This is a genomic window from Bradyrhizobium australiense (assembly GCF_013114825.1).
Taxonomy (GTDB): Bacteria; Pseudomonadota; Alphaproteobacteria; order Rhizobiales; family Xanthobacteraceae; genus Bradyrhizobium; species Bradyrhizobium australiense.
Genome location: NZ_JAAVLX010000013.1, coordinates 54967 through 111693, shown reverse-complemented (window position 1 = coordinate 111693; position 56727 = coordinate 54967). Strand labels below are relative to the sequence as shown.

At 62.9% G+C, this 56727-nt stretch carries 53 protein-coding genes and 1 tRNA gene (2 of these 54 cut by a window edge); 33 read left to right on the top strand and 21 right to left on the bottom strand.

Annotation, left to right across the window (positions count from 1 at the left end; all coding sequences use genetic code 11):
• From HCN58_RS31620 to HCN58_RS31595, 6 genes are all read left to right on the top strand, one after another.
• Window positions 1-1112, top strand: the 3' portion of a protein-coding gene (locus HCN58_RS31620) for an efflux RND transporter periplasmic adaptor subunit (protein ID WP_171583262.1). It extends 94 nt beyond the left edge of the window; the window shows 1112 of its 1206 coding nt (coding positions 95-1206); its start codon lies beyond the left edge, outside the window; its stop codon occupies window positions 1110-1112.
• Between the two features lie 5 nt (window positions 1113-1117).
• Complete coding sequence (locus tag HCN58_RS31615) at window positions 1118-2356, top strand: ABC transporter permease (RefSeq protein WP_171583261.1); 1239 nt, start codon at window positions 1118-1120, stop codon at window positions 2354-2356.
• Entirely contained in the window at window positions 2353-3072 is a 720-nt protein-coding gene (locus HCN58_RS31610; RefSeq protein ID WP_171583260.1) for an ABC transporter ATP-binding protein, read from the top strand. The genes HCN58_RS31615 and HCN58_RS31610 overlap by 4 nt, the downstream gene beginning before the upstream one ends.
• Before the next feature lie 375 nt (window positions 3073-3447).
• A complete protein-coding gene (locus HCN58_RS31605) occupies window positions 3448-4494 on the top strand; it encodes a serine hydrolase (protein WP_171583259.1) in 1047 nt (348 codons plus the stop codon).
• A gap of 1108 nt (window positions 4495-5602) precedes the next feature.
• Window positions 5603-6997, top strand: a complete 1395-nt coding sequence (locus HCN58_RS31600) for a BA14K family protein (protein ID WP_171583258.1) — start codon at window positions 5603-5605, stop codon at window positions 6995-6997.
• 271 nt (window positions 6998-7268) lie between these two features.
• Window positions 7269-7886 (top strand): integrase core domain-containing protein, encoded by a 618-nt coding sequence (locus HCN58_RS31595; protein WP_235984064.1) that lies wholly within the window; start codon window positions 7269-7271, stop codon window positions 7884-7886.
• Between the two features lie 37 nt (window positions 7887-7923).
• Here the strand turns inward: HCN58_RS31595 and HCN58_RS31590 are convergent.
• Together HCN58_RS31590 and HCN58_RS31585 are read right to left on the bottom strand one after the other, a co-directional pair.
• Window positions 7924-8013: transfer RNA gene (locus HCN58_RS31590), tRNA-Ser, on the bottom strand.
• Window positions 8014-8319: 306 nt separating this feature from the next.
• Window positions 8320-9420, bottom strand: coding sequence for an ROK family protein (locus tag HCN58_RS31585; RefSeq protein ID WP_171583257.1), 1101 nt, complete (start codon window positions 9418-9420; stop codon window positions 8320-8322).
• Window positions 9421-9826: 406 nt separating this feature from the next.
• On the opposite strand from HCN58_RS31585, the gene rplU reads away from it, so the two are divergent.
• The 3 genes from rplU to HCN58_RS31570 all read left to right on the top strand — a co-directional run bounded on the left by rplU (window position 9827) and on the right by HCN58_RS31570 (window position 11367).
• A complete protein-coding gene (gene rplU / locus HCN58_RS31580) occupies window positions 9827-10264 on the top strand; it encodes a 50S ribosomal protein L21 (RefSeq protein WP_171583256.1) in 438 nt (145 codons plus the stop codon).
• A 106-nt stretch (window positions 10265-10370) separates the two neighbouring features.
• Window positions 10371-10640, top strand: coding sequence for a 50S ribosomal protein L27 (rpmA, locus tag HCN58_RS31575; protein ID WP_028348532.1), 270 nt, complete (start codon window positions 10371-10373; stop codon window positions 10638-10640).
• 124 nt (window positions 10641-10764) lie between these two features.
• The gene (locus HCN58_RS31570) at window positions 10765-11367 is read left to right on the top strand and encodes a GNAT family N-acetyltransferase (RefSeq protein WP_171583255.1); all 603 of its coding nucleotides are present in this window, start codon (window positions 10765-10767) and stop codon (window positions 11365-11367) included.
• Between the two features lie 132 nt (window positions 11368-11499).
• Here the strand turns inward: HCN58_RS31570 and HCN58_RS31565 are convergent, their stop codons facing one another.
• The gene (locus tag HCN58_RS31565; RefSeq protein WP_171583254.1) at window positions 11500-12414 is read right to left on the bottom strand and encodes a DMT family transporter; all 915 of its coding nucleotides are present in this window, start codon (window positions 12412-12414) and stop codon (window positions 11500-11502) included.
• A 188-nt stretch (window positions 12415-12602) separates the two neighbouring features.
• Here HCN58_RS31565 and HCN58_RS31560 point away from each other — a divergent pair, with 188 nt between their 5' ends.
• From HCN58_RS31560 to HCN58_RS31475, 18 genes are all read left to right on the top strand, one after another.
• Complete coding sequence (locus HCN58_RS31560) at window positions 12603-13085, top strand: MaoC family dehydratase (RefSeq protein WP_171583253.1); 483 nt, start codon at window positions 12603-12605, stop codon at window positions 13083-13085.
• A gap of 114 nt (window positions 13086-13199) precedes the next feature.
• Window positions 13200-14249 carry a GTPase ObgE gene (gene obgE, locus HCN58_RS31555; protein ID WP_171583252.1) on the top strand — a complete coding sequence of 350 codons (1050 nt, stop codon included), beginning with the start codon at window positions 13200-13202 and terminating at the stop codon, window positions 14247-14249.
• Window positions 14250-14341: 92 nt separating this feature from the next.
• Window positions 14342-15484, top strand: coding sequence for a glutamate 5-kinase (gene proB, locus HCN58_RS31550; protein ID WP_171583251.1), 1143 nt, complete (start codon window positions 14342-14344; stop codon window positions 15482-15484).
• A gap of 114 nt (window positions 15485-15598) precedes the next feature.
• Complete coding sequence (locus tag HCN58_RS31545; RefSeq protein WP_171583250.1) at window positions 15599-16891, top strand: glutamate-5-semialdehyde dehydrogenase; 1293 nt, start codon at window positions 15599-15601, stop codon at window positions 16889-16891.
• A 31-nt stretch (window positions 16892-16922) separates the two neighbouring features.
• Window positions 16923-17552 (top strand): nicotinate-nucleotide adenylyltransferase, encoded by a 630-nt coding sequence (locus HCN58_RS31540; RefSeq protein ID WP_171583249.1) that lies wholly within the window; start codon window positions 16923-16925, stop codon window positions 17550-17552.
• A gap of 232 nt (window positions 17553-17784) precedes the next feature.
• Window positions 17785-18138, top strand: a complete 354-nt coding sequence (rsfS, locus tag HCN58_RS31535) for a ribosome silencing factor (protein ID WP_171583248.1) — start codon at window positions 17785-17787, stop codon at window positions 18136-18138.
• A gap of 96 nt (window positions 18139-18234) precedes the next feature.
• Window positions 18235-18717: a 23S rRNA (pseudouridine(1915)-N(3))-methyltransferase RlmH gene (rlmH, locus tag HCN58_RS31530; protein WP_171583247.1), complete on the top strand. Its 483-nt coding sequence runs from the start codon at window positions 18235-18237 to the stop codon at window positions 18715-18717.
• Between the two features lie 97 nt (window positions 18718-18814).
• Entirely contained in the window at window positions 18815-20140 is a 1326-nt protein-coding gene (locus tag HCN58_RS31525; RefSeq protein WP_376701242.1) for a murein hydrolase activator EnvC family protein, read from the top strand.
• Window positions 20137-21492 (top strand): S41 family peptidase, encoded by a 1356-nt coding sequence (locus HCN58_RS31520; RefSeq protein ID WP_171583246.1) that lies wholly within the window; start codon window positions 20137-20139, stop codon window positions 21490-21492. The genes HCN58_RS31525 and HCN58_RS31520 overlap by 4 nt, the downstream gene beginning before the upstream one ends.
• A gap of 160 nt (window positions 21493-21652) precedes the next feature.
• A complete protein-coding gene (locus HCN58_RS31515) occupies window positions 21653-22855 on the top strand; it encodes a divergent polysaccharide deacetylase family protein (RefSeq protein WP_171583245.1) in 1203 nt (400 codons plus the stop codon).
• Between the two features lie 97 nt (window positions 22856-22952).
• The gene (locus tag HCN58_RS31510; protein ID WP_171583244.1) at window positions 22953-23459 is read left to right on the top strand and encodes an RNA pyrophosphohydrolase; all 507 of its coding nucleotides are present in this window, start codon (window positions 22953-22955) and stop codon (window positions 23457-23459) included.
• Window positions 23460-23615: 156 nt separating this feature from the next.
• Entirely contained in the window at window positions 23616-24113 is a 498-nt protein-coding gene (locus HCN58_RS31505; protein WP_171583243.1) for an RNA pyrophosphohydrolase, read from the top strand.
• A gap of 135 nt (window positions 24114-24248) precedes the next feature.
• Entirely contained in the window at window positions 24249-24479 is a 231-nt protein-coding gene (locus HCN58_RS31500) for a hypothetical protein (protein ID WP_171583242.1), read from the top strand.
• Window positions 24480-24538: 59 nt separating this feature from the next.
• Entirely contained in the window at window positions 24539-24853 is a 315-nt protein-coding gene (locus HCN58_RS31495) for a hypothetical protein (protein WP_171583165.1), read from the top strand.
• Between the two features lie 193 nt (window positions 24854-25046).
• Window positions 25047-25499, top strand: a complete 453-nt coding sequence (locus tag HCN58_RS31490; RefSeq protein WP_171583241.1) for an Hsp20 family protein — start codon at window positions 25047-25049, stop codon at window positions 25497-25499.
• A 93-nt stretch (window positions 25500-25592) separates the two neighbouring features.
• Entirely contained in the window at window positions 25593-26093 is a 501-nt protein-coding gene (locus HCN58_RS31485; protein ID WP_171583240.1) for an Hsp20/alpha crystallin family protein, read from the top strand.
• A gap of 75 nt (window positions 26094-26168) precedes the next feature.
• The gene (locus HCN58_RS31480) at window positions 26169-26498 is read left to right on the top strand and encodes a hypothetical protein (protein ID WP_235984063.1); all 330 of its coding nucleotides are present in this window, start codon (window positions 26169-26171) and stop codon (window positions 26496-26498) included.
• Between the two features lie 136 nt (window positions 26499-26634).
• Window positions 26635-27741 carry a Do family serine endopeptidase gene (locus HCN58_RS31475; RefSeq protein WP_311966921.1) on the top strand — a complete coding sequence of 369 codons (1107 nt, stop codon included), beginning with the start codon at window positions 26635-26637 and terminating at the stop codon, window positions 27739-27741.
• Between the two features lie 215 nt (window positions 27742-27956).
• Here HCN58_RS31475 and HCN58_RS31470 read toward each other — a convergent pair whose 3' ends face one another.
• The 5 genes from HCN58_RS31470 to HCN58_RS31450 all read right to left on the bottom strand — a co-directional run bounded on the left by HCN58_RS31470 (window position 27957) and on the right by HCN58_RS31450 (window position 33006).
• Window positions 27957-28364 carry a F0F1 ATP synthase subunit epsilon gene (locus HCN58_RS31470; RefSeq protein WP_171583239.1) on the bottom strand — a complete coding sequence of 136 codons (408 nt, stop codon included), beginning with the start codon at window positions 28362-28364 and terminating at the stop codon, window positions 27957-27959.
• 87 nt (window positions 28365-28451) lie between these two features.
• Window positions 28452-29894: a F0F1 ATP synthase subunit beta gene (gene atpD, locus HCN58_RS31465; RefSeq protein ID WP_171583238.1), complete on the bottom strand. Its 1443-nt coding sequence runs from the start codon at window positions 29892-29894 to the stop codon at window positions 28452-28454.
• 49 nt (window positions 29895-29943) lie between these two features.
• Window positions 29944-30822 carry a F0F1 ATP synthase subunit gamma gene (locus tag HCN58_RS31460; RefSeq protein ID WP_171583237.1) on the bottom strand — a complete coding sequence of 293 codons (879 nt, stop codon included), beginning with the start codon at window positions 30820-30822 and terminating at the stop codon, window positions 29944-29946.
• 94 nt (window positions 30823-30916) lie between these two features.
• Window positions 30917-32446: a F0F1 ATP synthase subunit alpha gene (gene atpA, locus HCN58_RS31455; RefSeq protein ID WP_171583236.1), complete on the bottom strand. Its 1530-nt coding sequence runs from the start codon at window positions 32444-32446 to the stop codon at window positions 30917-30919.
• The gene (locus HCN58_RS31450) at window positions 32446-33006 is read right to left on the bottom strand and encodes a F0F1 ATP synthase subunit delta (RefSeq protein ID WP_171583235.1); all 561 of its coding nucleotides are present in this window, start codon (window positions 33004-33006) and stop codon (window positions 32446-32448) included. The genes atpA and HCN58_RS31450 overlap by 1 nt, the downstream gene beginning before the upstream one ends.
• A 654-nt stretch (window positions 33007-33660) precedes the next feature.
• On the opposite strand from HCN58_RS31450, the gene HCN58_RS31445 reads away from it, so the two are divergent.
• Window positions 33661-34155: a septal ring lytic transglycosylase RlpA family protein gene (locus HCN58_RS31445; RefSeq protein WP_171583234.1), complete on the top strand. Its 495-nt coding sequence runs from the start codon at window positions 33661-33663 to the stop codon at window positions 34153-34155.
• A 257-nt stretch (window positions 34156-34412) separates the two neighbouring features.
• Here HCN58_RS31445 and HCN58_RS31440 read toward each other — a convergent pair whose 3' ends face one another.
• Window positions 34413-36623 carry a primosomal protein N' gene (locus HCN58_RS31440; RefSeq protein ID WP_171583233.1) on the bottom strand — a complete coding sequence of 737 codons (2211 nt, stop codon included), beginning with the start codon at window positions 36621-36623 and terminating at the stop codon, window positions 34413-34415.
• Window positions 36624-36741: 118 nt separating this feature from the next.
• On the opposite strand from HCN58_RS31440, the gene HCN58_RS31435 reads away from it, so the two are divergent.
• The gene (locus HCN58_RS31435) at window positions 36742-37713 is read left to right on the top strand and encodes a tyrosine recombinase XerC (protein ID WP_171583232.1); all 972 of its coding nucleotides are present in this window, start codon (window positions 36742-36744) and stop codon (window positions 37711-37713) included.
• 114 nt (window positions 37714-37827) lie between these two features.
• Window positions 37828-38421 carry a DUF4337 domain-containing protein gene (locus tag HCN58_RS31430; protein ID WP_235984062.1) on the top strand — a complete coding sequence of 198 codons (594 nt, stop codon included), beginning with the start codon at window positions 37828-37830 and terminating at the stop codon, window positions 38419-38421.
• 176 nt (window positions 38422-38597) lie between these two features.
• Here the strand turns inward: HCN58_RS31430 and HCN58_RS31425 are convergent, their stop codons facing one another.
• The 12 genes from HCN58_RS31425 to HCN58_RS31370 all read right to left on the bottom strand — a co-directional run bounded on the left by HCN58_RS31425 (window position 38598) and on the right by HCN58_RS31370 (window position 52810).
• Complete coding sequence (locus HCN58_RS31425; protein WP_171583231.1) at window positions 38598-39128, bottom strand: hypothetical protein; 531 nt, start codon at window positions 39126-39128, stop codon at window positions 38598-38600.
• A 137-nt stretch (window positions 39129-39265) separates the two neighbouring features.
• Window positions 39266-40666, bottom strand: coding sequence for a dihydrolipoyl dehydrogenase (gene lpdA / locus HCN58_RS31420; protein ID WP_171583230.1), 1401 nt, complete (start codon window positions 40664-40666; stop codon window positions 39266-39268).
• Between the two features lie 34 nt (window positions 40667-40700).
• Window positions 40701-41447 (bottom strand): SDR family oxidoreductase, encoded by a 747-nt coding sequence (locus HCN58_RS31415; protein ID WP_171583229.1) that lies wholly within the window; start codon window positions 41445-41447, stop codon window positions 40701-40703.
• Window positions 41448-41529: 82 nt separating this feature from the next.
• Window positions 41530-42774, bottom strand: a complete 1245-nt coding sequence (gene odhB, locus HCN58_RS31410; RefSeq protein WP_171583228.1) for a 2-oxoglutarate dehydrogenase complex dihydrolipoyllysine-residue succinyltransferase — start codon at window positions 42772-42774, stop codon at window positions 41530-41532.
• Window positions 42775-42935: 161 nt separating this feature from the next.
• A complete protein-coding gene (locus HCN58_RS31405) occupies window positions 42936-45893 on the bottom strand; it encodes a 2-oxoglutarate dehydrogenase E1 component (RefSeq protein ID WP_171583227.1) in 2958 nt (985 codons plus the stop codon).
• Window positions 45894-46029: 136 nt separating this feature from the next.
• On the bottom strand, window positions 46030-46914 hold the full coding sequence (sucD, locus tag HCN58_RS31400) for a succinate--CoA ligase subunit alpha (RefSeq protein ID WP_171583226.1): 885 nt from the start codon (window positions 46912-46914) through the stop codon (window positions 46030-46032).
• 38 nt (window positions 46915-46952) lie between these two features.
• On the bottom strand, window positions 46953-47429 hold the full coding sequence (locus tag HCN58_RS31395) for a DUF1579 family protein (RefSeq protein WP_171583225.1): 477 nt from the start codon (window positions 47427-47429) through the stop codon (window positions 46953-46955).
• Window positions 47430-47431: 2 nt separating this feature from the next.
• Entirely contained in the window at window positions 47432-48631 is a 1200-nt protein-coding gene (gene sucC, locus HCN58_RS31390) for an ADP-forming succinate--CoA ligase subunit beta (RefSeq protein ID WP_171583224.1), read from the bottom strand.
• Window positions 48632-48764: 133 nt separating this feature from the next.
• Window positions 48765-49733, bottom strand: coding sequence for a malate dehydrogenase (mdh, locus tag HCN58_RS31385; RefSeq protein WP_171583223.1), 969 nt, complete (start codon window positions 49731-49733; stop codon window positions 48765-48767).
• A gap of 261 nt (window positions 49734-49994) precedes the next feature.
• Window positions 49995-51179: a cell division protein ZapE gene (zapE, locus tag HCN58_RS31380; RefSeq protein WP_171583222.1), complete on the bottom strand. Its 1185-nt coding sequence runs from the start codon at window positions 51177-51179 to the stop codon at window positions 49995-49997.
• A gap of 212 nt (window positions 51180-51391) precedes the next feature.
• Window positions 51392-51928 carry an RNA 2',3'-cyclic phosphodiesterase gene (gene thpR / locus HCN58_RS31375; RefSeq protein ID WP_171583221.1) on the bottom strand — a complete coding sequence of 179 codons (537 nt, stop codon included), beginning with the start codon at window positions 51926-51928 and terminating at the stop codon, window positions 51392-51394.
• A gap of 177 nt (window positions 51929-52105) precedes the next feature.
• Window positions 52106-52810 carry an arylesterase gene (locus tag HCN58_RS31370; protein WP_171583302.1) on the bottom strand — a complete coding sequence of 235 codons (705 nt, stop codon included), beginning with the start codon at window positions 52808-52810 and terminating at the stop codon, window positions 52106-52108.
• Between HCN58_RS31370 and HCN58_RS31365 the strand changes: the two genes are divergently transcribed.
• The 3 genes from HCN58_RS31365 to HCN58_RS31355 form a co-directional block, all read left to right on the top strand.
• Window positions 52809-53522 (top strand): ABC transporter ATP-binding protein, encoded by a 714-nt coding sequence (locus HCN58_RS31365; protein ID WP_171583220.1) that lies wholly within the window; start codon window positions 52809-52811, stop codon window positions 53520-53522. The genes HCN58_RS31370 and HCN58_RS31365 overlap by 2 nt on opposite strands.
• Window positions 53519-56089 carry an ABC transporter permease gene (locus tag HCN58_RS31360; protein WP_171583219.1) on the top strand — a complete coding sequence of 857 codons (2571 nt, stop codon included), beginning with the start codon at window positions 53519-53521 and terminating at the stop codon, window positions 56087-56089. The genes HCN58_RS31365 and HCN58_RS31360 overlap by 4 nt, the downstream gene beginning before the upstream one ends.
• A 243-nt stretch (window positions 56090-56332) precedes the next feature.
• Window positions 56333-56727: the 5' end (the start) of a Bax inhibitor-1/YccA family protein gene (locus HCN58_RS31355; RefSeq protein ID WP_171583218.1), read on the top strand. Its footprint extends 397 nt past the window's final position; only the first 395 of its 792 coding nucleotides appear in the window; its start codon is at window positions 56333-56335; the stop codon falls past the right edge of the window.

The following is a 56727-nucleotide window of genomic DNA, read 5'->3' as shown; positions in this document are numbered from 1 at the left end:
TGGTGACCACCAGCATTGCGAGCCTCGCGCCGGTTTCCGAAGCGGTTTACGGAACCGGCACCGTCGAGCCCGAGCGCTGGGCCAAAGTGGTGCCGCTGCAGCGCCGCCGGCTGGTCGAGCTTTGCCGATGCGAGGGCCAGGTGGTCAAGGCCGGCCAGGTCCTCGGCCGCCAGGACGACGCCGAGGAGCGCAGCGCGCTGGATCAGATGGAAATCAATCGCGGCCAGCTCGAACGCGATCTGGCGCGCGCAGAAAAGGATCGCGACAAGAACGACGCTGGGCGCACCGAGTACGAGCAGCGCTGGACCAAGCTCGAGGAAACAAAATCGCGGATCGCCGCGCAGAAGGTACGGCTCGACTCGCTGCTGCTGAGAGCTCCGCTCGACGGCATGGTGCTGCGGCGCGACGGCGAGGTCGGCGAGATAGCCGGCCCCACCGATGTCTTGTTCTGGGTCGGACCGCCTGCGCCGATGCAGGTCGTTGCCGAAATCAATGAGGAGGAGATCAACCGCATCGCGGCCGGCCAGAAGGCTTTTCTGCGAAGCGAGGCTTTCCCCGGACGGGCCCTGCGCGCCACGGTCTCCCAGATCACGCCGAAGGGTGACCCGACCCGCAAGACCTTCCGCGTCTATCTGCGGCTGCCACAGGATACGCCGCTCCGAATTGGCATGTCGGCCGAGGTCAATATCATCTCCCGCGAAAAACCGGCAGCCGTCGTCGTGCCGGCAGAGGCCGTCGCAGCCGATTCGGTTCAGACGGTCGATGATGGCCGGATCAGACGTGTGCCGGTGAAAGTCGGCATCCGCGGCAACCGCAACATCGAGATCATCGGCGACATATCCAAGGGCACGCCGGTGCTTTCGCCCGCTCGCACGGATCTCGCCGACGGCGCCAGGATTCGCATCGACGGCAGCTTAACCAGAGCTGTGGAGCCGGCGGCCGTGAGTGAACCGGCCGATCAGCCAGGCGCGACACCCGAGGCTACCGTGGTAGCCTCGGCCACCACAGCTCCTTCGGATCCCGATGATGCGGTGATTTCGGCAGCCATGACGGCCCACATCGATTCCGTCGTCAATGACGCCCGTCGCAACCTCATCAGCAACAGCCGGTAAGTGCCGTGAAGCTTCTGTTCAACATCGCATGGACCCATGTCAGCGCCCGGGTACGCCAAACTCTCGTGGGCATGGCTGGCGTGGCCATGGGCGTCGGCTTCACCATCATGATGGCCGGCCTGATGCAGGGTTCGCAGATCGATTTCCTGCGGCAACTCGTCGACACCATGCCGCATATCACGGTCGATGATGAGCGGCGCTCGGTGCCGACGCAACCCGCTGAGCGGGAATATGCGGCGGTGCAGATGGCTGAGATCGCCAATGTCGGCAAGCGTCCCGGCATCAAATATCCGGAATCGGTGATGAGCTCGCTGGGCTCCTGGATACCCGGCGAGGTGGCTCCCTCGGTGAAGACCACCGCGATCATCGATCACGGCGGCGCGCGCATCGGCATCACCTTGACCGGCATCGATCCCCGCCGTGAGGTCCATGTCTCGAAACTCGCCTCGCAGATGCGCGAGGGAAAGCTCGACGATCTTTCACGCGCGCCGAACGGCATCCTCGTCGGCGAGGCGCTCGCCGAAAAGCTAGGCGTGAAAACCGGCAACACCGTCCTCCTGGTCGGCGGCCAGGGCATCCAATTAAATTCGACGGTAGCCGGGCTGTTTCGCTCCGGCCTGAAGCGCGTCGATGAGAGCCAGATCTACTCGCTCGCCGGGACAGCGCAGGTCATGATGGGCCAAAGCGGGGTCGTCAACCAGCTGCGGCTGCGGCTGAACGATCCGATGTCGGCGCAGAAGGTCGCAGCGCAAGTCGAAGCCCAGACCGGCTACAAGTCGGTGTCCTGGCAGGAAGCCAACGCCGACTTGCTATCAACTTTTACCGTGCGCGATTTCATCGTGCTCACGGTGATGGGCGCGATGCTGCTGACATCGTCCTTTGCCACCTACAACATCATCTCGACGATCACGCACGAGAAGCGCCAGGACATCGCGATCATGAAATCGCTGGGCATGCGCGAGTATGCCGTGCGGCGGATCTTCATCATCGAATCCATCATCATCGGCGTGGTCGGCATCCTGTTCGGGTGGATTCTCGGTTACCTGCTCTGCTACGGCTGGTCGAAGATCACGATCTTCAATCCGCTGACCGGCACGACCGTTCCGCTGCAGATCTATTACTCTGCGATGCACTATGTGGTTGCCGGCGGGATATCCCTGCTCTGCTGCGCAGGTGCGGCCTATTTCCCGGCACGCAAGGCCACGCGGGTTCATCCAGTCGACATCATCCGGGGAGCATCATGACCGAGGTTGCTTTGCAAGCGGTGGAGTTGGTTCGCCGCATCGAAGGCGTTGTTTCGCACACCCTCGTCAACGGCATTGATCTTGCGGTGAACAAGGGTGAATTCGTTGCCATCACCGGGCCGTCGGGATCGGGCAAATCGTCGCTGCTCTATCTCCTGGGCCTGCTCGACGCCCCCAGCGAGGGCGAGATCATGATCTGCGGCCAGCCGACCTCGAAATTGTCGGAGACGGAGCGGGCCGACGTCCGCCTGACCAAATGCGGCTTTGTGTTCCAGTTTCATTTCCTGCTGCCGGAGTTCACCTCGCTCGACAATGTGTTGCTGCCGATGCGCGCAGCCGGCAGGATGACCGAAGGCGAGATGCGCGAGCGCGGCCTTGCTCTGCTCGGCTCGCTCGGACTTGGCGAGCACGCCAACAAGCGCCCCAACCAGCTCTCCGGCGGCCAGCGCCAGCGCGTTGCCATCGCCCGCGCGCTCGCCAATCGCCCCGAGATCATCGTCGCCGACGAGCCGACCGGCGCCCTCGATACGGCATCGACCGAGCAGGTGTTCTCGATCCTTCGCGACATCGCCGATCAGGGCCAGACCGTGGTCGTGGTGACCCACGATCCAGCGCTCGCCGCCCGCGCCGACCGCCGCATCCACATCGTCGACGGCAAGATCGCCGAGATCACGGGTCGCGATGGGGGTGAGTTGGTTTGTGAGATGGGAAGTTAGTTATAAGTTGGCGGGCTGCGAACGATGATGTGGGCTGCGCACTGCCGATTGTCGCAAATTTCCCGGACGCGACCCGCTCGAACGAATCACGTTTGGCGGAGGAAGGGTGTAAGGACCCGCTTCATCAACCAATCGTGCTCGGGTCCCCGGTTGAAGTGATTAGGCTCTTGCGTTGCGGTTTTTTACCTTGCTGTGGCGCAGGCTACTAGCAACCTTCAGATCGCAAGCTCGTTTGCCTGCGCCCGGCGATCTCGCATGTAGGTCCGAATGGCGGTGGGTTCAACGAGATTGTGGCTTTGCCGCTCAAGCGCAAGCCTATGTCTGTCACTCTCATTTCTGCTCGGCTGGCCGCGAGCCATCGTTGCGGATACTGAGATGGACGCGCACGTACGAGAGATCGTGACGGAGAACATTGCTCCGCTGACGACGGCCGACCATGCAGGCGGCATCGCAGCCGCCGATTACGTCGCCGGTCGGATACAGTTCCTCAATTTCGGGTTCGCTGATGAGGCCGAGAGGCGGCCCATCACGTCGGACACGCTGTTCAATGTCGCTTCGGTACGAAAGTTGTTTGAGGCAACGCTGGTCTCGCTCGGCGTGCTCCGCGGCGAATTGAGGCTGGACGACCCCGTCAACAAATACGTGACCGAATTGCACGGCGACTACATCCGTCGGGTAACCCTTGGCCAGCTTGTTACCCACACGTCCGGTCTCTTGCTGCCGACGGATCATCCGCCGTGGCCAAACGCCTCGTACTCCCTGGCTGAATTCATCGACATGCTGAACGCCTGGACGCCGCACGCCGGCGAAGAGCCCGGCAAGCAGCGCATCTATACTCACGCGGGCTACGTCCTGCTCCAGCTCGCACTTGAGCGTCGCTATGGAATTCCGATCGGACAACTTGTCGAAAGCCGGATTCTGACGCCCCTCGGCATGCATTCGACGCTAATCCCGGAACGCGGGCAGGATAACCGTGCGATCATGCCGCCGGAGCTATTGCAGAGAACCGTCCAGGGTTACTCCGACCAGGGCATGCCGATCGGTCCTCCCGGAAATCAGCAGAGCTATTTCGATTTTTCGGGCACGGGACAGATGTTCTCCACCGCGCGAGACCTCGTCACCTTTATGGCTGCCTGCATCGACGGCAACGTGGCCGATCCGCAGTTGCGCGAGGCCTTGCGAGTGACCCAGCGCGAGGCATTCCATTTCGACAAGGAATTCGGACAAGCGATGGCTTGGGAAAATGTAGATCTGGGCGAAGCTGTCATCGTCGACAAGCCAGGCGGCCTTAATAACGCGTCGGCCTATGTGGGACTGGTGCCGGCGAAAAGGATCGGGTTGCTTCTCCTGGCGAACCGCGGCGAATTATCTCCTCACGAGATCGCCCGCTATCACATCCTCCCGGCGTTAGCGCGACAGTAGGTTGGGATTCAGCGGAGGTCGATCGTGGGTGACTGGCGGAGAGCCGCCGAACTATCGTCTCTCTCTGTTCACTGTGGGCTGCGACTGATCTAAAGCATAGCGATTTATAAGGCGCTTCCTTCGTCACAGTCCGCCAGCGCCCGTTTCAATCCGCCCAAGCCGTGCTCCTTTGGGACTGAAGGGGGCGGTGCGACGGCGGCACCCTGGTCGGGCCTCCGAGCGGTGCAATATCGCACGCGGGACCGCTCAGCGTGCCTTCGTCGAATTGCAGGAGCGCGGCTTTATCGACTGCATGTCGAAGGGAGCGTTCAGCCGAAAGACTCCGCACGCCACCGAATAGCGTCTGACCTGGTGGAGCTGCGATGTAGCCGGAGAATTTCCGAGCAAGAAGTTCATGAGCTGGGGCCGCGAAAAACAAAACGCGGTATCAAAATATCCCGTCGCGGTATCAAATCAGAGCCAGCGTGCCGCGTGAAACAGCATGAAGACAGCATCACGATGCCCTCAAATGATACTGGCAATGCTCACAGACCCGTGTTCACGGTACCAATCCAGGGCACACATATAGTTTACCACAGGGGGTAGGATTGATCGGAATAGCGGTGAGCGAAGTGCGCCCCCAAGGAGCGCTGTAGCGAACGAACCGCCTTACATCACCGCGGCGGAATTTCGAGACCAGTACGCGCGCGCGGATAAATCCCACGGCCAAGCTAAGAATGTCGGCTCTTGGGAAAAGCGGCCCTCGCGACTTCGCGGGCCGATTTCCGAAAATGAACCCAAAGCCGACTCTCGTGTCCCGTTCTGCTCATGTCAGTGGGACATGCGGCTCAACGCGGTCAGGACATCTTGCGGACCTGGACGATGGTGATTTCCCTCACCAAAAGTAACTTGAGGCCCGCCACGGGTGGGAATACGCTTCCTGTATTGGCGAAGAGAAATGGCCCGATAACCCGACACAATAGGGGTGGTTTACATGCCCCATACGATTGAGACCGCACCGAGGAATGAAAACGTCTTCCTCATCGAGGATAGGACGTTTGGGACTGATGATGTCGATCACTGGTCGCCTGAGGCCGGTGCGCGCCGCCATCGCTTCTTTCCCTTTTTCTTGATCGCCACAACCCTGGTCGCGGCGGCGCTCATCGGCGTAGCTGCGCTCGTCAGGCAGGCCCTGCCGACGCCGGAGGCGCGACAACCTTCGGAGAACGGGGCACGTCAAGAGGTTTTGGCGAAGGAGCCTGCCGAGGCCCGCCGCGGCGTCGATGGGCTTAATCCGAAGCTGGAAGCGGAGGCCGCGCCCGCCGCACAACCGCTCGGCCAGGAGCGCGAAACGATGGCCGCCCTCGCGCGAGATGCCGCCGCTGCAGGAAAAGAGCTGGCGGCCAGCACGGTGCAGCACGCGCTCGGAGAAGAACGCGCTCGCAGTGCCGCGCTGGCAACCGAACTGGCGAAGGCGCGGCTGGCCGTCGAGACGCAGGTGGCGCTGTCGAGCAAGAGGGGCGACGAGACGGCGCAACTCAAGCAGGCGGCCGAGAGCGAGACGGCGGAACTGCGGCAGTCTCTGCAGCAGGAGCACGACAGGGCCGAGGCGCTGGCAACCGAACTCGCGAAGGCGCGGGAGGCCGTCGAGACGCAGGTGGCGCTGTCGAGCAAGAGGGGCGACGAGACGGCGCAGCTCAAGCAGCAGGCGGCCGAGAGCGAGACCGCGGAACTGCGGCAGTCTCTGCAGCAGGAGCACGACAGGGCCGAGGCGCTGGCAACCGAACTGGCGAAGGCGCGGGAGGCCGTCGAGACGCAGGTGGCGCTGTCGAGCAAGAGGGGCGACGAGACGGCGCAGCTCAAACAGGCGGCCGAGAGCGAGACGGCGGAACTGCGGCAGTCTCTGCAGCAGGAGCACGACAGGGCCGAGGCGCTGGCAACCGAACTGGCGAAGGCGCGGCAGGCCCTCGAGACGCAGGTGGCGCTGTCGAGCAAGAGGGGCGACGAGACCGCGCAGCTCAAGCAGGCGGCCGAGAGCGAGGCGGCGGAGCTGCGGCAGTCTCTGCAGCTGGAGCACGACAGGGCCGAGGCGCTGGCAATCGAACTCGCGAAGGCGCGGCGACAGAAACCCGCTGCTGTGGAAGAGAGGTCCGGTATCTCCTTGCCCGCCTGGGCAAACAATGACGCCTTCGTGAAGCCCGCCCGGACCGCAAACCAACCGGACGCGGCGCCAGACAGCAGCAAACCGGCAATTAAACTTGAAACAGTTCCATTACCAAAGCCGCGCAGGCGCGCCATGAATGCAGACCATGGCTACGTGAAGCCCGCCCGGACCGCAAAGCAATCGGACGTGGCGCCAGACAACAGCAAATCGGCAATTAAACTTGAAAAAACTCCAATACCAAAACCGCGCGGGCGCGCCACGAGTGCAGACCATGGCTACGGCTGCCGGCACAATCGGACCTACGATCCAGCATCCGGAACTTACAAGGGCTATGACGGGCAGCGCCATTCCTGCCCATAAGCTCAGTCAGCATTTTGGAGACACGTCTAGCTGACCATACGCATTCTGCCGTTAGGGGCACCAAGATGCACTCATTCCCTTCGAACGGCTTGCGCAAATAGGCGATGCACCGGCGTCCATCACCCCATTGCGGGTGGACTCGTCGTCGTTTGCGGTCATGAAGATGCGGGCCACTTCGATCCCGATGCCGCAAGCCGGCGCTGCAGCTCGATTCCCGAAATTCCCCCGAGGTGAGTCGGGAGTTTGGATGAACCTTAGACCGTTAGTTGGCATGGTTGCAGCCTTTGAACGCCTGTTCCACCAGCGCGGCCTGCCGCTAGCCATTCGCTCCGACAACGGCGCCGTTCGCAGTCCCAACGCCTTGTTCAACCTCTCCAAGCTCTCGGTGTGGTGGCTTCGCCTGGGGATTGCGATCGAACTCATCAAGTCGGGCCGCCCGCAACAGAACGGACGCCACGAGCGCATGCACCTCACCCTCAAAAAAGGAAACGACCCGGCCGCCGGGCGCCAATGGCTTGCAACAGCAGGAACGCTTCGACGCTTCGTCCGCGAGCTCAATGCCGAACGTCCGCATGAGGCCCTCGACATGAAGTGTCCTGCCGAGCTCTACACCGCCTCGGTGCGCTCCTATGCCGGCCTGCCGGGGCTGACCTATCCGTTCCACGATCGCGAGGTTCTTGTTACCGCCTGCGGACGCCTCTGCCGCCATCGCAAGAGGACCAACATCTCAACCGTCCTGGCCGGCCAAAAGCTCTGCATCAAGGAGGTCGACGAGGGCATTTGGCTCGTCAGCTTCATGCACTATGATCTGGGATACTTCGACCTGAAGCAGAAAACCTTGCAGCCCCTCGACAACCCGTTCGGCACGAGGTTGTCATCTATCTCTTAGGTACGTTCCGTCAGCCATGTCTTCGGGCCGCACTAACTGGCGGAGAGGGAGGGATTCGAACCCCCGATAGGCTTGCACCTATGCCGCATTTCGAGTGCGGTGCATTCAACCACTCTGCCACCTCTCCAGGCGCCAAGGCGGGCCGGATTCGGCCCTGCGGTCGGGCCGTGTTCTAGGCGAGGAAGCCGGGGCAGACAAGGCGCGCGTTGGAGAAATTCGCTAAAAGCGGGTCGGGCGGCGTTCGGAAGAAATGGTGGGACCGCCAGACGCGACAAAAACTGGCGGTCCCGTGCCGCTGCTTTGAAATCCTGGCCGGGAAGTGCGGCTTCGCCGGTCAGCCGGAGCGACGAAATGACGGTAACAACGGCTGCGGAAACGGCAACGCGATCCCGTTTTTAACCTAACCAGTCAACCTTACCTCCCGCGAAAACAATCAATCCCGGCTCTTTTTCGCCTTCTTCTCGTCCTTGCCGTTGTCCTTCCGCCTATTGGTGAAGCGCGCATTGCCGAGCCCGGTGCCGATGGTCAACACGCCCCAGCGCTCGACGTCCTGCATAAAGGGAACTTCGGAAAGGCCCTGCACCACGCCGTCATTGTGCATCAACACGGCGGTGTCGTGATCGCCGATCTGCGGGATCGCTTCCACCAGGCTTGCCGGCAGATTGAACTTGCTGCTCTCCCAATTGCCGGGCAGGTTCTGCGCGCCCTTTTCGATCGAGCCATCCTCGTCGATAACGCCAGGACACGCGATGCCGATAAAGGGCGCAAGTTTCAGGCCTTCGGTTTCCGCCTCGGCGATCAAATCCTTCAGCATCTTCACCAGCCGCTTGACCGCGGCTTCGCGCGTCGGCTCATCGTCGGCATGCCGCCACAGCTCGGACCTCCAGACGTCAGCCTTGGAGAGATCGGGCGCCTTCTTCCAGTGCGTCTCCACGACGCCGCAGCGGATGTTGGTGCCGCCAATATCGACCGCGAGAATGCTGTCGTGGCCCTCAAAGATCCAGGACGGCGCCAGATGCAGCGTGCCGATCAGGCCGGCGTCATCGGGATGGAAGCGGATCGGCAACAGATCGACTTCGAAGTCCTCAGCCTTGAGGATGATGTCGGTGCGGGCGATGGCGATCTCGCCGACCCGGCTCTGCCGGAAACCACCACCGACCACAATGCGCTCGGTATCGGCCCACGCCTTGGTCTTGAGAAACCGCCGCGTCACATAGGCCAACTCCTGGGCGAACTCCTCGATCGCACCATGCACCAGCGCGGCGGCCTCGATATCATCGCCGACCAGTGCCTCGTCGAGTTCGCTCTTGGGGATCTCGCCGGCAGATTTTTTCCCCAAGGGATCGTCGCCGTTTTTCTTCAGCGGCGCGCGGAGGTCGTCCAAGATCTTGCGGAAAGCGCCCTTGCTGGCGCGGTCGCCGAGAAAGCCCTCGTCGTCCTTCAGTTCGACATTAAAGCTGTCGACCTCGACCGACGGCAGGCGGGTGGCGCCGTGGCGGGCAATGCCGGTACTCGTAACGATGTCTTCTGCCATTGCCCTCGCCCTGCCGGATCTCGCTGGCGACAACGGGCGGGGAACCCATTGGTTTCAAAAAGAAAGCGAATGGCGAGTAGCGAAGGCGAATGGCGAATGGCGAATGGAAGTGGCAAACAGGGCTCCCCATTCGCTACTCGCCACTTGCCATTCGCCTTTTCGTGGCCAAATCATTCGCTTTTGACCCGTTTTTAGGCCCTTTCGCCTTGACTCCCGGCGTTCTCCGGCTATAAGTCCCCGCATCCGGCGCGGGATTCTCGCGCCGCTTGTTTTTGCGCGAAATCTTACGGGGTTTGCTCCCCGGCCGCGCGAAAATCGTACCCATAACGACTGACCAAAAAGCCGACCCGGACAGCCCTTTCGGGAATGCGTCCGAGGCCGGGATCGAACACGAAGGAAAAAAACGATGTTCGCAGTCATCAAAACCGGCGGCCGGCAGTACCGCGTCGTTCCGGATGATGTGCTCGAGATAGGCAAGATCGCCGGCGAAGTCGGCACGATCGTGCAGCTTGGTGAAGTTCTGGTCGTCGGCGCTGACACGCCGGTGCTGGGCACGCCAGCGGTGGCAGGCGCCTCCGTTGCGGCCGAAGTGCTGGATCACAAGCGCGGTCCGAAGGTGATCGCGTTCAAGAAGCGACGCCGCAAGAACTCGCGCCGCAAGCGCGGCTATCGCGACGAGATCACGGTGCTTCGCGTCACCGAGATCCTGACCGATAACGCCAAGCCTTCGATCGGCCCACGGCCGAAGAAGGAAAAGGTCGCCGCGCCGGCCGCCGAGGATGACGAAGCGCCGAAGGCCGCCAAGAAGAGGGCCCCGGCCAAGAACGCCGCCGCGAAGAGCTAGAGCGACCAGAAGTGATGCGCCTCGACGAAAGTTGAGGCGTGAGAAAAAGTGAAATGATTCCGTCAAGGAATTGATCTAGAAATATTCGAGAAGTCGGAGACGGGCCATGGCTCACAAAAAAGCAGGCGGTTCATCGCGAAACGGACGCGATTCGGCGGGCAAGCGCCTTGGCATCAAGGCGTATGGCGGCGAACACGTGATTCCCGGCAACATTATCGCGCGTCAACGCGGCACCACCTGGCATCCCGGCCTTAATGTCGGCATGGGCACCGACCATACTCTGTTCGCCAAGGTCGAAGGTCATGTCGAATTCCGTGCAAAAGCCAATGGTCGCACTTTCGTATCGGTAGTTCCGATGACGGAGGCGGCCGAATAGACGGTGGACGAAATTCGAGTCCGCCGGATCCTGTTGAACCGGCGGAGTCGAAAAGGGCTCCAGGGGAGGCGGGAAACCGGCCTCCCCTTTTTAATTTGCGCATATTCGCAATCAGGAGCCCGACATGTTGCAGGACATCCCGATCCAGACCCCGACTTTACGTCAGACGAGTAGCTGCGTCCTCGAGACCGAACGGCTGACGTTGCGCCGGCCGACTCTCGCGGACGTAAAAGCGATTGCGCGTCTCGCCAACGATCGCCGCATTGCGGAAAACACCCGCCGCCTGCCGCATCCCTACCTGCAGGATCATGCGGTCGAGTTCGTGCGTGCGAAGGCCGCCGATAGCAGCGAGACGGTGTTTCTGATCGAACACAATTATTCGCCGATCGGCATGGTCGGCATCGACCGCACTGACCCGGAGGCGCCGGAGCTCGGCTACTGGCTTGGCGTCGCGCATTGGGGCCAGGGTTTCGGCACCGAAGCCGCGCGCGCGGTGATCGATTTCTTCTTCGAGGAATTCGATGCCGAGCATCTTACTTCGGGCGCCCGCGTCGCCAACCCGGCATCGCGCAACATCCTGGAGAAATGCGGCTTCCAGTGGAGCGGCGTCGAATTGCACCGCTTCGAAGCGCTGGGATCGTCGACCCCGGTCGACCGCTTCCGCCTGACGCGCAGCGTGTGGGCTTCGCTGAAGAACTGGGGCAGTTCGACGCGCCGAGAGCGCTGAACTCTCCCCGTCATTGCCTGCGACAAACGCGAAGCGTTTGCGCAAGGGAGCAACGCGACGAAGCAATCCACCTATCCCCGTGCGGAGACGTGGATTGCTTCGCTTCGCTCGCAATGACGGCGAGAGCGCCACTCACGCCGGCGGATTGACCACGTTTTCCTCGCGGCCCAGCTTCTGTTCGCGCAGGAAGATGTAGAAGCCCGCCCCGATAATGATGGCGGCGCCGATCAGCGTCGAGATCGAGGGTACGTCGCCAAACACGACGAAGCCGAAGATCACCGCCCAGACGATCATGGAATATTGATAGGGCACCACGACGCTGGCCGGCGCCAGCTTCAGCGAACGGTTGATGCATAGCAGCGCGACGACGGAAACCACGCCCGCCGCGGCAAACAGGCCGAGACTGCCGACGCTCGGCGTCACCCAGCCGATCGGCGACATCAGCGCGCCGAGCAGGAAAGTGCCGCCGAATTGCGACGTCGTCAGCACGATATCCGGCGTTTCCCGCAGCGAGCGCGTGATCAGCATCAGGAACGCAAACGACAGGCTGCCGCCGAGCGCGATCATCGCTGGCCAGCTTACGGTCTGCGTGGACGGGCGCAGTGCGATCAGGACGCCGCAGAATCCGACCAGGATCGCGGTCCAGCGCCGCCAGCCGACCCGCTCGCCGAGCACGATACCCGACAGCGCGGTGACGAAAATCGGCGAGGCCAGGTAATAGGTGATGACGTCGGCAAGCGGCAGATACACGGTGGCGAGAAAGAACGCGGCGACTTCGAGCGTCGAGAGCGTCACGCGCAATAGCTGCAGCCACGGGCGTTCGAGGCGGGAAAATTCGGCGCGCTGCTTCCAGATCACCGGCAACAGCACGAGCAGCGCCGCGCAGGCGCGCAGCCACAGCAATTGTCCAACCGAATAGGTCGCGACCATGAATTTTCCAAGCGCATCGCCGAACGAGAACATGAAGATCGACAGCAGCATCAATCCGATGCCGGCCATTCGCGCGGAGCGCTCGTCATAGGTCGAGATTTTGCCGAACAGGGTCATGACGTATCCTGTTTAATTGCTCTTCGTCATGGCCAGCGCGTGCCGGCCATCCACGTCTTTTGTGCAGCACGTTGTAAAGATGTGGATGTCCGGGACAAGCCCGAGCACCACGAATTGAGGGGAATAGATTGCCGCAACAGCGGCGCTGCGATACCGGTACGGAGGCATCACGCATTGCAGGAGCCAACATGACCGAGTTCGACCCCGCCCAGCATCGCATGGTGAGCGAGCAGCGCTGGTTCGAGGATTTCGTGCTCGGCGAACGCTTCGTGATTCCAAGCCGGACCCAGACTTCGGCGGTGTTCGCCGCGTTCCAGACCGCGAGCGGCGATACCCATCCGATCCATTACGACGTCGAATATTGCCGCGCCCGCGGCATGCCGGACCTGCTCGCGCACGGCTTCCAGACCTTGATCCACACCGCGCCGGGTGCAGGCTTGTTTCCCTATCTCGTCGAGGGATCGCTGGTCGGCTTCCTCGAGCAATCGAGCAAATTCGTCAAACCGGTCTATGCCGGCGATACCCTCTACCCCGCACTCGAAGTGATCGAGCTCGCTCCCGGCCGCACCACCGGCGTGGTGACGCTACGCTCGACCGTGTTCAACCAGCGCAAGGAGCTCGTGCTGGAGGGGATGCAGAAGTTTCTGGTTCGGCACCGGCCGACCTCATAGGAGCCGTAGCTTTCAGCTCGAAACCGAAAAAAGGCCCGAAATTAAGGCTTTTCGCCAATGTTGCGGGCCTTGAGGGTTGCTGCACGGGGCCCCTTGTCCTAACTAGTACAAATCATGAAATTCCTTGACGAGGCAAAGGTCTATATCCGCTCCGGCGACGGCGGCAACGGCTGCGTAGCGTTCCGCCGCGAGAAGTTCATCGAGTTCGGCGGCCCCTCCGGCGGCAATGGCGGCCGCGGCGGCGACGTCATCGTCGAGGTGGTCGACGGCCTGAACACGCTGATCGATTATCGCTACCAGCAGCACTTCAAGGCGCAGAAGGGCACCAATGGCATGGGCAAGGACCGCCATGGCGCGAACGGCAAATCGATCGTGCTGAAGGTGCCGGTCGGCACGCAGATTTTCGACGAGGATCGCGAAACGCTGATTCACGACTTCACCGAGCTCGGCGAAAAGTTCGTGCTCGCCGAAGGCGGCAATGGCGGTTTTGGCAACGCGCATTTCAAATCCTCGACCAACCGCGCGCCGCGCAACGCCAATCCCGGCCAGGAAGGCGAGGAACGCTGGATCTGGCTGCGGCTGAAACTGATCGCGGACGCCGGCCTGGTCGGGCTGCCCAATGCGGGCAAGTCGACGTTCCTCTCGGTCGTCAGCGCGGCCAAACCGAAGATCGCCGACTATCCTTTCACCACCCTGCATCCGCAACTCGGCGTCGTGAACGCGCAGGGCCGCGAATTCGTGCTCGCCGACATTCCCGGCCTGATCGAAGGCGCGCATGAAGGCGCCGGCCTCGGCGACCGCTTTTTGGGCCATGTCGAGCGCTGCCGCGTACTGCTGCATTTGATCGACGCGACCTGCGAACACGCCGGCAAAGCCTACAAGACGGTGCGGACGGAGCTCGAGGCTTATGAAGGGCATCTCGCCGAGAAGATCGAGATCGTCGCGCTGAACAAGATCGATGCGGTCGCGCCCGATGAATTGAAGAAGCAGAAAGACCGGCTGAAACGCGCGGCGAAGAAGACGCCGCTGTTGCTCTCCGCCGCCACCGGCGAAGGCGTGCCGGAAGCGCTCAAGGCGCTGGTCGAAATAATCGGCGAGGCTCCGGTTTCGCTGAAGGCCAAGGGCGGCCAGGAGCCGTGGGCACCGGCACCGCCGCAAGGCTGACGCAAAGTTAGCATCGCAGCGGCCGCGCCACTTCCAAATCGGGAAACTGGCACGTATTGCTTCCCGACCACCCGTCTCATACGACCGCATCCATGAAACGCCCCGCGCTCAAAAACTTCCGCCGCATCGTCGTCAAGGTCGGCTCCTCGCTGCTGATCGACTCCAATGCGGGCGAAGTCCGTTCGGCGTGGCTGTCGGCGTTGGCCGCTGATATCGCCAAGCTGCACGGCGAAGGCCGTGACGTTCTGGTGGTCTCATCGGGCTCGATCGCGCTGGGGCGTAGCCGTTTGAAACTGCCGCGCGGCCCTTTAAAGCTCGAGGAAAGCCAGGGCGCCGCCGCCGTGGGGCAGATCGCGCTGGCGCGGATCTGGTCGGAAGTGCTCGGCGCGCACGGCATCGGCGCTGGGCAGATTCTGGTGACACTGCAGGACACCGAGGAGCGCCGCCGTTACCTGAACGCGCGCTCGACCATCGCAAAACTGCTGGAGTGGCGCGCGGTGCCTGTGATCAACGAGAACGACACGGTTGCCACCAACGAAATCCGCTATGGCGACAATGACCGCCTTGCCGCGCGCGTCGCCACCATGGCGAGCGCCGATCTGCTGATTCTGCTGTCCGACATCGACGGGCTCTATGACGCGCCGCCGGGCGTCAATCCCAACGCAAAGCTGATTCCGATCGTGGAGTCCGTCACCTCCGAGATCGAAGGCATGGCGGGCGCCGCCGAATCCGAACTGTCGCGCGGCGGCATGTTCACCAAGATCGAAGCGGCGAAGATCGCGACGACATCAGGCACGCATATGCTGATCGCCTCGGGCAAGATCGAACATCCGCTGCAGGCGATATCAGACGGCGGACGCTGCACCTGGTTCCTGACGCCGGCCAACCCCGTCACGGCGCGCAAACGCTGGATCGCAGGCTCTCTGGAGCCGAAGGGGACGCTCACCATCGATGCCGGCGCAGTCGCCGCTTTGCGTGCGGGAAAGAGTCTGTTGCCGGCTGGCGTGATCCGGATCGACGGCCACTTCGCACGTGGCGATGCCGTCGTGGTGCGCGGTCCCGATACCCACGAGATCGGCCGCGGCCTTGTCGCCTACGACGCGGAAGATGCGGAAAAGATCAAGGGCCGTTCTTCGCCAGACGTGATGGCGATCCTCGGTATCAGCGGCCGGGCGGAGATGATCCACCGCGATGATCTGGTGGTGGGCCCGAGCGGAGCCATTCCGGCCAAGTAGGCCAATGGCCGAGTGACCTTTGCTGCTACACCAGCCAGCCATGCTGGTTCCGGACCTCGCAACTGCGGGATTTCCATGCTAGGACATGACCTTAACCCAAGACCCGAGACCCCAATGACTACCCCCTTGAAGGCAATCGACGGCAACGCCGATCTGCCCGCTTTGATGACCGATCTCGCTTCCCATGCGCGCGCAGCCGCGCGGGTGCTGGCGCTGGCGCCGCCGGAGCAGAAAGACCGGGCGCTGCAGGCGATCGAGCGGGCGATCCGAGCCAACGCGGCAAAGATCCTTGCGGCCAATGCCGAGGACGTCGCCGAAGTCCGCGCCACGGGCGCGACCTCCGCCTTCATCGACCGGCTGACGCTGACGCCGGTGCGGATCGATTCCATGGCGGACGGCGTAGCTACGGTGCGCGGCATTCCCGATCCGGTCGGCGCCGTCACCGAGACGTGGCAGCGGCCGAACGGCATGACCATCGAGCGCGTGCGCGTGCCGCTCGGCGTCATCGGAGTGATCTTCGAGAGCCGGCCCAATGTCGCGGCCGACGCCGGCGTGTTGTGCCTGAAGTCCGGCAATGCCGTGATCCTGCGCGGCGGCTCCGACAGCTTTCGCTCCTGCCGCGCGATCCATGAATCGCTGGTGCAGGGGCTGCGCGAGGCCGGCCTGCCGGAAGCTGCGATCACCCTGGTCCCGACGCGCGACCGCGCGGCTGTCGGGCTGATGCTGTCAGGGCTAAACGGCGATATCGACGTCATCGTCCCTCGCGGCGGCAAGAGCCTTGTCGCGCGGGTCGAAGCGGAAGCGCGCGTGCCGGTGTTTGCGCATCTCGAAGGCGTCAACCACGTCTATGTCGATCGCACCGCCAAGCTCGACATGGCGAAGTCGATCGTGCTGAACGCCAAAATGCGCCGCACCGGCGTCTGCGGCGCCGCCGAGACGCTGCTGGTCGATCGCGCGGGCGCCGTGACCAGTCTGAAGCCGCTGATCGAGATGCTGATCGATGCCGGCTGCGAGGTACGCGGCGACGATGCCGTGCAGAAGATCGACGCGCGCGTGAAGCCGGCGACCGAGGAGGATTGGGATACCGAGTATCTCGACGCGATCATCGCCGCGCGTGTCGTCGACGGCGTCGATGCGGCAATCGGGCATATCCAGAACCACGGCTCACGCCACACCGATGCGATCGTGGCCGAAGACGCCAAAGCGGCCGAGAAATTCCTCAGCGAGGTCGATTCGGCGATCGTGCTGCATAACGCTTCCACGCAGTTCGCCGACGGCGGCGAGTTCGGCTTCGGCGCGGAGATCGGGATCGCCACAGGCAAATTCCACGCCCGCGGCCCTGTCGGCGCCGAGCAACTGACCAGCTTCAAATACCGCGTTCGCGGCACCGGGCAGACGCGGCCGTGAACGCCAGCCCGCGCCCGCGGTGACCCGGCCGATGAAATTGCAATCCGCCGCGCAAACCATTCCCTTCCATACCAGGGGCATGCGCATCGGCCTGCTCGGCGGCTCGTTCAATCCGCCGCACGCGGCGCATCGCGCCATCAGCCTGTTTGCGGTGAAGCGCCTGAAGCTCGATCGCGTGTGGTGGCTGCTGACGCCGGGTAATCCGCTGAAGGATACCGGCCGGTTGCACGGCCTTTCCGAACGCGCCCGCGCCGCGCGGGAAGTCGCCGACGATCCGCGCATCGACATCAGTTGTCTCGAAGCTGTCATCGGCACCAAGTACACTGTCGATACGATCATTCATCTGCGCCGCCGCGTTTCCGGCGTGCGCTTCGTCTGGATTATGGGCGCCGACAATCTCGCGCAGTTCCATCGCTGGAAGGATTGGCGGCGCATCGCTGCCGAGGTGCCGCTCGCCGTGATCGACCGTCCACCACAGAGTTTCCGGGCGCTCGCTGCGCCGGCCGCCCAGGCGCTGGCGCGGTATAGGTTGCCCGAGAAACAGGCAGCCCGACTAGCCGATCAGCAGGCGCCGGCCTGGGTTTTCCTCACCGGTATGAAACTGAACCTGTCGTCGACGGGACTCCGGAACTCCGACGGGAGCTGGAAGGCAAAGAAGTGACAGTTTGGTCTGAACCGGCGGGTGGGGACACTGGAATATTGAAACCATTAACCCCACATGCCTAATATGGTCCGCGGACGTCGGGATTCGGCGTTCGCGATACAGTGAAAGGAAATGGTCCCTGGCCACATCTGTATTGTCAAAGTCCAAGTCTGTTTTACCCAAGGTGACTAGCAAGACTCCTGGCAAGTCCGCCAAGAACGCGGGTAAAACATCGACACAAGCTGCGGCCTTGAAGGCGCAACCCGACGCCGACAAGACGCTGAATATGATCCTCTCCCGCCTCGACGATATGAAGGCGGAAGAAACGGTCACCATCGACCTTCGCGGCAAATCCGCCTTTTCCGACTATATGATCGTCACAACGGGCCGGGCCAACCGGCACGTCGGCGCGATCGCGGAAAACGTCACGAAAGCCCTGAAGGAAACCGGCATCAAGAGCATCCATATCGAGGGCTTGCCCAATTGCGACTGGGTGCTGATCGATTCCGGCGATGTGGTCGTGCACGTATTCAGACCCGAGGTGCGCGAATTCTACAATCTCGAAAGATTGTGGGCGCAAAATCCGGCGGCGGCAGCGATCTGAACCCTCGGCCGATGCGAATCGGCTAAGGCGCATGTAGTTTGCGAGCGCGCGCGGGAAAGCGCGCGTGCCGGAAAGTGCACGCCAGAAACAGCATTCATGCGCCTCGTCGTGGTTTCAATCGGCCGGCTGAAGCAGGGCCCGGAGCAGGAGCTGGCCGAGCGCTACCGCGAGCGCTTCGAGGACATCGGCCGCAAGCTCGGCTTTCGCGGGCTGTCGATCCATGAAATTCCCGAAAGCCGCGCGCGCGACACCGTGACCCGGATATCGGAAGAGGCCGGGGCGATTACGGCGGCGATACCGGACAAATCGGTGCTGGTGGCGCTGGACGAGCACGGCAAAAACATTGATAGCGCGGCCTTCGCCCGGCAGCTCGGCCAATGGCGAGATGAGGGGATCGCCAACACAATTTTCGCCATTGGCGGCGCGGACGGACTTTCGCCCGATTTGCAGCGCAAGGCTAAATTGCGCATTGCGTTCGGCTCGGCGACCTGGCCGCATCAAATGGTTCGCGTCATGCTTCTTGAACAGATTTACCGGGCCGCGACCATTCTGGCCGGCCACCCCTATCATCGCGCGTAAGGCACGGTGACGTGAATACAGAGAACGCTGAATAGACGGGATGCATTCAACGCGGGACATTCATTCATACCTCGGCACCGCCGATCGTGGCGCGTCGATGATGTCAGCCGTCTCGCTTTCCCTGATCCTACTGTCCGCAAGCTTTGCCGTGACGTCGCTTTCGCCCGCGGTCGCGCAATCCGCGGCGCCCGCACAGCAAGCCACTGCCGTTTCCCCCGATGCCATCAAGCAGCGCGAGCAGGAACTGGAGGCCGCGCGCGAGGAGCAGCGCAAGGCGGCCGAGCTGCAACAAAAGCTGAAGGCCGATATCGCGGCGATCGGACAGGACCGCTCGAAGCTCAACCAGCAACTGATCGACATCGCCACCCAGGTTCGCAACGTCGAGACACGCATCGGGGAGACCGAGGGGCGGCTACGCCCGCTCGATAGCCGCGAGCAGCAGATCCGCGCGTCGCTCGATTCACGCCGTGCGGAAATCGTCGAGGTGCTGGCCGCCTTGCAGCGTGCCGGAAGGCGCACGCCGCCGGCGCTGCTGGTCAGGCCCGAGGACGCGCTGCAATCGCTGCGCATCGCCATGCTGCTCGGATCGGTCGTCCCCGAACTACGCGGACGTGCGGAGAAACTCGCCACCGATCTCGGCGAGTTGGTCAACTTGCGCAAGACCATCGCCACCGAGCGCGACGTGCTGGCGCGGGACCGCGACAGGCTGAAGGACGATTCCGTCAGGCTGGCTGCGCTGGTGGAAGAACGACAGCGCAAGCAGAGCGCGATCGAAAAGGATATGGCGGCCGAAGGCGCGCGCGCCATCAACCTGTCCAGGCAGGTCGACAGTCTGCAAGGCCTGATCGCGAAAATGGAGCAGGATCTGAAGAGCGCCGCCAAGGCGGCCGCGACCGCCAGCCTACAGGGCGCCCCGGCTGCCCCGGGCGGCAAGCCCAATCTGGGAGCATTGAAAGATCCCGCTCGGCTGAGCCCGGCGATCGCCTTTGCCTCCGCCAAGGGGCTGTTCGCTTATCCGGTCAATGGCCGCAAGATTCGCGATTTTGGCGGTTCCGACGGCGCGGGGGGCGTGGAAAAAGGCATTTCTTTGGCGACACGGGCCGGGGCTCAGGTCACAACACCGTGTGACGGCTGGGTTGTTTACGCTGGACCCTTCCGCAGCTACGGACAACTCTTGATCCTCAATGCCGGGGGCGGGTATCATGTCCTGATCGCCGGGATGGAGCGCATTTCGGTAAACATCGGCCAGTTTGTACTTACGGGAGAGCCGGTCGCGACGATGGGATCGACATCCCAGGTCGCATCCATTCTCGCGACGACCGCGAGCCAGCCGGTGCTCTATGTAGAGTTCCGTAAGGACGGCACTCCAATCGACTCGGGCCCATGGTGGGCCGCAAGTGAAGGCGAAAAGGTTCGCGGATGATGCGCAAGACTTCTGTAATTCTTCTCAGCGCCGCCACCGGTGCGGCTTTGACGCTTTTCGTCACGCAGCCGCGTTCTGTGCTGATGGGATCGAGTGCGCGTGCGGCGACTTCGGACACCTACCGCCAGCTCAATCTGTTCGGCGATGTGTTCGAACGCGTGCGCAGTGACTACGTCGAGAAGCCTGACGACTCCAAGCTGGTCGAATCGGCGATCTCGGGCATGCTGGCCGGCCTCGATCCGCATTCCAGCTATATGGACGCCAAGAGTTTTCGCGACATGCAGGTGCAGACCCGCGGTGAGTTCGGCGGGCTCGGCATCGAGGTCACGATGGAAGATGGCCTGATCAAGGTCGTCTCGCCGATCGACGATACGCCGGCGTCCAAGGCCGGCATCATGGCTAACGACATCATCACCAATCTCGACGACGAAGCCGTGCAGGGTCTCACCCTCAACCAGGCGGTCGAGAAGATGCGCGGTCCGGTCAACACCAAGATCCGGCTGAAGATTATCCGCAAGGGCCAAGACAACCCGATCGAAGTCACGCTGGTGCGCGACAACATCCGCGTCCGCTCGGTGCGCGCCCGCGTCGAACAGGACGACATCGCCTATATCCGCGTCACCACCTTCAACGAGCAAACCACCGAAGGCCTGAAGCGCGAGATCGGCAATCTCTCGAGCCAGGTCGGCGACAAGCTGAAGGGCTACATCATCGACCTCCGCAACAACCCTGGCGGCTTGCTGGAGGAAGCGGTGACCGTTTCCGACACCTTCCTGGAGCGCGGTGAGATCGTCTCGACCCGCGGCCGCAATGCCGAGGAAACCCAGCGCCGCGCGGCCCATTCGGGCGACCTGACCAAGGGCAAGCCGATCATCGTGCTGATCAATGGCGGGTCGGCTTCGGCCTCTGAAATCGTCGCCGGCGCGCTGCAGGACCACAAGCGCGCGACGCTGGTCGGCACCCGCTCGTTCGGCAAAGGCTCGGTGCAGACCATCATCCCGCTCGGCAGCGGCAACGGCGCGCTGCGTCTCACCACCGCGCGCTACTTCACCCCGTCGGGCAAGTCGATCCAGGCCAAGGGCATCGTGCCCGATATCGAGGTGCTGCAGGACGTGCCGGACGAATTGAAGTCGCGCACCGACACCAAGGGCGAGGCCTCGCTTCGCGGCCATCTGAAGACCGATGGCGACGAGAAGACCGGCTCGCAATCCTACGTGCCACCGGACGCCAAGGACGACAAGGCGCTGAAGACCGCGGCCGACCTCCTGCACGGCATCAAGTCGACGGCGAGCGCACCAACGACCGGCGACAAGGCGGCGGTTGATAAGCCAGCCAACAAGGCGGCGAACTGATCATAGCTCCGTAAATTTCGGTGAAAAGGCGGCCTCCGGGCCGCCTTTTTGTTGCTGTTTCGGGCCGTCCGCTACGCGGGCCAGGCGGCTTTTGCGCGTGGCGCAGCGCTCGAATCCGACTCCTCGTGGTATCGTCGGGAAGGTTGATTCGGGGAGGTCTATGACGGAAACGGCCGACGAACTGAGCACGCCGCTTGGACAGAATACGGAGCGCCAGAAGCGCCGGTTTCGGCTGCCGTTCACCGCGATGCAGGCGCTGGCCGTGCTGCTTGGCCTGTTCCTGACAGCCTTCCTGACCGTCGCTCTCTTTATCGAAAACCCGCTGGGGGGCGAGCCCGTCGCCCGCGTCGCATTGCGCAAGCCGGCCGGGGACGACAAGCAACCCGCGGCTTCCGGCCCCACCGAACAGCCCGCAAAAAGCCCGTTACAGCAGGCTCCGGCGGGCGACAACAACAAGACCGTCACCATCATCGACGGCTCCAGTGGCAAGCGCCAGGACGTCATTATCGGCAGCGATGCCGCCGAAAAGGCCGACTCAGAATCCGCACCGGCAACGGCGGCGGCCGGCATCGATCAGCGGCTGCTCGAAAAATCGCGCCACGGCATGATCCCCGCGGTTGCCGACGGCCTAAAGCCCTTCACGGTCTACGCGGCCGACGCCGACCGCATCAAGGCCGCAAAGATGCCGGTGGTCGCCATCGTCATCGGCGGCCTCGGCGTCGGCGCCGCCAAGACGACCGATGCCATCATGAAGCTGCCGCCGGCCGTGACGCTGGCGTTTACGCCTTACGGAGCGGACCCCGCCAAATTGGCCGAGCGCGCCCGCGCGCAGCGCCACGAGATCCTGCTGCAGGTTCCGATGGAGCCGTTCGACTATCCCGACAACGACCCGGGCCCGCAGACCCTGCTGACGACGCTGACATCGGAGCAGAACATCGACCGGCTGTACTGGCACCTCAGCCGGTTCCAGGGCTATGCCGGGATCGCCAATTTCATGGGGGCTCGTTTCACGGCGGCCGACACTGTGATGCAGCCGATTATCCGCGAGGCGGCCAAGCGCGGCCTCGGCTATCTCGATGACGGCTCCTCGCCGCGCAGCGCCGCGCCGTCGCTGACGGCAGCCCAATCGATGCCCTTCGCCAAAGCCGATTTCACCATCGATGCCGTGCCGACCTCGGCCGAAATCGACCGCACGCTGGTGAAACTGGAGACGCTTGCCAAGGAACGCGGACTGGCCGTGGGCGTCGCCTCGGCGCTGCCGGTCTCGATCGAGCGGATTGCCGCCTGGATCAAGACGCTCGAGGCCCGCGGCATCATGCTTGTGCCATTGACAACGGCGATGCTGAAATCAAAATCAGGCTAGAGATCAACCTGATGGCAGTAATCCGGACTCCCTCCGACTGCGCCGCACCGGCCGGTTTGCGGGCGTACTTGCTGCAGGTATAGGAGTCCTGACGGAAATGGCGCGCTACGAAGAGCTGCCCTACCGGACCTGCGTCGGCATGATGCTGATCAACGCAGCCGGGTTGGTCTTCATTGGCCGGCGCGCCGGCGGCATCGAACATGTCGATGAAGCCCACGTGTGGCAAATGCCGCAGGGCGGGGTCGATCCCGGCGAGGACACCTGGGAGGCCGCCAAGCGCGAGCTTTACGAGGAAACCAGCGTTCGCTCGGTGGAGAAGCTCGGCGAAGTCCCGGATTGGCTGATCTACGATATTCCACGCACGGTAGCCGGCCGCGCCTGGAAGGGCCGTTATCGCGGGCAACGGCAGAAATGGTACGCAGTGCGCTTCACCGGCAAGGACAATGAGATTAACGTCGCCAGCCCCGGCGGCGGAGGACACAAGGCCGAATTCGTGACGTGGCGCTGGGAGCCGATGAAGAATCTCCCAAACTTGATCGTTCCGTTCAAGCGGCCGGTCTACGAACGCGTCGTCAAGGAATTCGCCAGTCTTGCGGGCGGTTAGTGTGGCTGATCTTCCACGCAACGCTTCGTCATTCCGGGGCATGCGAAGCATGAACTCCGATGTGCAATTGCACATCGGAGAATTTCGAGATTCTCAGGTGCGCAATTGCGCACCACAGTTCGCGCAAACGCGCGCCCCGGAATGACGGCGACCGAGATGTCCGATAAGCCCTATCGCCCCAACGTGGGAATCGCGCTGTTCAACACCTCGGGCAAGGTGCTGATCGGCCGCCGCTTCCGCGACGACGGACCGGAAATCATTCTCCCCGGGCTCGAATGGCAGATGCCGCAGGGCGGCATCGATCCCGGCGAGAATCCGCGCGATGCCGTCGTGCGCGAACTTTGGGAGGAGACTGGGGCGGTCGGCGCCGAATACCTCGGCGAGACCGATTGGAGGAATTACGAATTTCCGCCATATGATGGGCCGGCCGACCATCGCTTGGCTAAATTTCGCGGCCAGCGGCAGAAATGGTTCGCGTTGCGGTTTACCGGCCGCGACGAAGATATCGACCCGCTGACGCAGCGCAACGGCCAGCAGGCCGAATTCGATTCCTGGCGCTGGGAACGGCTCGACCGCGTCGCGGAACTTGTGGTGCCGTTCCGGCGCGACGTGTACCGGATGGTGGCGCAGCAGTTCGCGGAATTCGCCCGCTAGACTGCATCTGCCAGACGATGGTTGCGCGTCGAGGTGCTTGACAGTCGTTCGTTGCTGAATATTTTTGCGCAGGGCGGGTTCTCCGCTCTTATCCGCGCAGAGGAACGATAAAGCGACCGTCAAGGGATGACGAAGATGATCGACGAAAAACTGGCCCGTTTGCGTACGCATCGCAAAAATATCGACCGTTATCGCCGGCTTCTTAAAACCAGGCTGACAGAGCTTGAACACCAGTACATCGAAAAACGGCTCGCCGAAGAACAGTCGGCTCTGGAAAGACTTGCTGCCGCTACATTTCCGCTCACTTTCCAGGCCCCGGCACAGCATCCTCACAGATCGGAGCCGCCGATCTCGTCGGCGGCCTGACATGTCTGCCGCGGCATGTCGCTGGTCGGCCGGTCCTGCCAGGGCCGGGAATAACCGGCATGACCCAATGTTTGCCTGACATGAAGGATGTGATCGTAACCAAGCGCCGCCGGAGCTGGGAGTGGCGGGTAACGGACGAGAGCGGCAGGCCGATCATGAGCGGCCGAGAACGCAGCCGTCCAGCCGCCCGCTATCAGGGCTACCGGACCTTGTTCATGCTGCTCGCCATCGGCCAAAGACCGGACACAATGCAGGCCCTGCGTTCGGGCCGCAATATCGGGCAAACGGCTGCGCGCGGACGGCCTCACCCAGTGGCGCGAACGGCGCCTTCGGCATCGGCGGGACCGGGATCGGAGGGCTTCACGCCCGATTAAGCATCCGACCACGGGCGTGACGGCGCGCCGAAAAATTTTGCCGGCCCGTCTTGAAACTTTTCGACCCGTTTCTAATTCGATTTTTGCCGCGGACAGCGGTGCCGGATGCCAGCGCGGGTCCGGCGAGTTGAGTGGGCGCCGGACGGTGTCCGACGCTCCTTCGTATCCATCTTGCTCTTAGGAGGACTTGGTTATGAGGACCTTTGACTTCTCGCCCCTGTGGCGTTCCACGATCGGCTTCGATCATCTGGCCGACCTGCTCGACAGCAGCTTGCGGCACCCGGCCGACGACAATTACCCGCCCTACAATGTCGAACGCTGCGGCGAAGACGCCTACCGGATTTCGCTCGCGGTTGCCGGTTTCGGCATGGACGATATTGCCGTAACCGCAGAACGCGACACTCTGATCATCGAGGGCAAGAAGCCCGACGCCGAGCAACGCGAATACCTCTACCACGGCATCGCGGCCCGGCCGTTCCGCAGGGTGTTCAATCTCGCCGACTATGTGCAGGTCAAGCAGGCCTCGTTCAAGGACGGGCTCTTGATCGTCGATCTGGTTCGCGAAGTGCCTGACGCGATGAAGCCGCGCCGCATCCCGATAGGCAACGCCGGCACTTCCCACCAGATCGAGCAGAAGGCGGCTTAAAGCCTCCTTCGGCAATACGGGCTGGGCGCGCGGATGACCGGCCGCGCGCGGGCCTATGCAAGCAACATCAGCAATCTCTGTAAGGAGGATTCCATGGCTTTTCGTGATCTGATCCCCTGGTCGAGAAATCAGGAGCTTTCGCCCACGCGCGACAGTTTCGATCCCTTCTTCACCCTGCACCGGGAAATGAACCGGCTGTTCGACGATGTTTTCCGCGGCTTCGCTATGCCTGCCCGGTTCGGCAGCCCGTTGATGGAAGGTCGCTTCGGATGGCCGAGCATCGAGCTCAACGAAACCGACAAGGAGCTGAAGGTCTCGGCTGAGCTGCCCGGGCTGACGGAAAAAGACGTTCAGGTCGAGATCGCCAATGGCGTTCTGACGCTGCGCGGCGAGAAAAAATCCGAACGAACCGACAACGGCGGAAAATACTTCACCGAGCGCTATTACGGTGCGTTCGAGCGGCAAATCCCGCTCGATGGCGTTGTGGAAGATAAGGCCGAAGCCACATTCCACGACGGCGTTTTGACCATCACGCTGCCGAAATCCGAACAGGCTCATTCGGCCGTCAAGCGCATCCCGATCAACAACCAGTGACGACAATGGCGGCGGCGCGTGCGCCGTCGCCACCACCAATGTCTCGATGGAAGGGAGAGTAAGGAGACCCCGTCAATGAGCAAGGCCGATCTGAGCACCACTGAATTTTCATTATTTCATCCCGCCGCGCATTATGGCTCCCCAGATGAAGTGTTGAACGACCAACAGCTCTCCGACGCGGAGAAGCGGGTGATCCTGTCGTCCTGGGCGTCCGACATGTTCGCGGTCGAATCTTGCCCGAGCCTGCGTGAGATTCCGGGCATGGGCCATACCATCCGCCTCGCCGACATCCTCGCCGCTCTGCGCCAGCTTGATGGCGAGCAAGATCCCGGGCAGCGCGCTGAAATCAGCACGCGATGGCGGTCGCGTTGGAAAACCGCCTTTCGGGGGCTTTCATCATGCTGACACCCGCCATTCTCGCCGTTGCGTGGGTTAACCACGCAGCCGCTTTGTGGGCGGCGCCTTGGCTTGCCCTGCAGGGCGCGCCGCCGCAAGACGGCTCCTGATCCGCACCTTTCGTAATCCGAAGACGAGAACCCACGTGAACCGACTTTTCGCGATTGTGCTGGCAGGCCTGGTCGGCGCGACGATCCTCGCAAGTCCGGCATCCGGACAGATTCCGAATCTGCGAACCGGCGGCATGGTGCCGACCCTCGCGCCGCTGGTTCGCGAGGTCACGCCGGCGGTAGTCAACATCGCCGTCCACGGCAAGATTCGTCAGGACAATCCGCTCTATCGCGATCCGCTGTTCCGGGAGTTCTTCGACGTCCCGAAACAACTGGAAAAGGAAATCAACGCCACCGGCTCCGGCGTTATTGTCGATGCGCAGAAGGGCTATGTCCTGACCAACAACCATGTTGTCGACCAGGTCGCCACCGTTCAGATCAAGACCAAGGACGGCCGGCAATTCTTGGCTAAGGTCGTCGGGCGCGATCCCGGCACCGATATTGCGGTGTTGCGGATTCAATCGCCGGCCGCGCTGAAGGCGATCGCGTTCGGCGACAGCGACGCGCTCGAAGTCGGCGATTTCGTCCTCGCCATCGGCAATCCGTTTGGTCTCGGCCAGACCGTAACTTCGGGCCTCGTCAGCGCGCTCGGCCGGACCGGACTCGGCAAGCAGGGCTATGAGGACTTCATCCAGACCGATGCGGCGATCAACCCCGGCAATTCGGGCGGCGCGCTGGTCAATCTCAAGGGCGAACTGATCGGCATCAATTCGGCGATCATCTCGCCGGCCGGCGGCAATGTCGGCATCGGCTTTGCGATTCCCGTCAATATGGCGCGGCGCGTGATGGATCAGATCGTGGAAAAAGGCCGCGTCGAACGTGGCAGGATCGGCATCTCGCTTCGCGAGCTAAATCCTTCCACCGATGGCGGACGCAGCGAAGGGGCGCGGATTGCCGAGGTCAGCCCCGGCTCGCCTGCCGAAGCGGCAGGGCTGCGCAAAGGCGACATCGTGCTGAAGGCGGACGACCGCCCAATTCACTCTGCCGCGCAGTTGAGAAACCGGATCGGGCTCGCGCGGATCGGCGAACAGGTGCGATTGATCGTCGAGCGTTCCGGTGCGCCTCAGAACGTTACCGTCGCGGTGGGGCCGGCCTCCGAAGCGAATAATGATCAGGGCGATCGCTCGGTTCAGCGGCGTTAGCAGGGCTGCGGTAAAAATCGCCGCGATCTCGACCAAACCCCGGGAAGTACCGCTGGCATGCCGCCGGAAGTTTCCGGGTACAACCACATTATCCACAAGGACGACCGGACTCGATGGTTTACGAGGTGCGCCAAAGCGGAAAACGCCCGTCACCGGGTTACGAGCGCTTTCGCGACTTAAGTCTTTACGACGCCCCGGAGCGGGTGCCCCGGGGCTTAGTGCATAGCGGTGGCGTTGAGCTCGATCTGGATGCTCTTGAAGTGGTCCAGCCGCTCGATGGCGTGATCGAGTTCGGAGCCTTCCTTCTCGGCGAGCTTGGCTTCCATCTCGGCGATGGTCTCGGCGAACTGCGCGCGGTCGACCTCGGCCATCGAGGTGGCGACGTCGGCCAACACGGTCAGTCCGTTTTCCGACATCTCTGCGAGGCCGCCGAGCACGATGATCTTCTGATGCGCCCCGCCTGACACGACGGTCAGGATACCCGGGCGGATCGCTGCCACGACCGGCGCGTGGCCGGCGAGCACGCCGAAATCGCCTTCCACGCCGGGAACGTCAACCTGATCGACCTCGCCGGAGAAGGCGAGCTTTTCGGGGGAGACGAGATCGAAATGAAAGGTAGCCATGAAGAACCTGCGAATAGCGAGTAGCGAATAGCGAGTGGGAAGAATGGGAGCAGCGCTATTCGCTACTCCCTATTCACCATTCGCCTCTTAGGCTGCTTCAGCAGCCAGCTTCTTGCCCTTCTCGACGGCTTCTTCGATGGTGCCGACCATGTAGAAGGCCGCTTCCGGCAGGTGGTCGTACTTGCCTTCGCAGAGACCGCGGAAGCCCTTGATGGTGTCGGCGAGATCGACGAACTTGCCCGGCGAGCCGGTGAAGACTTCGGCGACGTGGAACGGCTGCGACAGGAAGCGCTCGACCTTGCGGGCACGCGCCACCGTGATCTTGTCCTCTTCGGACAGTTCGTCCATGCCGAGAATGGCGATGATGTCCTGCAGCGACTTGTAGCGCTGCAGCACCTGCTGGACCATGCGCGCGGTCTGATAGTGCTCGTCGCCGACGACGAGCGGGGAGAGCATGCGCGAGGTCGAGTCGAGCGGGTCCACCGCCGGATAGATGCCCTTCTCCGAGATCGCGCGGCTCAACACCGTGGTCGCGTCCAAGTGGGCGAATGAGGTGGCCGGCGCCGGGTCGGTCAAGTCGTCAGCCGGCACGTAGATCGCCTGCACCGAAGTGATCGAGCCCTTGTGGGTGGTGGTGATGCGCTCCTGCAGCGCGCCCATGTCGGTGGCGAGCGTCGGCTGATAACCCACGGCGCTCGGAATACGGCCGAGCAGCGCCGACACTTCGGAGCCGGCTTGCGTGAAGCGGAAGATGTTGTCGACGAAGAACAGCACGTCCTGGCCCTGGTCGCGGAAGTGCTCGGCGACGGTCAGGCCGGTGAGGCCGACGCGGGCGCGGGCGCCCGGGGGTTCGTTCATCTGGCCGAACACCAGCGCGCATTTCGACTTCACGCTCGGATCGGGATTGTGCGGATCGGCGTTGACCTTGGACTCAATGAACTCGTGATAGAGGTCGTTGCCTTCGCGGGTACGCTCGCCGACGCCGGCGAACACCGAGTAGCCACCGTGGGCCTTGGCGACGTTGTTGATCAGTTCCTGAATCAGCACGGTCTTGCCGACGCCGGCGCCGCCGAACAGGCCGATTTTTCCGCCCTTGGCGTAAGGCGCCAGCAGGTCGACGACCTTGATGCCGGTGACGAGAATTTCAGCTTCGGTGGACTGGTCGGTGTAGGTCGGCGCTTCCTGGTGGATCGCGCGCATATCTTCAGCCTGCACCGGACCGGCTTCGTCGATCGGCTCGCCGATGACGTTGATGATGCGGCCGAGCGTGCCGGCCCCGACGGGAACGCGGATCGGCGCGCCGGTGTCGGACACTTCCTGGCCGCGGACCAGACCTTCAGTAGTGTCCATCGCGATGGTGCGGACCGTGGATTCGCCGAGATGCTGGGCGACCTCGAGCACCAGGCGGTTACCGCCGTTCTTGGTTTCCAGCGAGTTCAGAATCGCCGGCAGATGCCCTTCGAATTGCACGTCGACGACGGCGCCGATGACCTGGGTGACGCGTCCGGTCTGGTTTGCTGCTGCGGCCATAAATTCTCTCCTTCGAATTCGCTCTCAACCCGTCAGTGTGATCGCGCCGTTAGATCGCTTCGGCGCCGGAGATGATTTCAATCAGCTCCTTGGTGATCATGGCCTGTCGGGTTCGGTTGTAGGTCAAGGTCTGCTTGCGGATCATTTCACCGGCGTTGCGGGTGGCGTTGTCCATCGCGCTCATCTGCGAGCCGTAGAACGAGGCGTTGTTTTCCAGGAGCGCGCGGAAGATCTGCACCGCGAGATTGCGCGGCAACAAGCGCGTCAGGATCTCATCTTCTTCCGGCTCATATTCGTAGGAAGTCGACGGACCGGCGTTGGCAGCAGGCGCCTCCACCACCAGCGGGATGACCTGCTGGGCGGTCGGAATCTGCGCGATGACGGATTTGAAGCGCGAATAAAACAGCGTGCAGACGTCGAATTCGCCGGCCTCGAAGCGCGCGAGAATCGTTTTGGCGATGTCTTCGGCATTGACGAAGCCGAGCTGGCGAACCGAGCGCAGTTCGGTGTGTCCGATGATATGCTTCTCGAAGGTACGGCGCAGTTGCTCGTAGCCCTTGCGGCCGACACAGAAGATCTTGATCTCCTTGCCCTGATTGAGCAGGGACAGCGCACGCTCACGGGCCAGACGCACGATCGCCGAATTGAACGCGCCGCACAGGCCTCGTTCGCCCGTGCAGACGAGCAGCAGGTGAACCTGATCCCTGCCAGTGCCGGCCAACAGCGCCGGCGCGCCGGGCGAACCCGCCGCAGCGGTGGCGATATTGGAAATCACGGCGTCCATCTTCTCGGCATAGGGCCGCGCCGCTTCAGCCGCGGTCTGCGCGCGCCGCAGCTTGGAAGCCGCGACCATCTGCATTGCCTTGGTGATCTTCTGCGTCGCCTTGGTCGAGGCGATGCGGACCCGCATGTCTTTAAGTGAAGCCATTCTCAGTTCACCCCGGCGATCCGGTGTCTGACACCCGACCGCAAGCCACTCTTTCGTCGGGCCCGGCTATCCGCCGGGCCGCAACGGCAAATCATCAAGAAAACGTCTTGGCGTAGCCTTCGACCGCGGTCTTCAGCTTGGCAGCGAGATCATCGGAGAGATCGCGGCTGTCACGAATGCCGTTGAGAATGTCGGCGTTCTTGCCGCGCAGAAGCGACAGCAGGCCGTCCTCGAAGGCGCGCACCTTGTTGAGCGGAAGCGGGTCGAGATAGCCGTTGGTGCCGGCCCAGATCACGCAGACCTGCTCTTCCATTTTCAGCGGCGAGAACTGCGGCTGCTTCAGGAGTTCGGTCAAACGCGAGCCGCGGTTCAAGAGGCGCTGCGTCGAGGCGTCGAGGTCGGAGCCGAACTGCGCGAACGCCGCCATTTCGCGGTACTGCGCCAGCTCGCCCTTGATCTTGCCGGCGACCTTCTTCATCGCCTTGGTCTGCGCCGACGATCCGACGCGCGACACCGACAGACCGACGTTCACCGCGGGACGGATGCCCTGGAAGAACAGGTCGGTTTCCAAAAAGATCTGGCCGTCGGTGATCGAAATCACGTTGGTCGGAATATAGGCCGACACGTCGTTGGCCTGGGTTTCGATGACCGGCAGCGCGGTCAGCGAGCCCGAGCCATGGTCCTTGCTGAGCTTGGCGGCGCGCTCGAGCAGGCGGGAGTGCAGGTAGAACACGTCGCCGGGATAGGCTTCGCGGCCCGGTGGGCGGCGCAGCAACAGCGACATCTGACGGTAGGCGACGGCCTGCTTGGACAAGTCGTCATAGATGATGACGGCGTGCATGCCGTTGTCGCGGAAATATTCGCCCATGGTGCAGGCGGTGAACGGCGCGATGTACTGCATCGGCGCCGGATCGGACGCGGTGGCGGCGACGACGATCGAATATTCCAGCGCGCCCTGCTCTTCCAGCACCTTGACGAACTGAGCGACGGTCGAACGCTTCTGGCCGATCGCGACATAGACGCAATACAGCTTAATGTTCTCGTCCGGCTGCGCGTTGAGCGGCTTCTGGTTCAGAATGGTGTCGAGCGCGATCGCAGTCTTGCCGGTCTGGCGGTCGCCAATGATCAGCTCGCGCTGGCCGCGGCCGACCGGGATCAGCGCATCGATCGCCTTGAGGCCGGTCGCCATCGGCTCGTTCACCGACTTGCGCGGAATGATGCCGGGCGCCTTGACGTCGACGCGCTTGCGTTCGGTCGCCTGGATCGGGCCTTTGCCGTCGATCGGATTGCCGAGCGCGTCAACCACGCGGCCGAGCAGGCCCTTGCCAACGGGCGTATCCACGATGGCGCGGGTACGCTTGACGGTCTGGCCTTCCTTGATCTCGCGGTCGGCGCCGAAGATCACGATACCGACGTTGTCGGTTTCGAGGTTGAGCGCCATGCCGCGGGTGCCGTTCTCGAACTCGACCATTTCACCGGCCTGGACGTTGTCCAGACCGTAGACGCGGGCGATACCGTCACCGACGGACAGCACCTGCCCGACTTCGGTAACCTCAGCCTCCTGGCCGAAATTCTTGATCTGGTCCTTGAGGATCGCGGAAATTTCCGCGGCGCGGATGTCCATCAGCCTGCCTCTTTCATCGCGTGCTTGATCGAATTGAGTTTGGTGCGAAGCGAACTATCCACCATGCGACTACCGAGCTTGACCACAAGGCCGCCAATGATGGAGGGATCGACTTTCACGTTGAGCGCGACGTCCTTGCCCGTCACCGATTTCAGTGCGGTCTTCAGCGCGTCGAGATTCTTGTCATTGAGCTGTTCGGCAACCGTGACGTCGGCGGTCGCCTCGCCCTTGAACTTCGCCACCAGCGCGCGGAAGGCGCGGATCACATCGGCGACGGCGAACAGCCGGCGGTTGGCGGTCAGGACTTTAAGGAATTTGGCGGAGGTGCCGGTAATTTCGGCCTTGTCGAGCACGGCATTAAGCGCCTTTGCCTGCGCATCTGCCGAGAAAACCGGGCTGCGGACGAGGCGCTTGAGATCGGCGCTTTCGTTCAGCATCGCCTCGAATTTATCGAGATCGGCCTTTACCGCGTCGACGGATTTCTCGTCGCGCGCCAACTCGAACAAGGCCGTAGCATAACGGCCGGACACTCCCGAAACGGACGGATCTTCAGCAGCCACAGAGTCGCTCTTTTTTGCTGTCAAACTCGCAAGGGAAAAACCGTCGCCACAAGTAGCGGCGCCTAGCGATCCAAGCCCTTGGAATTCAAGCGGGACTTCGATTTTCGACCGGCACGAGAGGTGCCGAGATCGTTAAAATCGCGGCTTTGCTAACATAGCGAGCGCGCAGGTGCAACATGACGGCGCGTTCGGGCGATGCCTTGTCGCACATCGATTTTCAGCCCCCGCCGAACACTGTTTGGACAGCGATCAGCGCGACCGAAATTGGGCTCCCGCCCTCCACTCGATTATCTGCGGCGCTCCAGCGCGCACATCCGTTCTGGCTGCATTTGCATGGCGGCTATGAGCCGCCATCGAGGAACAATTCGGTCGACCTTCTCCATTTGGCCATTACTTGCCTAAATCTCTTCCATTTGCGGAATGACTGTATTTGTAAGTAATGTGTAGTATTGCATTGGTTAAAAATCCATTAACGCACAAGATTACGGAATATCATTCGATTATCTGAGCTCGGTAACAAGATATGTCAGCCCGAGACATTCCCAATTTACTGCCAAATTCATGCCTCATTGCATTATCAAACGGCCCTCACTGAAGTTGGGACGGGGGTTCCATTTGTCACGTATGTGGCAATACTGTCTGAGGGACTAATTAATGTTGAATACCAAGAATGTGATGCCGGGAAATCTAACCCGGTCGCGCACGGCGCTCGCCTTGATCGCCGCAACTCTCCTGGTCGGTGGCACCGTCACCGAAGCTTCTGCAAAATCCAGGCACCATCGCCATCACCATCACGCCAGCAAGGCCCAGGCTACCGGAGGTAGCTGGCTGGACGCCAACGCCTCGATCGGCTCACAGAGCACCGGGCACGGCTTCTCGGGAAAGGCCTCCTATTACGGCAATGAATCCGGCAGCAGGACCGCATCCGGTCAGCGCTTCAACCAGAACGCCATGACCGCGGCCCACCGCTCGCTGCCGTTCGGCACCAAGCTCCGCGTCACCCATCGCGGCCAGAGCGTGATTGTCACGATTAACGATCGTGGCCCCTTCATCAGGGGACGCGTGCTCGACCTGTCCACGGGTGCGGCCCGTGCCATCGGCCTGACCGGCGCCGGCGTCGGCCACGTCACTGCCGAGGTCATCTCTTAAAGCGCGCGCTCGCGCGCCGTTTTCCGGTCCATCAGATCGCGTAAGCGTTGCGTTGCGTACCGTCGCGGAACTTTCCGCGGCAACAAAGGCCTGCCGTCGCAAATGACGGCGGGCTTTATTGTTGTTTCTTTGTTGTTTCCCACTTTCGTCATTCCGGGATGGTCCGAAGGACCAGACCCGGAATCTCGAGATTCTCAGGTGCGCAATTGCGCACCATAGTTCGATGCTCCGCATCGCCCCGGAATGACGAAAGGATGCTACAAAAAGCTCTGCGGATCGACGTCGACTTCGAGCTTGAGATTGCCCTTGGTCTTCGGACCGGCGGCGAGCCATTCGCGCAAATATTCCGAGAGGTCGACATTGCGCAGCGACTTCACCAGGATCCGGAACCGGTAGCGGCCCTTGATCACCGCCAGCGGCGCTTCGGCAGGGCCCAGCACCTGGATGCGCTCGTCGATTGGCGCCACTGCGGCAAGGCGGCGCGCAAAACCTTCCGCGCTCGGCCGGTCGCCTGCGGAAATGATTAGGCTGGCGAGCCGGCCGAACGGCGGATAGCCGGTGCGCTCGCGGGAGTCGATTTCGCTGGCGTAAAACGCCTCACGGTCGTTGGCAACCAATGCCTTCATCACGGGATGTTCGGGCTGATGGGTCTGCAAATAGCCGACGCCGCGTCCCTGTTCGCGCCCCGCACGCCCGATCACCTGGTTGAGCAGTTGAAACGTCCGCTCGGCGGCGCGCGGATCGCCATTGCCGAGGCCCAAATCCGCATCGACCACCCCGACCAGATTGAGCCGCGGGAAATTGTGGCCCTTCGCGACCAGTTGCGTACCGATGATGATGTCGACGCGGCCTTTGGCGATCTCGTTCAACTCACTGCGCATGGTTTCGATCGAGGTGATCAGATCGCTCGACAGCACCATGGTGCGCGCTTCTGGAAACAGTGCAGCCGCCTCCTCCTGCAGCCGTTCGACGCCGGGACCGACCGCGACCAGCGACTCCTCGGCCTGGCAATGCGGGCAGATATTCGGGCGCGGCATCGAGAATCCGCAATGATGGCAGACCAGCCGCTGGCGAAAGCGATGATCGACCAGCCAGGCGTCGCAGATGGTGCAGGCAAAGCGATGGCCGCAGGCGCGGCATAGCGTCAGCGGCGCGTAGCCGCGGCGATTGAGAAACAGCAGTGCCTGTTCGCGCTTCTCGATCGCGAATTGAATCTGTTCGGCAAGCGGCGGCGAGATGAAGCGGCCGCGCGGCGGCGGCGCGCGGCGTAGATCGATCGCCTCGATATGCGGCATGTGCTGGCCGCTGAATCGCGATGGCAGCGCGACACGCTGATAGCGCCCCTTCCGCGCATTAACCTCGCTCTCGACCGACGGCGTCGCGGACGCCAGCACGATCGGGATTTTGGCGATATGCGCGCGCACCACCGCCATGTCTCGGGCATGATAATGGGCGCCGTCATCCTGCTTGTAAGCCTGATCGTGCTCCTCATCGACGATGATGAGACCCAGATCCGCATAGGGCAGAAACAGCGCCGAGCGCGCGCCGACCACGACGGGCGCTTCACCGGCCGATATCGCCGCCCAGTTGCGCTGCCGAGTGCGCGGGGTCAGTTCGGAGTGCCATTCCAACGGGCGCACGCCAAAACGTTGCGCAAAGCGGTCGAGGAATTGTCCTGTGAGCGCGATCTCCGGCATCAGGATCAGCGTCTGCTTGCCGCGCCGGACGACTTCCGCAATCGCCTCGAAATAGACTTCCGTCTTGCCCGATCCGGTGACGCCGTCGAGCAGCGCGACGTGGAACGTGCCGTTGGCGGCGAGCGCGCGCATCATGTCCACCGCCGCGCGCTGCTGGTGGGAAAATTCCGGCTGCGCAAAGAACGGATCGGGCGCGGGCGGCGCCAGCGGCGGCGGCATTGCCTCGATCGCAAGCGTGCCCTCGTCGACAAGGCCGTCGACCACCCCGGCGCTCACGCCGGCTTCTCGCGCCGCATCCGACTTGCCGTGCAGCAGACCATCCGACAGCACCTCGATCAGCCGCCGCCGCGCCGGCGTCAAGCGCTGCGGCGCTTGGCCTACCAACCGCACGCCAAGGCGCATCCGCTCGGGCCCGAGATTTTCGCTCATCCGCAAGGCCATGCGCAGCACCATACCGCGCGCTGACAGCGTGTAGTTGGCGACCCAATCGACGAGACTGCGCAATTCCTCCTTGAGCGGCGGCACGTCGAGCTTTTCGCCGACGTCCTTCAGGCGGTTGTGCAGACGCGGGTCGGGATTGGCATTTTCCGCCCACACCACCGCCACCACCTCACGCGGCCCGAGCGGCACGCAGACGACATCGCCCGCCTTCAGCTCCATGCCGCGCGGCACGCGGTAGGAATAATTTTGATTGAGCGCGACCGGCACCAGCACGTCGACGACGCGGGTCGACGAGGCCGATGAGCTGCTTTGGCGGGTGGCATGGTCCATCAGGGGGAATCAGGCTCAGGGTATCCGGAGCGAGGCTAGCGCCACCCCGGCCGGTTAGCGAACGGTAAACGAAAAGGTGCGATATAATGCGCTGAATCAACGTCTCCAAGGCAAGGTTATGGCCAGGGAAGTTCCGGCACCGCAAGCGATCGAGCTCGATTGCGCCGACGACGGCCTGGCGCAGGAGATGACGCGCTGGCTGACGCATCTGCGCGCCGAGCGGCGGCTGTCGCCGAAAACGCTCGAAGCCTATGCCCGCGACCTCCGCCAATGCCTCACTTTCCTCGCCGAGCATTGGGGAAGTCAGGTCACGTTGAAGAAGTTTGCGGCGCTGGAAGCCGCCGACGTCAGGGCTTTTATGGCGATGCGTCGGGCCGACGATATCGGCGGACGCTCACTGATGCGCGCGCTGGCGGGCTTGCGATCGTTCGGGCGCTATCTCGAGCGGGAAGGCAAAGGCAAGGTCGGCGCCCTCTCGGCCATCCGCGCGCCCAAAATTGCAAAAAGCCTGCCGAAGCCGATCCAGATGGCCGCCGCCAAGCGCTTTGCCGATGCCGACGAGCGCGCCGGCGAGGAACGCGATCCCTGGATTCTCGCGCGCGACGCCGCGGTAATGGCGCTGCTCTATGGATCGGGCCTGCGCATCTCCGAAGCGCTGGGACTGAAACGCCAGGACGTACCCAAACCGGGCGAAGCCGACGTCATCATCGTCACCGGCAAAGGCAACAAGACCCGCATGGTGCCAGTGCTGCAGAACGTGCTGGCGCTGATCTCCGATTACGTTGCGATGTGCCCGCATTCATTGCCGCCGGCCGGCCCGATCTTCGTCGGCGCGCGCGGCGGACCGCTTTCGCCGCGGATCATCCAGCTCACCATGGAGCGGCTGCGCGGCGCGCTCGGCCTGCCCGACAGCGCCACCCCGCACGCGCTGCGGCATTCTTTCGCCACTCATTTGCTCAGCCGCGGTGGCGATCTGCGCGCGATCCAGGAACTGCTCGGTCACGCCTCACTGTCCACCACCCAGATCTATACCGGCATCGACGGCGAGCGGCTGCTGGAAGTCTACCGCAGCGCGCATCCGCGCGGCTGACGCCTGCGCTTCCTGCTGACATACTCCCGTCACACCGATGGCTTCCTTAGCTAGCCTCTTGCGCTCGCATTGCGGTTCGGCAATCGTGCGCCATTCATTACCAGGAGGGGAATCATGGGCGGCGCACATGAAAGCATGGAGCATGCGGAGCATGCTGAGCACGCTTCGGGCTCGAACAAGAAGATCGCATTGCTGATCGCCGTGATCGCCCTGTTTCTGGCGCTGTCGGAAACGCTGGGCAAGGGCGCGCAGACCGAAGCCATCAGCAAGAATGTCGAGGCTTCGAACCTCTGGGCATTCTTCCAAGCCAAGAGCATCCGCCGCACTGTGGTGCAGGCCACCGCCGAACACGCCAAGCTCAGCCTTGGGACCGTCAGCGATGACGTCGCCAAGGCGGCGCTGCAGAAGCAGATCGACGACTGGAACAAGACTGCGCAGCGTTATCGCTCGGAGCCGGAGACCGGCGAAGGTTCGGAAGAGCTGGCAAAACGCGCCAAGCACGCCGAGCACGAGCGCGACGAGGCCACTGCAAAATATCACCACTACGAAATCGCCTCGGCCGCCTTCCAGATCGGCATCGTGCTGGCGTCCGCCACCATCATCACCGGCATGATCGTTCTGGCCTGGGTATCCGGCATATTGGCAGTCGCGGGCATCGGCATCACCGCGCTCGGCCTCTACGCGCCGCATCTGCTGCATCTGCATTGAACGGCACGGCTCGTCCGACTGCTTTCGCTGTCGTGCCCCGCGAGGGCGGGGCATCCAGTACGCCGCGGCTTCTCGGCTCAAGCGCTGATATCTCTCGGATACTGGATCGCCCGCCGGAGCCTGTCATCGGGCGCGCGTTCGCGCGACCCATTGGCGAGCGATGACAGCGAGGAGCCCTACCGCGCTTCGTGCACGCTCTTGCGGAAGCGCGCGATCAGCCGCAGCGTGCGGGATGACCAGCTGTCGCCGTCTCCGCGCAGGATTTCCCGGATGCGCTGCTTGATTGGATAGACCAGGACGGCCGCCTTGGCGCGCATCGCCATGATGAACTCATAGGTCTTTTTGAACCACGCCATCTGCAGCAGCTTTGCGCGCGTCACATCGAAGATGAACGCGGTGACGCCGACGCCGACAAATTTGCCGAGCACGATGACGGTGGCAGCGCTCACCCAATGTTCGTTCGCCAGCAGCCACAGGCCGACCAGCTTGAGCGGAAACAGCGGGATGACAGGCACCGCAAACACGATCAGCGTCATCGCCGGCGACAGCGCATCGACACGATCGGACAGCCATTGCTTGAAGGCGCGGAGCGGGATCAGCGCAACGATGCGCTCGACGATCGGCTCGAGATGATCCCACAGCCAAGCTTCGATCAGAAAGATGACCGCAAGCAAGACCCAAAACGGCTGTAACAGGCGGCGCATCATCGATCGTGATCTCTAGAGCGGAATGACGTCCATTAATTGATCGCCCCGCTCCATCTCCTTGTTCAAAGCATGGCCCTTTCGAGAACGGATAGCCGCTTTCTTCAATCATGCTCTACCCGGTATGTACCGGGTGTCGATCACATATGGATGGCGCGCTTGCCGACCGCAAGCGCGGCTTCCTTGATGGCTTCCGAACGCGTCGGGTGGGCATGGCATGTGCGTGCCAAATCCTCGGCGGAGCCGCCGAATTCCATCAGGACGGCGGCTTCATGGATCATTTCGCCGGCTTCGCGGCCGACAATGTGTACGCCAAGCACGCGATCGGTTTTTGCATCTGCCAGAATCTTCACAAAACCGTCAGTGGTCTGGTTGACCTTGGAGCGACCGTTGGCGGTGAACGGGAATTTGCCTGAGGTGTAGGCGACGCCGGCCTGCTTCAGCTCTTCCTCGGTCTTGCCGACCGACGACACTTCCGGCGTGGTATACACGACGCCTGGGATAACATCGTAGTTCACGTGGCCCGCTTGCCCGGCGATGATTTCGGCGCAGGCGACGCCTTCGTCCTCGGCCTTGTGTGCGAGCATCGGTCCGGCTACCACGTCGCCGATCGCATAGACGCCCTTCACGCTAGTCGAAAAATGCGCATCGATCTGCACGCGGCCGCGGTTGTCGAGCGCGATGCCGGCTTCCTTGCACCCGAGCCCGTCGGTGTAAGGCACGCGGCCGATGCAGACCAGCACCACGTCAGTCTCGATCGTCGCCGCCGTGCCACCGGCCGCTGGCTCCACCGTCGCCTTCAACGTCTTGCCGGAAGCATCGACGGCGGTCACTTTAGCGCCGAGCTTGAATGCAAAGCCCTGCTTTTCGAGTATGCGCTGGAATTGCTTTGCGACTTCCCCGTCCATGCCGGGCAGGATGCGATCGAGGAATTCCACGACCATGACCTCGGCGCCAAGCCGTTTCCAGACCGAGCCGAGCTCGAGTCCGATCACGCCCGCGCCGATGACCAGAAGCTTCTCCGGCACCCTCTCGAGCGACAGCGCTCCAGTCGACGACACGATGCGCTTCTCGTCGATCTCGATGCCCTTCAGTCGCGCAATATCGGAGCCGGTGGCAATGACGATATTTTTGGTGTCCACCGTCTGTGACTTGCCGTTGCCGCTGATCTCAACCTTGCCGGCGCCGAGAATCTTGCCGGCGCCATAGAGAACGTCGATCTTGTTCTTCTTCATCAGGAACTCGACGCCCTTGACATTGCCGTCGATGCCCTGCTGCTTGAAATTCATCATCGAGGGCAGATCGAGTTTTGGCGCGGAAACGCTGACGCCCATCTTGGCAAAGGAATGCGCGGCCTCCTCGAACATTTCGGAAGCATGCAGCAGCGCCTTCGACGGCATGCAGCCGACGTTGAGGCAGGTGCCGCCGAGCGTTGCGTTCTTCTCGACCACGGCGACCTTCATGCCGAGTTGCGCCGCGCGCACCGCGCAGACATATCCGCCCGGACCGGTGCCGATGACGACGAGATCGTAGGTAGCCATGATGAAGTCCTGTAGCTGAGAAAAATGTCAGGTATTACCGCCCGCCCGACACATCAAGGATGGCACTGGTGACGTAGGACGCCTCGTCCGAGATCAGCCAAACGATGGCATTGGCGATTTCGTCCGCGGTGCCGACGCGCTTCATCGGCACCATATGCGCCAGCCGGTGCGCGCGATCGGGTTCGCCACCGGAAGCATGAATCTCCGTATCGATCAGGCCGGGCCGGATCGCAACGACGCGAATGCCCTCGCCGGCAACCTCGTGACCGAGGCCGACGGTGAAGGAATCCACCGCGCCCTTGGACGCCGCATAATCGACATACGTGCTGGGCGAACCGAGTTTCGCCGCGACCGAGGAAAGATTGACGATGGCGCCGCCCGCGCCGCCGTTGCGGGTCGACATCCGCTTCACCGCCTCGCGCGCGCATAAGATGCTGCCGGTGACGTTCACCGCCATCATGCGCTGGATGCGTTCGGCCGACATATCCTCGACCCGTATCGATGGGCCAACAATGCCGGCATTGTTGACGAGCGCCCCTAACGTTCCGAATTCGTCCGCCGCCTTGAACAGCGCGAGAATGTCCGCCTCGCTGCCGACATCGCATTTCACGGCAATGGCCTTGCCGTTCTTGCGCTCGATCTCCGAGACGACTTCCTTCGCCGCCGCTTCATTGCTGACGTAGCCGACCACGACGCGGAAGCCGCGCGCGGCGGAGGCGAGCGCGGCGGCGCGGCCAATGCCGCGGCTGCCGCCGGTGATCACAACAACCTTGTCCGTCACATCAGCCCCCACAAATCAACGCGCATCGATCCACGGCTCGCGGGCGCAGGCCTCGAACGCCAACGCCGGCAGGTCGAATATTTCAGAGATCCAGCACCAGACGCGCCGGATCCTCCAGGCTTTCCTTGACGCGGACCAGGAACGTCACCGCTTCCTTGCCGTCGATCACGCGGTGATCGTAGGACAGCGCCAGATACATCATCGGGCGCACCTCGATCTTGCCGCCGACCACCATCGGCCGCTCCTGGATCTTGTGCATGCCCAAAATTCCGGACTGCGGCGCGTTGAGGATCGGCGTCGACATCAGCGAGCCGTAGATGCCGCCGTTGGTGATGGTGAAGGTGCCGCCCTGCATCTCGTCGATCTTGAGCTGGCCATCGCGGGCGCGGCGGCCGAAATCGGCGATCGATTTTTCAATGTCGGAGATCGACTTGTGGTCGCAGTCACGGACCACGGGCACGACCAGGCCCTTATCGGTGCCGACGGCGACGCCGATGTGGTAGTAGTTCTTGTAGATCAGGTCAGAGCCATCGATCTCGGCGTTGACGGCCGGGATGTCCTTCAGCGCCTGCACCACGGCCTTGGTGAAGAAACCCATGAAGCCGAGCTTGCTGCCGTGCTTCTTCTCGAACACGTCCTTGTACTGCGCGCGCATCGCCATGATGTGGCTCATGTCGACCTCGTTGAAGGTCGTCAGCATCGCGGCCGTGTTCTGCACATCCTTCAGCCGCCGCGCGATGGTCTGGCGCAGCCGCGTCATCTTTACGCGCTCCTCGCGCGCGGCGTCATCGGCCGGCGACGGTGCGCGCACCTGCACGGAAGCGGCCGGCTGATTGACCGGGGTCGGCGCTGAAGCCGCCTTCTCGATCGCGGCCAGCATGTCGCCCTTGGTGACGCGGCCGTCCTTGCCGGAGCCTGGCACGGTCGCGGCATCGATACCGCTCTCGGCGGAGAGTTTGCGAACCGACGGCGCCAGCGGCGCGTCCGATACCAGCGCCTTCGGAGCCGCGGCAGGCGGTGGGGCGGGCGCTGCAGCCGGGGCGGCGGCCCTGGCGGGCGCAGGCGCGGCCGCGGCCGGCTTGGCGCCCGCCGCCCCGTCGTTGATCTGCCCGAGCAGCGCGCCGACGGCGACGGTCTCGCCGTCCTTGGCCGCGATCTCGCCGAGCACGCCGGCGGACGGCGCCGGCACTTCGATGGTGACCTTGTCGGTCTCGAGCTCGACCAACGGCTCGTCCACCGCCACCGCCTCGCCGGCCTTCTTGAACCAGCGGCCGATGGTGGCTTCTGTCACGGACTCGCCGAGCGTCGGAACACGAATTTCAGTCATGGTATGGTTTCCTCAGCAACCTTAAGCGTCATCAATTCCAATGTGGTCATCGCCCGCCTTGTGCACTGGAGCGGGCGATCCAGTACGCCGGGACGGTCACGATTAAGTTCTAACGGCGCGGCGTACTGGATGCCCCGCATTCGCGGGGCATGACGGGTTTCCTAGTTCAGCGCCTCGTCCAGCATCGCCTTGAGCTGCGCCAGGTGTTTCGACATCAAACCGGTGGCAGTTGCCGCCGACGCCGCGCGGCCCGCGTAACGCGGACGCCGGTTCGGCGCGTGGATCTGGTTCAGCACCCATTCGAGATACGGCTCGATGAAGTGCCACGCGCCCATGTTGCGCGGCTCTTCCTGGCACCAGACCACCTCGGCGTTCTTGAAGCGGCCGAGTTCCTGCACCAGCGCCTTCAGCGGCACCGGATAGAGCTGCTCGACGCGAAGCAGGTAGATGTCCTCGACGCCGCGCTTTTCGCGCTCCTCGTAGAGATCGTAGTAGACCTTGCCCGAGCACAGCACGACGCGTCGGATCTTGTCGTCCGGTACCAGCTTGATCTTCTCGTCGGGCAGCATCTGCGCGTCATCGTAGAGAATACGATGGAAGGTCGTATCGCGACCGAGCTCGTCGAGCCGCGAGACGGCACGCTTGTGGCGCAGCAGCGACTTCGGCGTCATCATGATCAGGGGCTTGCGAATTTCGCGATGCAACTGGCGCCGCAGCACGTGGAAGTAATTCGCCGGCGTGGTCGGATACACCACCTGCATGTTGTCTTCGGCGCACATCTGCAAATAGCGCTCGAGCCGCGCCGAGGAATGCTCCGGTCCCTGCCCTTCATAGCCATGCGGCAACAGGCACACGAGGCCAGACATGCGCAGCCATTTGCGCTCGCCCGAAGAGATGAACTGGTCGAACAGCACCTGCGCGCCGTTGGCGAAGTCGCCGAACTGCGCTTCCCACATCGCCAGCGCGTTCGGCTCGGCCAGCGAATAGCCGTATTCGAAACCGAGCACCGCCTCTTCGGACAATAGCGAGTTGATGACCTCGTAATGGCCCTGGTCGTGGCCGAGATGGTTGAACGGCGTGTAGCGGCTCTCGTCTTCCTGGTCGATCAGCACCGAATGGCGCTGCGAGAAGGTGCCGCGCTCGGAGTCCTGTCCCGACAGCCGGACGTGATGGCCTTCCTGCAGCAGCGTGCAGAACGCCAGCGCCTCGCCGGTCGCCCAGTCGATGCCGACGCCGTTGTCGATCGCCTTGGCACGGTTTTCCAGGAAGCGCTGGATGGTGCGGTGAACCCGGAAGCCGTCCGGCACCTTGGTGATCTTGCGGCCGATATCCTTGAGGACAGTGATATCGACGCCCGTGACGCCACGGCGGGCGTCCTCTTCCTGGTCGGCGGATTTGAAGCCCGCCCATTTGCCATCGAGCCAGTCGGCCTTGTTCGGCTTGTAGCCGGAACCTGCCTCAAGCTCGGCATCGAGCCGCGCGCGCCAGTCGGCCTTGGCCTTCTCGACTTCGCCCTCCGTCATCACGCCGTCGGCGATCAGACGCTTGGCATAGATCTCCAGCGTCGAGGGGTGCGAGGCGATGCGCTTGTACATCACCGGCTGGGTGAACGCCGGCTCGTCGCCCTCGTTATGGCCATGCCTGCGATAGCAGAACATATCGATCACGACCGGCTTGTGGAATTTCTGCCGGAATTCGATCGCGACCTTGGCGGCGAACACCACCGCTTCCGGATCGTCGCCGTTCACATGGAAGATCGGCGCGTCGATCATCTTCGCCACGTCGGACGGATAGGGCGAGGAGCGCGAGTAGCGCGGATAGGTGGTGAAGCCGATCTGGTTGTTGACGATGAAATGCAGCGAGCCGCCGGTGCGATAGCCCTTCAGGTCGGATAGGCTGAAGCATTCCGCGACTACCCCCTGCCCTGCAAACGCCGCGTCGCCATGCATCAGCATCGGCAGCACGGAAATGCGCATATCCGGCGGATCGCCATGCTGGTCCTGCTTGGCGCGCACCTTGCCGAGCACGACGGGATCGACGATTTCCAGGTGCGACGGGTTGGCGGTCAGCGACAGATGGATCTTGTTGCCATCAAATTCGCGGTCGGACGATGCGCCCAGATGGTACTTGACATCGCCGGAGCCTTCGACCGCGTCCGGGTTGACCGAGCCGCCCTTGAATTCATGAAATAACGCGCGATGCGGCTTGCCCATCACTTGCGTCAGCACGTTGAGCCGGCCGCGATGCGGCATGCCCAGGACGATTTCCTTCACGCCGAGATTGCCGCCGCGCTTGATGATCTGCTCCAGCGCGGGGATCAGCGATTCACCGCCGTCGAGGCCGAAGCGCTTGGTGCCGGTGAACTTGAGGTCGCAGAATTTTTCAAACCCTTCGGCTTCGACCAGCTTGTTCAGGATCGCGCGGCGTCCTTCGCGCGTAAAACTGATTTCCTTGTCCGGACCCTCGATGCGTTCTTGGATCCAGGCCTTCTGCGCGGCGTTGGAGATGTGCATGAATTCGACGCCGAGCGTCTGGCAATAAGTGCGCTCGCAGATGGCGACGATCTCGCGCAGTGTGCCGTATTCGAGGCCGAGCACATGGTCGAGGAATATCTTGCGGTCGAAATCCGCTTCGGTGAAGCCATAGGTGCGCGGATCGAGCTCTTCGCGATCACGCGGCGCCTCGATGCCGAGGGGATCGAGCTTGGCGTGGAAATGGCCGCGCATTCGGTAGGCGCGGATCAGCATCAGGGCTCGGACCGAATCGCGCGTCGCCTGGTTGACGTCGGCAGGGGACAGTTCGGCGCCCTTGGCTTGCGCCTTGGCGGCCAGCTTGGCGCCGACGGCCCTCTCGACAGTGACCCAGTTGCCGTCCAGCGCCGAGGTCAGTTCGTCCTGCGGCGTGAGCGGCCAGTTGTCGCGGCCCCAGGACGGGCCCTCGGCGTTTTTCTGGACGTCGGCCGGGGTGTCCTTCAGGCTCTTGAAGAATTCCTGCCATTCGCTGTCGACCGAGCCGGGGTCCTGCTCGTAGCGGGCGTAGAGGTCGTCGATATAGGTGGCGTTGGTGCCCTGCAAAAATGAGGAGAGGGCAAATGCTGCGTTCGCGTCCTGGCGAGACATGATGGCGTCCTGGTGAGTTTCGCTTTGCGCATGGAAAACGGCGCTGTAGCCGGTCCGGGAGGCCCGAACCAGCTCGGTAATGAAGCTTTACCCTATTTAGGGCGGATATTCGCGCCTAAAAGAACCAAGGACTGAATTAGAACTTCAACTTTTCGGCAAGGGTATGTCCTAGCCGTGCCGGCGACGGAGAGACCGTAATTCCGGCCTGTTCCATGGCCGCCGTCTTGGATCCGGCGTCGCCCTTGCCGCCGGAGATGATCGCGCCAGCATGCCCCATGCGGCGGCCGGGAGGTGCGGTGACGCCGGCGATGAAACCGACCATCGGCTTCTTGCGGCCGCGCTTGGCCTCGTCCTTGATGAACTGGGCGGCGTCTTCTTCGGCGGAGCCGCCGATTTCACCAATCATGATGATCGAGGTGGTCTTGGGATCGGCCAAGAACATCTCCAGCACGTCGATGAATTCGGTGCCCTTGACCGGGTCGCCGCCGATGCCGACCGCGGTGGTCTGACCGAGACCCTCCTGGGTGGTCTGGAACACGGCCTCATAGGTCAACGTGCCCGAACGGGAAACGATCCCGACGCTGCCCGGCTTGAAGATGTTGGCCGGCATGATGCCGATCTTGCACTCGCCCGCGGTCATCACGCCCGGGCAGTTCGGCCCGATCAGGCGCGATTTCGATCCCGACAATGAACGCTTCACACGCACCATATCGAGCACCGGAATGCCCTCGGTGATGCAGACGATCAGCGGGATTTCCGCATCGATCGCTTCGCAGATCGCGTCCGCCGCGCCCGGCGGCGGAACGTAGATCACGCTGGCGTCAGCGCCGGTCTTCTCGCGCGCCTCGCGAACGGTGTCGAACACCGGCAGGCCGAGATGGGTCGAGCCGCCTTTGCCCGGCGAAGTCCCGCCGACCATCTTGGTGCCATAGGCGATCGCGGCTTCCGAATGGAACGTGCCGTTCTTGCCCGTAAAACCCTGGCAGATGACTTTGGTGTTGCTGTCGATCAGAACGGACATGATTGCGAACGCTTTCTTCGGTGACCGTGAACGAGGGGTTAATGAATGCGACGGTACGTGCCGGTGAGCACGTCGGCCCATCCTTCGGCATCAGGCGAGAACTGGATCTTCATGGTGTAGTTGTCGTCATCGACGACTTCGTAGACGTGGCGCGCGTTGCCGCGCAGCGAACCGCGCACGAGCACCAGCGACTTGCCGCTCCAGCCGCCGGAGGCCGGTGCCGGCGAATAGTAGCCGAGCGAATCGTGCCAAAACAATTTGTAGGTCCGGTCGTCGCGGTCGTAGGTGAACACGCCGTGAGTGGCGAAGGTCTCCATGCCGTCCCGCATCTGGCGGGTGTCCTGAATCAGGTAGAAGCCGTTGAGATCAATGCGCGCGACCACATGCGAGGTCGCAGGACCGCCTGCCGTCCAACGTGACGGATAGACCACTTCCTCGCCCGCCCACTCGCCCGCAAAAACCGCGAGCCGGCGGTGTTCTTCCAGCGGTTGAGGTGCGGCGAGATGGTCAGCCATCGCTAGCCTCCCTTGACGGCTTTCACGATTTTCTGTGCGGCATCGTCGAGATTGTCGGCCGGCACTACGTTGAGACCCGACTCGCGGATGATCTGCTTGCCGGCGTCGACATTGGTGCCTTCGAGCCGCACGACCAGCGGCACTTTCAGGCCGACTTCCTTCACGGCAGCCACCACGCCCTCGGCGATGATGTCGCACTTCATGATGCCGCCGAAGATGTTGACCAGAATGCCCTTCACGTTCGGGTCGGCAGTAATGATCTTGAAGGCTGCCGCAACCTTCTCCTTGCTGGCGCCGCCGCCGACGTCGAGGAAGTTGGCGGGCTCCATGCCGTAGAGCTTGATGATGTCCATTGTCGCCATCGCAAGGCCGGCGCCGTTGACCATGCAGCCGATGGTGCCGTCGAGCGTGACGTAATTGAGATCGTACTTCGACGCCTCGACTTCCTTGGCATCTTCCTCGGTCAAATCGCGTAACGACACAGCCACCTCGGGATGACGGAACAGCGCGTTGTCATCGAACGATACCTTGGCGTCGAGTACGCGCAGTTGGCCCTGCTTGGTGACCACGAGCGGATTGATCTCCAGCATCGCCATGTCCTTGGCAACGAAGGCCGTGTAGAGCTGCGTCACCAGCTTTTCCGTCTGCTTGGCGAGATCGCCGGTGAGCTTCAGGGCCTTCGCGACCGTGCGGCCGTGATGGCCCATGATGCCGGTTGCCGGATCGACGGAGAAGGTCACGATCTTCTCAGGCGTGTTATGGGCTACCTCTTCGATATTGACGCCGCCTTCGGTCGAAACCACGAATGACACTTCAGAAGATTCACGATCGACCAGAATTGAAAGATAAAACTCCTTGTCGATGTCCGATCCTTCCTCGATGTAGAGGCGATTGACCTGCTTGCCCTGCGGGCCGGTCTGCACCGTGACCAGCGTCGCCCCCAGCATCTGCTTGGCGAATTCGTTGACCTCGGCGACGGATTTCGCGATGCGGACGCCGCCCTTGTCGCCGGCGGAAGCTTCCTTGAACTTGCCCTTGCCGCGGCCGCCGGCATGGATCTGACTCTTCACCACCCAGATCGGGCCGGGAAGCTGCTTGGCGGCAGCCTCAGAATCCGAGGCCTTCAACACAGGCACGCCGCGCGAAATCGGCACGCCGAATTCACGCAGCAGAGCCTTGGCCTGGTATTCATGGATATTCATCTGGACGCTCCCCAAAACCCTTAGCGGCGAGTTCTACAGTTCACCGGCATTGGTAGTTGGCATACCATATACCAAGAGAACTGCAACCCTGAAAACGGCGTTCGCCCCGGCGAGGGGCGAAAGCCGAGTAAAATCAACGTCCGAGCAGGTCGGGCGCGATCTTCTTGCAGGCATCGACCAAACCCTGAACGGCGCCGACCGACCTGTCGAAAGCTTCGCGGTCCTTGCCGGCCAGCTCAATCTCGACGATGCGCTCGACGCCCTTCGAGCCGATCACGACGGGGACGCCAACATACATGTCCTTCACGCTGTACTCGCCGTTGAGATAGGCGGCGCAGGGCAGCACGCGCTTTTTGTCCTTCAGATAGCTCTCCGCCATCGCGATCGCCGAAGCGGCCGGCGCGTAGAAGGCCGAACCGGTCTTCAGCAGATTGACGATTTCGGCGCCACCGTTGCGGGTGCGGTCGACGATCTCGTCGATGCGCGTCTGCGAGGTCCAGCCCATCTTGACCAAATCAGGCAGCGGAATGCCGGCGACGGTGGAGTAACGCGTCAGCGGCACCATGGTGTCGCCGTGGCCGCCGAGCACGAAGGCGGTGACGTCCTCGACCGAGACGTTGAATTCATCGGCCAGGAAATAGCGGAACCGCGCGGAGTCGAGCACCCCGGCCATGCCGACCACCTTCTTGTGCGGCAGGCCAGAGGCTTTCTGAAGCGCCCACACCATCGCATCCAGCGGGTTGGTGATGCAGATGACGAACGCATCGGGCGCATATTTCTTGATGCCGGCGCCGACCTGCTCCATGACCTTGAGGTTGATGCTCAGGAGGTCGTCACGGCTCATGCCGGGCTTGCGCGGCACACCGGCAGTGACGATGCAGACCTTGGCGCCATCGAGCGCCTCGTAGGAATTGGCGCCGGTGAGATGGGCGTCGAAGCCGTCGACCGGGGAAGATTGCGCGATGTCGAGCGCTTTACCCTGGGGAACGCCCTCGGCGATATCGAACATCACGACGTCGCCGAGCTCCTTCAGGCCGACGAGGTGAGCCAGCGTTCCGCCGATCTGACCGGAGCCAATCAAAGCAATCTTGTCGCGCGCCATGGGAAGTTTGTCCTTCTGAGACGAAGAGTGAGGGGTGGATAATCAGTTGGATGGCTGGTTATCCCTTTCGAATGGCCGGTTCAAGCCGGGGCATGCCCAATTCTAAGGCCGCGCCTTGAATTCGGTCAGGTATGCCAAGAAGCAACGTCATTCCGGGGCGATGCGCAGCATCGACCCGGAATCTCGCGCCACGACTTCTGGATCCCCCAGTGCGCAATCGCGCACCTGAGGTTCGCGCTTCGCGCGCCCCGGAACGACGGATCACGTCTCCACCAGCCCCGTGCTAGATCCGCTGGCCGCGGAATCCTTCCGGCCGTGCGGGAGGGCCAGGTAGGATTCGGAACTCATCTCGATCAGCCGCGACGCGGTTCGCTTGAACTCGTTGGCTTCAGCGCCCTCGGTAGCTAGATACAGCGACACCGGATCGGCTTCGGCCGAGGCCATCAGCTTCACCGCGTTGTCATACAGCGTGTCGATCAGCGAGATAAAGCGCTTGGCGGCGTTGCGCTCGGCGTAATCCATCACCGGAATGCGGTCGATCAGGATGGTGTGATAATCGTGCGCCAGCCGCAGGTAATCCGAGGCGGCCAGCGGCTTTTCGCAGATGTCGGAGAAACTAAAGCGCGCCACGCCGTGCGCCGAACAGGGCACGCGCAGGACGCGGCCCTTGATCGCAATGTCGCGCGGCTTGCACGGCGCGTTGCCGGTCATCTTGCTCCAGGCGCGGTCGAGTGCGGCGCCGGCTTCATCATCCGGGGGCACCAGCCACATCTTCACGCCGACAAGTTTTTCCAGCCGGAAATCGGTGCGCGCATCGAGCCGCAACACGTCCATACGATCTTCGATCTGCGAAATGAACGGCAGGAACAGCGCGCGGTTGAGGCCGCCCTTGTAGAGGTCTTCGGGCGCGACGTTCGAAGTCGCCACCACGACGGTACCGAGCTCGAACAATTTTGAGAACAGCCGCCCCAGGATCATGGCGTCGGCGATGTCGGTGACGTGGAATTCGTCGAAGCACAACAGCCACGCCTCGTCGAAGATTGCATTCGCCGTCAGTTCGATCACGTCGCCGTCTGCGATTTCACCCCGCGCTATGTTCTGGCGATAGGCGTAGATCTTCTCATGCGCCTCGGCCATGAATTCGTGGAAATGGGCACGGCGCTTGTGCTGGACCGGTGAGTGCTGAAAGAACAGGTCCATCAGCATGGTCTTGCCGCGGCCGACCTCGCCATGAACGTAAAGCCCGCGCGGCGGCGGTTCGCTCTTGTCGCCGAACAATCGGCCAAGCAGGCTTAGCTTGCGCGCCGGCTTGTAGGTCGACAGGCGCTCTTCGAGCGCAGCGAACGCCTCGGCAGCATCGGCCTGCGCGGCATCGGCCTCGATCGCTCCGGAGGAAACCAGAGCCTGATACTGTGCGCGGAACGAGGTGGGGTCAGTCGACAGCATGGCCCCTTTCGGCCTCAAGCGCGCGGAAATTGCAAGCCGTGAATTGGTGCTGGGGGTATGCAAGCGAAGCCATTCCTGGATCGTCATACCCCGCGGAGGCGGGGTATCCAGTACGCCGCGGCCTCTTGGATCTATCTCAGGCGTCTCTGGTATACTGGATCATCCGCTTTCGCGGATCATGACAGCAGGAGAATGCGGTGACCGCCTGCCCCTCACGCGCTCAGCGCGTAGGAATCCTCGACCACATAAGGTCCTCCGCCGGTGGACGCGCGGGACGAGAACAGCACGAAGCGCGAGGCCCAGAACGTGCGGCTCGGAAAGTAGCCGCGCACCGATAAATAATCGGCAACGTCCTGGCTGGAGGCGTCATGCAGCCGCGCCAGCGTCACATGGGGAATGAATTTGCGCCCTTCCGGATCGAGCCCGAGCCGCTGCATCAGCCGCTCGAGCTCGGCCTGCAGTTCGATCAGCGGCCGGCTCGGCTCGACGGAAGCGACCACCGCGCGCGGTTTCTTGCCGCCAAAGCTCTGCAGCCCCTGCACCTTGACCTCGAACGGCTTGCGGTTGACCCGAAACAACATCGAGGCGATTTCATTCGCCGACATGCCGTCGATATCGCCGATGAAGCGCAAGGTGACGTGGTAATTTTCGGGATCGATCCAGCGTGCGCCGGGAAGGCCGCCACGCAAATTGGAAAGGGTCTGGCCGACATCGGCCGGAATTTCCAGTCCAGCAAACAAACGGGGCATCGCGAATCCTCGATGCGAAGGCGCAAAACCCAAGGGCTCACGCCTGGAAGCAAACCCGGTGACGAATCACCGATGACCAATTCCTACCCGACTTATATGACCCTGCGAAGCATGCGGCGCGAGCACTCCGCAAAGCTACGGGAAAATCTTGGGGTAATCTCATTCGTTGCTGCTTTTTCAACTCCGCTGCCCGGAGATCGTGCCAATAAATGCCTCCACCATAGGCAGAATATTCTTCACGATGATATCGACACCCTCGGCTGTCGGATGAATTCCGTCGGCCTGGTTGAGCTTGGCCTCGCTCGCAACCCCCTCCAGGAAGAACGGGTAGAGCGGCACGCCGAACGCTTTCGATAGCTCCGGATAGATGGCGTTAAAGCGCGCCGCATATTCGCTGCCGTAATTGGGCGGGGCGAGCATCCCGCACAAGAGAACGGCGATGTTGCGCGCCTTCAGCCGGGTCAGGATGTCGGTCAAGGCGGCGCGGGTGATGGCGGGATCGATACCACGCAGGGCGTCGTTGGCACCGAGTTCGAGAATCACAGCCTCGGTTCCCTCCGGGATTGACCAGTCCAGCCGGTCGCGGCCGCCGGACGTGGTATCGCCGGACACCCCGGCATTGATCATGTCGACCTTTATCCCCTTGTCGCTCAAGGCCTTTTGCAGGCGGGCGGGGAACGCCGCCGGCGCCGAGAGGCCAAGGCCGGCGCTCAAGGAATCGCCGAGGACGACCATTTTGACAGGCTTGGCGGGCGCGGCGGCCGGGGTCTGGGCCAAGACCGGCCCGGCCGTCATCAAAGCCATAATCAACACGCGTATGTGCGCAAACATCCGCTTCAAGCCCTCGACCCGAGCGGCGGAAGTGCCATATGACCGAGCCATGGACAGTCGCATTGAACCCTCTTCACTGGTCGGCCTTGGGCCGGACACGATTTCCATTTCGAACGTCAACCTCTCGCTCGGCACCGGTGCCGCCCGCGTTCATATCCTGAAAAATATCAGCCTTCGTGTGGCATCGGGCGAGGCGATCGGCCTGATCGGGCCGTCAGGTTCGGGCAAATCGACCTTGCTGATGGTGATGGCGGGGTTGGAACGTCCTGACAGCGGTGAGGTGGTGGTGAACGGCACGCCGTTCAATGCCCTCGACGAGGACGCGCTCGCCCGCTTCCGCGGCCGTCAGGTCGGCATCGTATTCCAGTCGTTCCATCTGATCCCGACCATGACGGCGCTGGAAAACGTCGCGGTGCCGCTGGAGCTTGCCGGTAGTCCCGACGCGGCAGAGCGCGCGGCGAAAGAATTGACGTCGGTCGGCCTCGGCGAGCGCCTGCATCATTACCCGACGCAATTGTCGGGCGGCGAGCAGCAGCGCGTCGCGCTGGCTCGCGCGCTGGCACCCGATCCCGCCATTCTGGTCGCGGACGAGCCGACCGGCAATCTCGATGAGACCACCGGCAAGCAGATCGTCGACATGCTCTTCACCAAGCATGCCGAGCGCGGCATGACGCTGGTGCTGGTGACGCACGACAGTTCGCTGGCACAGCGCTGCGACCGCGTGGTGCGGCTGCGCTCCGGCCGGATCGACAGCCATTCATGACCGCCATTTCCGAACCCGTCTATCGCAGCCGTGCGTCATCGCTTGCCCTGCGCTACGCGCTGCGCGAATTGCGCGGCGGCCTGCGCGGCTTTTACGTCTTCATCGCCTGCATCGCGCTCGGCGTAATGGCGATTGCCGGCGTCGGCTCGGTGGCGGCGAGCCTGAGCGAAGGTCTGGAGCGCGAAGGCCGCACGCTGCTTGGCGGCGACGTGGCGTTCTCGTTGATCCAGCGCGAGGCCAAGCCGGACGAAATCGCCTTTCTGCGCGCGCGTGGCCAGGTTTCGATGGCGGCGGCGCTGCGCGTCATGGCCCGCAGCCATGACGGCAAGCTGGCGCTGGTCGAGCTCAAGGCGGTGGACGGCAACTACCCGATGCTGGGTGAGCTGACGCTCGATCCCAAAATGCCGATGGCGGATCTCTTGGCAGAACGCGACGGCGCGTTCGGCGCGGCGGTCGATTCTACATTGCTGGCGCGGCTCGATCTCAAGATCGGCGATCGCGTCACGATAGGCAACGCAACATTCCAAATCCGCAGCGTGGTCGGCGCCGAGCCGGACAAGCTCGCCGGCAATGTCGGTCTGGGCCCGCGCGTTCTCGTCAGCGAAGCGAGCCTGCGCGCTACCGGCTTGCTGCAGCCGGGCAGCCTGGTGCGCTGGATCTATCGTCTCAGGTTGCCGGACAACGCGGCCGACGAACGCGCCGCCACGCAACTGATCGACAGCGCGCGGAGCGTCCTGCCCGAAGCCGGCTGGGAGATCCGAAGCCGCGGCAACGCCTCGCCGCAACTCGAACGCACGATCAACCGCTTCACCCAGTTCCTGACGCTGGTCGGCCTCGCCGCACTTCTGGTCGGCGGGGTCGGCGTCGCCAACGCGGTCAAGAGCCATATCGATCGCCGCCGCGACGTCATCGCTTCGTTCAAGGCGCTGGGCGCCACCGGCCGCGACGTCTTCACGATCTACCTGACGCAGGTGGTGGTGCTCGCGGGAATAGGCTCGGTGATCGGGCTCGCCGCCGGCGCGGCCTTGCCGTTCGTCATCGTCGGCGTGTTCGGCAAGCTGCTGCCCTTGCCGGTGATTCCTGCCCTGCATCCGGACGAACTGGCGCTGTCGTTCGTCTATGGCCTGCTTACCGCGCTTGCATTCGGATTATGGCCGCTCGGCCGGGTGCACGACGTGCCGGTTGCGGCGCTGTTTCGCGAGGAAGTTGCCCGCGAATGGCATCGTCCGCGCTGGGGCTATCTCGCGCTGATGGCTTTGGTGATCGCACTTCTGGTCGCCGTCGCCATTGGGCTTGCCTATGACAAACGGGTTGCGGCCGTATTCGTGGTCGCTTCGATAGCAGTGTTCGCGCTGCTACGCGGCGTCGCCGCCGGCCTGATGGCGCTGGCGCGCCGGCTGCCACGCAGCCGCATCACCATGCTCCGACTGGCGATCGCCAATATTTACCGGCCCGGCGCGCTGACCCCCTCGGTCGTGATGTCGCTCGGGCTGGGATTAGCCGTGCTCGTCACCATCACCCAGATCGACGGCAATCTGCGCCGGCAATTTTTGGCCGCGCTGCCGGAGCGCGCACCATCATTCTACTTCATCGATATCCCGACCGCGGACGCCGACCGCTTCGGCTCCTTCCTCAAGCAAGTCGCGCCGCAATCGACCGTTGAAGACGTGCCGATGCTGCGCGGACGCATCGTCGGCGCCCGCGGCCTCAAGGCCGACCAGCTCAAGCCGTCGCAGGATAGCGAATGGGTGCTGCAGAGCGACCGCGGCCTGACTTATACCGGCGAAATCCCCAAGGGCTCGAAGATCGTCGCGGGCGAATGGTGGAGCGCCGACTATAGCGGCCCGCCGCTGGTCTCGATGGAAAAAAAGATCGCCGACGGCTTGAGACTCAAGATCGGCGACGAGATCGTGGTCAACGTGCTCGGCCGCGACATCCCGGCCAAAATCAGCAATCTGCGCAACATCGACTGGCAGGGGCTGGGCATCAACTTCGTGCTGGTGTTCTCGCCCAACGCCTTCAAGGGCGCGCCGCACAGCCATGTCGCGACGCTATCCGAAGCTCACCCGGACCCGGCGGGCGACGCCCGAATCATCAAGCAGGTGGCGGACGCCTTTCCAATGGTGACCAGCGTGCGGGTCCGCGAGGCGCTGGAGACCGTCGGCACTGTCGTCACCAATCTCGTGCTCGCCATCCGCGGCGCCAGCGCGGTCACCCTGATCTCGGCGATCTTGGTGCTTGGCGGCGCGCTCGCCGCCGGCCACCGCCACCGGGTCTACGACGCGGTCATCCTGAAGACGCTCGGCGCAACCCGGGCGCGTCTGCTGGGCGCGTATGCGCTCGAGTACCTCATGATCGGCCTCGCGACGGCGATATTCGGCGTGATCGCGGGCTCGATCGCGGCCTGGCTGATCGTGACCCGGCTGATGACGCTGAGCTTCATCTGGCAGGCCGGCAGCGCGGCCGGGGTGGTCGCAGCCGCCCTGATCGTCACGGTGGGGCTGGGGCTCGCCGGGACGTTGCTGGCCCTGAACCAGAAGCCGGCCAGCGTGTTACGGAATTTGTGACAATTTGTAGCGGCGGAAACGCGGGGTTAACGCTGCTTTTACGGGGAAATGGCCGCGAGAAGCGACATTCAGCCGCGCGTGGAAGCTTGCGGCGAATGTGTTAGTTTCCCACATACCAGCCAAGATCAGTGGCCGGGATGATGACGTAAAATTAACGTCGGCAGATCGGGACATCTGAGATAGAAATCTAACCGGCGCCGCAAACCCCTTGCGCTCCGCCGGGCAACCAACGGGAATTCGACCATGTCGGACCTAGACCGTAACTACGTATCTCCTTTCGGCCGGGCCGCCGGACGCGTTGACGCCGCGGCCGTCGATGCCGGTCTGCGCGCCTACATGCTGCGCATCTACAACTACATGAGCATCGGCCTGGCGATCACCGGCCTTGCGGCGCTCGGCGTCTATATGGCCGCGGTGACGACCGACCAGGCCGGCGCCGTCGCCAGGTTCGGCAACGCCTACCTGACGCAGTTCGGCTACGCGATGTTCGTCAGCCCGCTGAAGTGGCTGTTCATCCTCGCGCCGCTGGTGATGGTGTTCGCGATCTCGGCCGGCATCAACCGGCTGCGGCCGGCGACCGCCCAGATGCTGTTCTGGGTATTCTCGGCGCTGATGGGCATTTCGCTGTCGTCGATCTT

What these genes read in the sequence shown, in the direction of transcription:
- HCN58_RS31610 (WP_171583260.1), top strand. Translation starts at nt 2,353, where the DNA reads ATGACCGAGGTTGCTTTGCAAGCGGTGGAGTTGGTTCGCCGCATCGAA.
- HCN58_RS31605 (WP_171583259.1), top strand. Translation starts at nt 3,448, where the DNA reads ATGGACGCGCACGTACGAGAGATCGTGACGGAGAACATTGCTCCGCTG.
- HCN58_RS31595 (WP_235984064.1), top strand. Translation starts at nt 7,269, where the DNA reads ATGGTTGCAGCCTTTGAACGCCTGTTCCACCAGCGCGGCCTGCCGCTA.
- HCN58_RS31585 (WP_171583257.1), bottom strand. Translation starts at nt 9,420, where the DNA reads ATGGCAGAAGACATCGTTACGAGTACCGGCATTGCCCGCCACGGCGCC.
- rplU (WP_171583256.1), top strand. Translation starts at nt 9,827, where the DNA reads ATGTTCGCAGTCATCAAAACCGGCGGCCGGCAGTACCGCGTCGTTCCG.
- rpmA (WP_028348532.1), top strand. Translation starts at nt 10,371, where the DNA reads ATGGCTCACAAAAAAGCAGGCGGTTCATCGCGAAACGGACGCGATTCG.
- HCN58_RS31570 (WP_171583255.1), top strand. Translation starts at nt 10,765, where the DNA reads ATGTTGCAGGACATCCCGATCCAGACCCCGACTTTACGTCAGACGAGT.
- HCN58_RS31565 (WP_171583254.1), bottom strand. Translation starts at nt 12,414, where the DNA reads ATGACCCTGTTCGGCAAAATCTCGACCTATGACGAGCGCTCCGCGCGA.
- HCN58_RS31560 (WP_171583253.1), top strand. Translation starts at nt 12,603, where the DNA reads ATGACCGAGTTCGACCCCGCCCAGCATCGCATGGTGAGCGAGCAGCGC.
- obgE (WP_171583252.1), top strand. Translation starts at nt 13,200, where the DNA reads ATGAAATTCCTTGACGAGGCAAAGGTCTATATCCGCTCCGGCGACGGC.
- proB (WP_171583251.1), top strand. Translation starts at nt 14,342, where the DNA reads ATGAAACGCCCCGCGCTCAAAAACTTCCGCCGCATCGTCGTCAAGGTC.
- HCN58_RS31545 (WP_171583250.1), top strand. Translation starts at nt 15,599, where the DNA reads ATGACTACCCCCTTGAAGGCAATCGACGGCAACGCCGATCTGCCCGCT.
- HCN58_RS31540 (WP_171583249.1), top strand. Translation starts at nt 16,923, where the DNA reads ATGAAATTGCAATCCGCCGCGCAAACCATTCCCTTCCATACCAGGGGC.
- rlmH (WP_171583247.1), top strand. Translation starts at nt 18,235, where the DNA reads ATGCGCCTCGTCGTGGTTTCAATCGGCCGGCTGAAGCAGGGCCCGGAG.
- HCN58_RS31525 (WP_376701242.1), top strand. Translation starts at nt 18,815, where the DNA reads ATGATGTCAGCCGTCTCGCTTTCCCTGATCCTACTGTCCGCAAGCTTT.
- HCN58_RS31520 (WP_171583246.1), top strand. Translation starts at nt 20,137, where the DNA reads ATGATGCGCAAGACTTCTGTAATTCTTCTCAGCGCCGCCACCGGTGCG.
- HCN58_RS31515 (WP_171583245.1), top strand. Translation starts at nt 21,653, where the DNA reads ATGACGGAAACGGCCGACGAACTGAGCACGCCGCTTGGACAGAATACG.
- HCN58_RS31510 (WP_171583244.1), top strand. Translation starts at nt 22,953, where the DNA reads ATGGCGCGCTACGAAGAGCTGCCCTACCGGACCTGCGTCGGCATGATG.
- HCN58_RS31505 (WP_171583243.1), top strand. Translation starts at nt 23,616, where the DNA reads ATGTCCGATAAGCCCTATCGCCCCAACGTGGGAATCGCGCTGTTCAAC.
- HCN58_RS31500 (WP_171583242.1), top strand. Translation starts at nt 24,249, where the DNA reads ATGATCGACGAAAAACTGGCCCGTTTGCGTACGCATCGCAAAAATATC.
- HCN58_RS31495 (WP_171583165.1), top strand. Translation starts at nt 24,539, where the DNA reads ATGACCCAATGTTTGCCTGACATGAAGGATGTGATCGTAACCAAGCGC.
- HCN58_RS31490 (WP_171583241.1), top strand. Translation starts at nt 25,047, where the DNA reads ATGAGGACCTTTGACTTCTCGCCCCTGTGGCGTTCCACGATCGGCTTC.
- HCN58_RS31485 (WP_171583240.1), top strand. Translation starts at nt 25,593, where the DNA reads ATGGCTTTTCGTGATCTGATCCCCTGGTCGAGAAATCAGGAGCTTTCG.
- HCN58_RS31480 (WP_235984063.1), top strand. Translation starts at nt 26,169, where the DNA reads ATGAGCAAGGCCGATCTGAGCACCACTGAATTTTCATTATTTCATCCC.
- HCN58_RS31470 (WP_171583239.1), bottom strand. Translation starts at nt 28,364, where the DNA reads ATGGCTACCTTTCATTTCGATCTCGTCTCCCCCGAAAAGCTCGCCTTC.
- atpD (WP_171583238.1), bottom strand. Translation starts at nt 29,894, where the DNA reads ATGGCCGCAGCAGCAAACCAGACCGGACGCGTCACCCAGGTCATCGGC.
- HCN58_RS31460 (WP_171583237.1), bottom strand. Translation starts at nt 30,822, where the DNA reads ATGGCTTCACTTAAAGACATGCGGGTCCGCATCGCCTCGACCAAGGCG.
- atpA (WP_171583236.1), bottom strand. Translation starts at nt 32,446, where the DNA reads ATGGACATCCGCGCCGCGGAAATTTCCGCGATCCTCAAGGACCAGATC.
- HCN58_RS31445 (WP_171583234.1), top strand. Translation starts at nt 33,661, where the DNA reads ATGTTGAATACCAAGAATGTGATGCCGGGAAATCTAACCCGGTCGCGC.
- HCN58_RS31440 (WP_171583233.1), bottom strand. Translation starts at nt 36,623, where the DNA reads ATGGACCATGCCACCCGCCAAAGCAGCTCATCGGCCTCGTCGACCCGC.
- HCN58_RS31435 (WP_171583232.1), top strand. Translation starts at nt 36,742, where the DNA reads ATGGCCAGGGAAGTTCCGGCACCGCAAGCGATCGAGCTCGATTGCGCC.
- HCN58_RS31430 (WP_235984062.1), top strand. Translation starts at nt 37,828, where the DNA reads ATGGGCGGCGCACATGAAAGCATGGAGCATGCGGAGCATGCTGAGCAC.
- HCN58_RS31425 (WP_171583231.1), bottom strand. Translation starts at nt 39,128, where the DNA reads ATGATGCGCCGCCTGTTACAGCCGTTTTGGGTCTTGCTTGCGGTCATC.
- lpdA (WP_171583230.1), bottom strand. Translation starts at nt 40,666, where the DNA reads ATGGCTACCTACGATCTCGTCGTCATCGGCACCGGTCCGGGCGGATAT.
- odhB (WP_171583228.1), bottom strand. Translation starts at nt 42,774, where the DNA reads ATGACTGAAATTCGTGTTCCGACGCTCGGCGAGTCCGTGACAGAAGCC.
- HCN58_RS31405 (WP_171583227.1), bottom strand. Translation starts at nt 45,893, where the DNA reads ATGTCTCGCCAGGACGCGAACGCAGCATTTGCCCTCTCCTCATTTTTG.
- sucD (WP_171583226.1), bottom strand. Translation starts at nt 46,914, where the DNA reads ATGTCCGTTCTGATCGACAGCAACACCAAAGTCATCTGCCAGGGTTTT.
- HCN58_RS31395 (WP_171583225.1), bottom strand. Translation starts at nt 47,429, where the DNA reads ATGGCTGACCATCTCGCCGCACCTCAACCGCTGGAAGAACACCGCCGG.
- sucC (WP_171583224.1), bottom strand. Translation starts at nt 48,631, where the DNA reads ATGAATATCCATGAATACCAGGCCAAGGCTCTGCTGCGTGAATTCGGC.
- mdh (WP_171583223.1), bottom strand. Translation starts at nt 49,733, where the DNA reads ATGGCGCGCGACAAGATTGCTTTGATTGGCTCCGGTCAGATCGGCGGA.
- zapE (WP_171583222.1), bottom strand. Translation starts at nt 51,179, where the DNA reads ATGCTGTCGACTGACCCCACCTCGTTCCGCGCACAGTATCAGGCTCTG.
- thpR (WP_171583221.1), bottom strand. Translation starts at nt 51,928, where the DNA reads ATGCCCCGTTTGTTTGCTGGACTGGAAATTCCGGCCGATGTCGGCCAG.
- HCN58_RS31365 (WP_171583220.1), top strand. Translation starts at nt 52,809, where the DNA reads ATGGACAGTCGCATTGAACCCTCTTCACTGGTCGGCCTTGGGCCGGAC.
- HCN58_RS31370 (WP_171583302.1), bottom strand. Translation starts at nt 52,810, where the DNA reads ATGGCTCGGTCATATGGCACTTCCGCCGCTCGGGTCGAGGGCTTGAAG.
- HCN58_RS31360 (WP_171583219.1), top strand. Translation starts at nt 53,519, where the DNA reads ATGACCGCCATTTCCGAACCCGTCTATCGCAGCCGTGCGTCATCGCTT.